Below are 51,228 nucleotides of genomic sequence, written 5' to 3'. Positions count from 1 at the left end.
GCGCTTCGCACCCCAGCGCAAGCAAGCTTGCTCGCCACAGCAAGCCCGCTCCCACCTTTGATCTTCGCCATCCTCAACCTTGCATCGGCTCAATGATTTTTAAAGAACAACACAAACAGGTGAAGTCATGACCACATCTCAACCCCTGGAACTGCTGGCACCCTTGTCCGGGGGTTTGCTGGCGCTGGATCAGGTCCCCGACCCGGTATTTTCCGGCCGCGTGATTGGCGATGGCCTGTGCATCGACCCCACCTCGCAGACCCTCTGCGCGCCGTTGGCCGGGGTGATCAGCAATATTCAGGACAGCGGACACGCCGTCAGTGTCACCGCCGATAACGGAGTGCAGGTGCTGCTGCATATTGGCCTGGACACCGTGAACCTGGCAGGCCAGGGCTTCACCCGGCTGGTCGAGGAGGGCCAGCGGGTGGAGGCCGGGCAGCCGCTGATCGAGTTCGATGCCGATTATGTGGCGCTCAATGCACGTAGCCTGCTGACCTTGATGCTCATTGTGAGCGGCGAGCCGTTTGTGCCATTGGTGGCCGGTCAGGCGCTGGTGGAGTCCGGCCAGCCTCTGGTGCAGGTCTCACCGCGGCCGATGCCCGCTGAGGTGGACGAGGAAGAGGGCAATGCGCTGTTTTCCAAGCCAGTGACATTGCCCAATGCCAGCGGCCTGCACGCCCGCCCTGCGGCGGTGTTTGCCCAGGCGGCGAAGGGGTTCAGTTCCAGCATTTTCCTGCACAAGCAAACCCTGAGCGCCAATGCCAAGTCGCTTGTGGCGATCATGGCGCTGCAGACCTCCCAGGGCGACAGCGTGCAAGTGAGCGCGGCGGGGGAAGATGCCGAGGCGGCAATCCAGGCGCTGGTGGCGTTGCTGCTCGACGGCTGTGGCGAGACGCTGCCGGTAGCGGTCGAGGCGATCAACGAGCCCGCCACGCCTGCGTCTTCTGCGTCCGTGTTGCGAGGCGTCTGCGCGTCGCCGGGCTCGGCGTTTGGCCAGGTTGTCCAAGTGGCTGAACCGGCGCTTGAGATTCCCGAAGCCGGTGCCGGAGAAACCTTCGAACGTACCGCATTGGCCCGTGGTCTGCGGGCGGCAAACGAGGCGCTGCAAGCGTTGCAGGCCAAGGCGGCCGGCAGTGCCCAGGCCGAGATCTTCCGCGCCCACCAGGAACTGCTCGAAGACCCGACCCTGCTTGAACAAGCCCATAGCCTGCTGGCCGAAGGCAAGAGCGCGGCCTTTGCCTGGAATACGGCCACGGTGGCGACCGCCAGGCTCTTCGAAGGCTTGGGTAAAACGCTGCTGGCTGAGCGTGCGGCGGATTTGGCCGACGTCGGCCAGCGCGTGCTCAAGTTGATCCTGGGGGGGCCGGAGCGTTCCATGGAGCTGCCGGAGTGCGCCATTCTGGTCGCCGAACAATTGACCCCCTCACAAACCGCCGGCCTGGATACCAGCAAAGTGCTGGGCTTCGTCACGGTCGCCGGTGGCGCTACCAGCCACGTGGCCATCCTCGCCCGGGCCCTCGGCCTGCCATCCCTTTGCGGCGTACCCAGTCAAGTATTGGCCTTGGCCAACGGCAAGCGGGTACTGCTCAACGCCGACAAAGGCGAGCTGCAACTGGAGCCGAACCTGGCTGAAATCGAGCAACTGCAGGCGGTTCGTCAACAGCAAAAGCTACGGCTGCAGCGTGAAGTGGCACAGGCCTCACAGGCGGCGGTCACCCGCGACGGTCACCACGTCGAGGTCACAGCCAACGTCGCCTCATTGCAGGAAGTGGAACAGTCACTGACCCTGGGCGCTGAAGGCGTGGGTCTGCTGCGTTCGGAGTTCCTCTACCTGGAACGCAACCGTGCCCCGAGCGCAGAGGAGCAGGCCGACACCTACAGCGCCATCGCCCGCGCCCTCGGCCCCGAGCGTAATCTGGTGGTACGTACCCTGGATGTGGGCGGCGATAAACCCTTGGCCTATGTGCCGATGGAAAGCGAGACCAACCCATTCCTTGGCCTGCGCGGTATCCGCCTGTGCCTGGAACGCCCCGAACTGCTGCGTGAACAGTTGCGTGCGATTCTTGCCAGTGCAGGCTTGGCGCGGCTGCATATCATGTTGCCGATGGTCAGCCTGCTGTCGGAGCTGCATCTGGCGCGCAAGATGCTCGAAGAAGAGGCGCTGGCCCTCGGGCTGGCCGAGTTACCAAAGCTGGGCATCATGATCGAAGTCCCCAGCGCAGCGCTGATGGCGGATGTGTTTGCGCCCCATGTGGATTTCTTCTCCATCGGCACCAACGACCTGACCCAGTACACCCTGGCCATGGACCGCGACCATCCGCGCCTGGCCAGCCAGGCCGACAGTTTTCACCCGGCCGTCCTGCGCCTGATCGACATCACCGTCAAGGCGGCCCATGCCCATGGCAAGTGGGTGGGCGTATGTGGTGCGCTGGCGTCCGAAACCCTTGCTGTGCCGGCGTTGATCGGCCTGGGTGTGGATGAGCTGTCGGTCAGCGTGCCGCTGATCCCCACCATCAAGGCCACCGTGCGCGAACTGGACCTGCACGACTGCCAGATCATTGCCCGCCAAGTGCTGGGCCTGGAAGAAGCCGATCAAGTGCGCGAGGCCCTGCGCCTGTACCACGCGGCCACCGTTGAAACCTCACCTGTCGTGGAGCACTGAGCATGTTCGAGAAATTGCAGCGGGCGTTCTGGAAAGCCCTGACGCCTGATTTGGTGGCCGAGACGGTCGCACCGACGACGCCGAGCCTGTTGTCGGCCGATGTGGTGAGTGCATTGGGCGGGGAGGGCAATGTCACGTCACAGCAGCGCGTGGCACTCACGCGGGTGCGCGTGCAATTGAAGGAGGTGGGTGGGTTGGATGAGTCGGCGTTGAAGGCTGCCGGTATACCCGCAGTGATGGTACTGCCGGGCGGCGTGGTTCATCTGCTCACCGGCCTATAAGGCGACGATGATCAGATGTGGGAGCCGGGCTTGCCCGCGATAGCGGTGTGTCAGGCGCCGAATACCTCGACTGTCAGGCCGCCATCGCGGGCAAGCCCGGCTCCCACAGGGATTTGCAGTGTGCGGGCTGTCGTGATCAGAGTTGTGGGCTGTCTTGCGGTGGCTTGGTCTTGTCCACGCCCGGCACATGCAGGTTGCCTTCCACCACCTGGTTACCCTCCAACTGCGGTTGGGTCACCCAGGTGAGGATGTCGTAGTAACGTCGGATGTTCGCCACAAAATGCACCGGCTCGCCGCCGCGGGCGTAGCCGTAGCGGGTCTTGCTGTACCACTGCTTCTGCGACAGGCGTGGCAACATCTTCTTCACGTCCAGCCACTTGTTCGGGTTCAGGCCTTCTTTCTTCGCCAGGAGGCGCGCGTCGTCCAGGTGGCCGGTGCCCACGTTATAGGCAGCGAGGGCGAACCAGGTGCGGTCGGGCTCGGCGATCTTGTCGTCCAGCTCATCCTTGATTCTGGCCAGGTACTTGGCGCCGCCCATGATGCTCTGCTTGGGGTCCAGGCGGTTGGACACGCCCATGGCTTGCGCGGTGTTCTGGGTCAGCATCATCAGGCCGCGCACGCCGGTCTTGGAGGTGACCGTCGGTTGCCACAGCGATTCCTGGTAGCCGATGGCTGCCAGTAACCGCCAATCGACTTTCTCGGCCTTGGCATAGGCGCGAAAGTGCTTCTCGTACTTGGGCAGGCGTTGTTGCAAGTGCTGGGCAAAGGTGTAGGCGCCGACATAGCCGAGGACATCGACGTGCCCGTAGTAGCGGTCCTTCAGGCGTTGCAGGGTGCCATTCTTCTCGACCTTGTCCAGGTAACTGTTGATCTCGTTGAGCAGGCTGTTGTCGTCGCCTGCTGCTACGGCCCAGCTTTGATTGCTGGCATTGCCGAGGTCGAAGGCCACGCGCACGTTGGGGAAGTACACCTGGTTCATGGCCACTTCGTTGGAGTCCACCAGGGTCAGGTCGATTTGCCCTTCGTCGACCATGCGCAGCAAATCCACCACTTCCACCGCGTCGGATTCTTCGTACTCAATCGCCGGGTTCTGTTTTTTCAGCGCCGCCAGTTGCTCGGCGTGGGTGCTGCCCTTGAGCACCATGATCTTCTTGCCCACCAGGTCGGCGGCGTTGGTGGGGCGCGATTGGCCGTTGCGGTAGATAATCTGTGGGGTGACTTCAAGGTACGGGTGAGAGAAGCGCACCTGCTGCTGGCGCTGGTCGCTGCTCACCAGGCCGGCGGCGGCGAGTACCGGGCCGTTGGGTTTGCCCAGCCGGCTGAACAGGTCGTCGAGGTTGTCGGCCGTCTCGATTTCCAGCTTCACCCCCAGGTCGTCGGCAAAGCGCTTGACCAGTTCGTATTCGAAGCCGGTTTCACCGTTGCGATCCTGGAAATACGTAGCGGGACTGTTGCGAGTGACCACCCGCAATACGCCATCCTCCTTGATTCGCTCCAGTGTGCTGGGTTTATCAACACAGGCACTGAGCATCAGGAAGAGCAAGGTGGCGATGAGCCATTTGGCGCATCGCAGGCGCGAAACAGTTGGGAAGAACATCTGCGCAGTATACGCAAACGGCTCACGGCGCCATATCTCGACAGCGGCGCACTTGTCTGCTAGCCAGCGTAAAACTGTGCTGCAGCCCGCAGAAACGGGGCTTGGCGAGCGATTGTGACGGTTAAAATAACTGCGCCGAATGCCCTGGATAACGCCGTGATCGCAGGCAAAGCGTGCCAACTGACGTTCGGCGGCGGCCACCGGTAGCGTTTCGGGTGCCGTTGGCGAAGGTTTACGCTAGAATGCACGGCCTCAAAGCACACCCCTTCCCGAGGCTGTCCCGAAGATGTTGATCCTGCGCGGCGCTCCTGCCCTTTCTGCCTTTCGCCACAGCAAACTCCTTGAGCAACTGAGCCAGAAGGTTCCAGCTGTTACAGGCCTGTACGCTGAATTTGCTCACTTCGCCGACGTAACCGGCGTCTTGACCGCCGACGAACAGCAAGTGCTGGCACGCCTTCTGAAGTACGGCCCAAGCGTTCCCGTTCAAGAGCCGACTGGCCGCTTGTTCCTGGTTCTGCCACGGTTCGGCACCATCTCGCCCTGGTCGAGCAAGGCCAGCGACATCGCCCGCAACTGCGGCCTGGATAAAATCCAGCGCCTGGAGCGTGGGATCGCCTTCTACGTCGCCGGCCAGTTCAGCGACGCCGAGGCCGAGCTGATCGCCAGCAGCCTGCACGACCGCATGACCCAGATCATCGTCAGCCAGCTGGAACAGGCTGCCGGCCTGTTCAGCCACGCCGAACCCAAGCCGCTCACCGCGATTGACGTGCTGGGCGGTGGCCGCGCCGCCCTCGAGAAGGCCAACACCGAGCTGGGCCTGGCCCTGGCCGAAGACGAGATCGACTATCTGGTCAACGCCTTCACCGGCTTGAAGCGCAACCCCCACGACATCGAACTGATGATGTTCGCCCAGGCCAACTCCGAGCACTGCCGTCACAAGATCTTCAACGCCAGTTGGGACATCGACGGCCAAAGCCAGGAAAAAAGCCTGTTCGGCATGATCAAGAACACCTACGTGATGCACAGCGAAGGCGTTTTGTCGGCTTATAAGGACAACGCCTCGGTGATCGTCGGCTCCGTCGCCGGCCGCTTCTTCCCGGACCCGGAAACCCGCCAGTACGGCGCGGTGCAGGAGCCGGTGCACATCCTTATGAAGGTTGAAACCCACAACCACCCGACCGCGATTGCCCCGTTCCCGGGCGCAGCCACCGGTTCGGGCGGCGAAATCCGTGACGAAGGCGCCACCGGCCGTGGTGCCAAGCCCAAGGCGGGCCTCACCGGTTTCACCGTGTCCAACCTGCAGATCCCGGGCTTCGAACAGCCGTGGGAAGTGCCGTACGGCAAGCCTGAGCGCATCGTCACGGCGCTGGACATCATGATCGAAGGCCCGCTGGGCGGCGCCGCGTTCAACAACGAATTCGGGCGCCCAGCGCTCACCGGCTACTTCCGGACCTTCGAGCAGTCCATCACCACCCCGCGTGGCGATGAAGTGCGCGGCTACCACAAGCCGATCATGTTGGCCGGCGGCATGGGCAACATCCGTGAAGAACACGTCAAGAAAGGCGAGATTCTGGTCGGCTCCAAGCTGATCGTGCTCGGCGGCCCGGCGATGCTGATCGGCCTGGGCGGCGGCGCGGCCTCTTCCATGGCCACCGGCACCAGCTCGGCAGATCTGGACTTTGCTTCCGTACAGCGCGAAAACCCTGAGATGGAACGCCGTTGCCAGGAAGTCATCGACCGTTGCTGGCAGTTGGGTGACAAGAACCCGATCAGCTTCATCCACGACGTCGGCGCTGGCGGTTTGTCCAACGCCTTCCCGGAACTGGTCAACGACGGCGACCGTGGTGGCCGTTTCGAGCTGCGCAACATTCCAAACGACGAGCCGGGCATGGCCCCGCACGAAATCTGGAGTAACGAATCCCAGGAACGCTACGTACTGGCCGTCGGTCCTGAAGACTTCGCACGCTTCCAGGCCATCTGCGAACGCGAGCGTTGCCCGTTTGCCGTGGTCGGCGAAGCCACTGCCGAGCCGCAACTGACCGTCACCGACAGCCACTTCGGCAACAGCCCCGTGGACATGCCGTTGGAAGTGCTGCTGGGCAAGGCCCCGCGCATGCACCGTTCGGCCAACCGTGAAGCTGAACTGGGCGATGATTTCGACCCAAGCACGCTGGACCTGGCCAACAGCATCGAACGCGTGCTGCACCATCCGGCCGTGGCGAGCAAAAGCTTCCTGATCACCATCGGCGACCGCACCATCACCGGCCTCGTTGCCCGTGACCAAATGGTTGGCCCATGGCAAGTGCCGGTCGCTGACGTTGCCGTCACCGCCACCAGCTTCGACGTGTACACCGGTGAAGCCATGGCCATGGGCGAGCGCACGCCGCTGGCCCTGCTGGACGCACCGGCGTCGGGCCGCATGGCCATTGGTGAAACCCTCACCAACATCGCCGCCTCGCGTATCGGCAAGCTGTCCGACATCAAGCTGTCGGCCAACTGGATGTCCGCTGCCGGTCACCCGGGTGAAGATGCACGCCTGTACGACACGGTTAAAGCCGTCGGCATGGAGCTGTGCCCGGAACTGGGTATCACCATTCCGGTGGGCAAGGACTCCATGTCCATGGCCACCCGTTGGAACGAAGACGGCACCGACAAGAGCGTCACGTCGCCGCTGTCGCTGATCGTCACCGGTTTTGCGCCGGTCACTGACATCCGCCAGACCCTCACCCCGCAACTGCGCATGGACAAGGGCACCACCGACCTGATCCTGATCGACCTGGGCCGTGGTCAGAACCGCATGGGCGCCTCGATCCTGGCGCAAACCCACGGCAAGCTCGGCAAACAGGCTCCGGACGTCGACGACGCCGAAGACCTCAAGGCCTTCTTCGCCGTGATCCAGGGCCTGAACGCCGACGGCCACCTGTTGGCTTACCACGACCGTTCCGACGGTGGTTTGCTGACCAGCGTTGTCGAAATGGCCTTCGCCGGTCACTGCGGCCTGAACATCGTGCTCGACAGCGTTGCCGAGGATGCTGCCGAAATCAACGGCATCCTGTTCAACGAAGAGTTGGGTGCAGTGATTCAGGTGCGTCAGGACGCTACCCCAGACGTGCTCGCGCAGTTCAGCGCCGCTGGCCTGGCCGAGTGCGTGGCGGTGATTGGCCAGCCGATCAACAACGGCGAAGTCAATATCTCCTTCAACGGCGACACGGTCTTTACCGGTCAGCGCCGCTTGCTGCAACGCCAGTGGGCCGAGACCAGCTACCAGATCCAGCGTCTGCGCGACAACGCCGACTGCGCCGAGCAGGAGTTCGACGTGATCCTGGAAGAAGACAACCCGGGCCTGAGCACCATGCTCAGCTTCGACGTCAACCAGGACATCGCCGCGCCTTACATCAAGAAGGGCATTCGCCCACAGGTTGCCGTACTGCGTGAGCAGGGCGTCAACGGCCAGGTGGAAATGGCAGCAGCGTTCGACCGCGCCGGCTTCAATGCGATCGACGTGCACATGAGCGACATCCTCGCCGGTCGCGTTGACCTCAACGAGTTCAAAGGCCTGGTTGCCTGCGGTGGTTTCTCCTACGGCGACGTGCTGGGTGCCGGTGAAGGCTGGGCCAAGTCGGCCCTGTTCAACAGCCGTGCCCGCGACGCGTTCCAGGGCTTCTTCGAACGCAACGACAGCTTCACCCTGGGTGTGTGCAACGGTTGCCAGATGATGTCCAACCTCAGCGAACTGATCCCGGGCAGCGAGTTCTGGCCGCACTTTGTGCGTAACCGTTCCGAGCAGTTCGAAGCCCGTGTCGCCATGGTGCAGGTGCAGGAGTCCAACTCGATCTTCCTGCAGGGCATGGCCGGTTCGCGCATGCCAATCGCCATCGCCCACGGTGAGGGCCACGCCGAATTCAGCAGCGAAGAAGCGCTGCTCGAAGCCGACCTGTCCGGCACCGTAGCCCTGCGTTTCGTCGACAACCACGGCAAGGTCACCGAAAGCTACCCGGCCAACCCGAACGGCTCGCCACGCGGGATCACCGGCCTTACCAGCCGCGACGGTCGCGTTACCATCATGATGCCGCACCCGGAACGCGTATTCCGCGCCGTGCAAAACTCGTGGCGCCCGGAAGAGTGGAGCGAAGACGGCGCCTGGATGCGCATGTTCCGCAACGCTCGCGTGTGGGTGAACTAAGGCCGTGTACAAGCTCGCCTTCTTCGTGCCCGACAGCCATGTGGAGACGGTAAAAACCGCCGTCTTCACCGCTGGCGGCGGGCGCATCGGCGACTACGACAGCTGCGCCTGGCAAGTGCTGGGCCAGGGCCAATTCCGCGCGTTGGACGGTAGTCAGCCGTTTATCGGGCAGGTGGGCCAGGTTGAAGTGGTTGAAGAGTGGAAGGTTGAGTTGGTGGTGGCAGATGAATTGATCGTGGCCGCTGTGGCTGCTTTGAAACTCAGTCACCCGTATGAGACTCCGGCGTATGAGGTGTGGCAGTTGGCGGATTTTTGATTCGTGGGCTGTATAAACAAGAAACCCGCTGGGCCCGTTTGGTCAGCGGGTTTTTTGTTGGTTTTAAGTGCCAATCGCAGGCAAGCCAGCTCCCACATTTGACCCCGTTGTCAGACCGTACATCAATCCCATGTGGGAGCTGGCTTGCCTGCGATGGCGTCGGCGCAAGCGCCTCAGAACTTTCCGACAAGCCTTTCAGGTTGTCCGTCGGAACTCGCACAACTAACCTTCTCGAGTCGCTGCCAATTCAGTGACCGGGACTGCAAGCCTGAAAAGTCACTAGGAGCCTATTCCATATGGAGTTTAATGATGATCAGCGACAACTTGCTAACTGGTTCAATCTCATCTCAAGCCGAGTCCCGCCAAGCTGGTGATTCACCGTCCGACCAGATCTTCACCGTACTACCCAGTCTGAACACCGAAACCCTGCTCGCCAATGCCTCCCAAGACCTGGCATCCGTACAGGCACTGGCGGGTAATCTGGCTTTTGAAATCGACGGCCCGCACCGTGATGCGGTGCTGGGGATTCATCGGATGGTAGAGGGTATTCAGTTGATGGTGGATCGAGTACTGGATCTACACGAAGTACCCACCAGTAACTGAATACACCACACTCTGTGGCGAGGGAGCTTGCTCCCGCTGGAGTGCGAAGCGCTCCCAGGATTTTTGGGGCCGCTGCGCAGCCCAGCGGGAGCAAGCTCCCTCGCCACAGGGGAAATCAGGCGTTGATCCGGCGAGTCACCAACCGCTCCAACGCTTCACCCAACCCCGACGCCTTGTCACCCATCAACAGGTGCCAAACACCGCTCTCAAGCTGACTCACACCCTGGCAACCGAGCGCAGTGAGCTGAGCCTCAGACAACCGCGAATCATCCCCCAATTCCACCCGCAGCCGGGTCATCGCCACCGCTTCCAGATGCCGTACATTCCCCCGGCCACCCAGCGCATTCAGCCATTTCGCGGCCTCCTGCACATTCACCGTCACCGGCTTATCCACAGGTGCAACCGCTACAGGCGCTGCTGCAACAAACCCTGGCATCGCCAAGCGAATTTCATCAGCGATGCTATCGGCCATCGGCCCAACCACCACCTGCAAACTCCCGCCGTTACCCGGCCGCACCACAGCCATGGCACCCAGCGCTTTCAACTCTGCATCCACCGCCTTGTTGCGATCCACCATGTCCAGGCGCAGCCGCGTGGTACAAGCACCGACACTCAGCAGATTCTCAGCACCACCCAACGCCTGGATATAAGCCGTCGCACGCTGGTTATCGCTCATCGCTTCAGCCTGCACCACCTGGATGTCTTCACGGCCCGGCGTCTTCAGGTTGAAGCGGCGGATGCAGTAGCTGAACACCGTGTAGTAGATCACCGAGTAGGCCAGGCCTACCGGTACCACCAACCAGCCATTGGTGGACTTGCCCCAGCCCAGCACCATGTCGATAAACCCACCGGAGAAGGTAAAGCCCAGGTGGATATTCAGCAGGTCGGTGACCGCCATCGACAGGCCGGTGAGCAGCGCGTGAATCAGGTACAGGAAGGGCGCCAGGAACATGAAGGCAAATTCAATCGGCTCGGTCACCCCGGTGAGGAACGAGGTCAGCGCCATCGACAGGAAGATCCCGCCCATCACTTTGCGCCGCTCAGGCAAAGCATTGCGGTACATCGCCAGACACGCCGCGGGCAAGCCGAACAGCATCACCGGGAACATGCCGGTCATGAACTGGCCGCCTTTGGGGTCGCCGGCAAAGTAGCGGGTCAGGTCGCCCGTGACCACCGCGCCGGTTACCGGGTCGGTGAAGCTGCCGAACACGAACCACGCCATATTGTTGAGGATGTGATGCAAGCCAGTGACGATCAGCAGGCGGTTGAACACGCCAAACACGAACGCACCGAGGCTGCCGCTTTCCATCAACAGCACGCCGAAGCTGTTGATGCCGTGCTGGATCGGGGGCCAGATCAGGCCGAAAATCACGCCCAGGCCCACCGCGCTGAACCCGGTGACAATCGGCACAAACCGCCGCCCACCGAAGAACGCCAGGTATTCCGGCAACTTGATGTCCTTGAAGCGGTTGTACAGCCCACCGGCCATCAAGCCGCTGGCGATACCGGCGAGCATGCCCATGTTGATGGTGGTGTCCATCACCTTGAGCGTGGAGATCATCACCAGGTAACCAATCGCCCCGGCCAGGCCCGCAGTGCCGTTGTTGTCACGGGCAAAACCCACGGCGATGCCGATGGCGAAGATCAGCGCCAGGTTGGCGAAGATCGCCTGGCCGGCGTCGTGCATCACCGCGATGTTGAGCAAGTCGGTGTCGCCCAGGCGCAGCAGCAGGCCGGCGATCGGCAGGATCGCGATCGGCAGCATCAAGGCGCGGCCCAGGCGTTGCAGGCCTTCGATAAAGTGTTGGTACATGGCGTGTCTCCCTATTCTTGTTGTTTTCAGCTCAGCGGCCAGTGGTGTTGACAGGCTTGGCGAACGGCCTTGGCGCTGCTCAGGTTGAGCAGTTCCTGGCTCAGCTGCCGGCATTGCGCCGCGTCCAGATGGCGAACGCGGTCTTTGATCTCTCCGATCTGCGGCGGGCTTACCGACAGCTCGGTGACGCCCAGGCCGACCAGTACCGGCGTGGCCAGCGGGTCCGACGCCAGGGCACCGCACACGCCGACCCAACGCCCGTGCTTCGCCGCACCGGCGCAGGTGTGCGCGATCAGTCGCAGCAAGGCCGGGTGCAGCGCATCGACGCGCGCGGCCAAGCCTGCGTGGTCGCGGTCCATGGCCAGGGTGTACTGGGACAGGTCATTGGTGCCGATGGACAAAAAGTCCGCATGTTCGGCCAGCTGTTCAGCCATCAGCGCAGCGGCGGGCACTTCGATCATCACCCCCAGTTCGGGGCGCTGGCTCAAACCCAACTCGGCGCACAGTTCATCCAGGCGCTGGCGAATCTGCAGCAGTTCATCCACCTCGCTGACCATCGGCAACAGGATGCGACAACGCGCCAGCGGCGAGACTTGCAGCAGGGCACGCAGTTGCTGGTCGAGCAATTCCGGACGCACTTGGGCCATGCGAATGCCGCGCAGGCCCAACACCGGGTTGGCCTCGATCGGTAGCGGCAAATAGTCGAGCTGCTTGTCGCCGCCCACGTCGATGGTGCGGATGATCACCGACTTGTCGCCCATGGCATCCAATACGGCCTGATAAGCCTGACGCTGTTCCTGCTCATCCGGCGCGGTACGGCGGTCGACGAAGAGGAATTCGGTGCGTAGAAGGCCGACGCCATCGGCACCGTTTTCAAACGCCACTTGGGCCTCGCTGCTGGAGGCAACATTGGCGGCGATTTCAATGTTCACACCGTCGCGGGTGCGTGCCGGTTGTTGCGCCTGGGCCTGTTGCTGCTGGCGACGCAGTTTTTGCGCGTCGCGTATCTGGTGCACTTCAGCATGGCGCGCATCGGTAGGGGCCAGTTCCAGGCGGCCATTGATGGCGTCCAGCACCACGCGCTGGCCCTGAGGCACATCCAATACCTCGGCACCGAGGGCGACCACGCAGGGTAAGCCTTTCCCCCGAGCAAGTATCGCGACGTGGGAGGTGGCGCCGCCTTCGGCCATGCAGATACCGGCGGCCTGCTGTTCACTCAGTTGCAGCAAGTCTGACGGGGTCAGTTCATGGGCGCTGACAATCGATCCGGCGGGTAACTCAAAGTGCCAGGCCTCACCCAGCAAGGCCCGCAATACGCGTTGTTGCAGGTCGCGAAGATCGTTGGCGCGCTCGGCAAACAACGGCTTGCCCAACGCCAACAGCACGGCGCACTGGGCCTGGATCGCATCACGCCAGGCGTGGGTGGCAGCGCTGCCGTGGGCGATGGCGTCGGTGGCCGCTTCCAGCAGCGCCGGGTCTTCGAGCAGTGCAAGGTGAGCGGCGAAGATGTCTTCTTCCTCGACATTCTTGCGTTGGCGGGCATGCTCGAGGGTGCTGCGGATTTCGTCACGCACCTGCTCCAGTGCCGTGTCGAGGCGCTGCTGTTGTTCGTCGGCGCTATGGTTACCGGTGTCTTCGGGCAGCTCGATGCCGGACAGGCGGAACAGTGGCCCGCACACCAGGCCGGGTGCTGCACACACGCCTTGCAGCACATCGGCTTCCACACTGGCGCGACGTGGCGCAGCAGTGGCTACCGGGGCGTGATGGGCTTCGCTGACCGCCACGGATAGCGCCGCGACCAGCCCTTGCAACGCCGCCTCTGCGTCTTGGCCACGGCAACTCACCCGCACTTCGTCGCCTTCGCCGATGCCCAGTCCCATCAAGCCAATCAGGCTGTCGCACGACGCCGATTTATCAGCGAAGTGCAGGTGCGACTGGCTGCTGAAACCCTGGGCGGTCTTGCGGATCAGGGCGGCAGGGCGTGCATGCAAACCGCCTCGATGGGTAATGCGTACGCTGGCGCTGGCCTCGAAGCTGGAGTTATCCACAGCTGCTTGGGCGGTGGCGGTGGTGCGCGCAGCAATCTGCAACAACGGCTCACCGATCTTGACCGTCTTCAGCGCCACGGGCGTCAGCTCAAAGCGCTCACTGTTGGTCAGGATGATCAAGCTCACCAGGCTCTTGCACTGGCGCGCAATGCGGTCCAGATCAAACTGCACCAACGGCTGACCCTCGCTCACCCGTGCGCCTTCCTTCACCAGCAAGGCAAAGCCTTCGCCATTGAGCTCCACGGTGTCGATGCCCACATGCATCAGCATCTCAGCACCGTTATCGGCGCGGATGGTCAGGGCGTGCCCGGTGCGGGCGACGTGGATGATCACGCCGTCACAGGGCGCGTGCAGGCAGTCGTTCAACGGGTCGATAGCGAGACCGTCGCCCATGGCGCCGCTGGCGAACACTTCGTCGGGGACGCGGTTCAGGGCCAGCACCGGCCCACTCAAGGGGGCGCTAAGGGTCAATGGATTATTGTTGTTGGGCATGGGCACGGTACTCATCAGGAAAACGCCGCTTTAGTGCGTGCGGGTGACTTTGCTCAGGTGGCGCGGCTGGTCCGGGTCCATGCCCCGTGCCTCAGCAAGGCCTGCGGCCATCACGTAGAAGCTCTGGATAGCCAGGATCGGGTCCAGGCTCGGGTGTTCGGCGCGGCTCAGCGTCAGGTCGCGTTCGGCGATATCGTCCGGCGCAGCCAGCAACACGCGAGCACCGCGTTGGCGCATATCGGCGGCCAGGCTCAGCAGGCCGGCCTGCTCGGCGCCGCGGGGGGCGAACACCAGTAGGGGGTAGTTCTCGTCGATCAAGGCCATCGGCCCGTGGCGCACTTCGGCGCTGCTGAAGGCTTCGGCCTGGATCGCCGAGGTTTCCTTGAGCTTGAGCGCGGCTTCCTGGGCGATGGCAAACCCGGCGCCACGGCCGATCACCATCAAGCGCTGGCTGCCTTTGAGGGCGTCGACGGCCAGGCGCCAATCCTGTCTGGCGGCGTCACGCAGGCCCTCGGGCAAGGCCTGACAGGCTTGCAGCAAGTCGGCTTCTTGATTCCAGTGGCCGATCAACTGTGCACTGGCGCTGAGGGTGGCGATAAAGCTCTTGGTGGCGGCCACGCTGAGTTCCGGCCCGGCGCACAGCGGCACGTGGAACTCGCAGGCGGCTTCCAGCGGTGAGTCTTCGGCATTGACCAGGGAGATGCTCAAGGCACCACGCTTGCGCAACAAGCGCAGACTGTTGACCAGGTCCGGGCTCTGCCCCGATTGGGAGAAACCAAACGCTACCTGGCCGCTGACTTTCATCGGCGCCTGCAACAGGGTCACCACCGACATCGGCAGCGACGCCACCGGAATGCCCACGTGTTGCATGGCCAGGTAGGCGAAGTAACTGGCGGCGTGGTCGGAGCTGCCGCGGGCGATGGTCATCGCCACTTGCGGCGGCTGGCGGCGCAGGCGGCCGGCGACTTCTTCCAGCATCGGGTCCAGGCGCTGCAGTTGGGCCGCGACGGCGTCGCAGGAGGCCAGGGCCTCTTCAAGCATTTTTGAAGTCAATGGTTTCTCCTTCGACCATTACGTCGGTGAGTGTCAGGGAGCGGTCCAGACGCACGCAGTCGGCAAAGCTGCCCGGTTGCAGGCGGCCGCGTTCTTCCAGGCCCAGGTAGTCCGCAGGAAATTGCGACAGGCGTTGTGAGGCTTCACTGATTGGCAGGCCGATTTTCACCAGGTTGCGCAGCGCCTGATCCATGGTCAGCGTGCTGCCGGCCAGGGTGCCGTCGGCCAGGCGCACTCCGCCCAGGCATTTGGTCACGGTGTGGCTGCCCAGCTTGTACTCTCCGTCGGGCATGCCGGCGGCGGCGGTGGAGTCGGTGACGCAATACAGGCACGGGATCGAGCGCAGGGCCACGCGCATGGCGCCGGGGTGCACGTGCAGCAAGTCCGGGATCAGCTCGGCGTACTGGGCGTGGGCCAGCGCGGCGCCGACGATGCCGGGTTCGCGGTGATGCAGCGGGCTCATGGCGTTGTACAAATGGGTGAAACTGGTGGCGCCAGCGGCCAGGGCGGCAACGCCTTCTTCATAGCTGCCCAGGGTGTGGCCGATCTGCATGCGCACGCCGCGTTGGCTGAGGGCGCGAATCAGGCCGTCGTGGCCGGCGATTTCCGGGGCGATGGTGATCACCCGGATTGGCGCCAGGCGCAGGTAGGCTTCCACTTCTTGCATCAACGCGGTGTGGGCGAAGTTGGGTTGGGCGCCGAGTTTTCCCGGATTGATGTAGGGGCCTTCCAGGTGCACGCCGAGTACGCGGGCGCTGCCGGCTGGCCGCTGTTCGCAGAACGTGCCGAGCTCACCGAGCACGCGGGAAATTTCTTCCACCGGCGCCGTCATGGTGGTGGCCAGCAGCGAGGTGGTGCCAAAACGCACGTGGGTACGGGTAATGGTCTCGAAGGCGCTCGCACCTTCCATGATGTCGGCGCCGCCACCGCCATGCACATGCAGGTCGATAAAGCCCGGCAACAGGTAGGGCAGGTCGTTGTCGGCCGGGTCGCACGGCGTGCCGTCAATGGCGACAACCTTGCCGTGCTCATGCACCAAGCGACCACGCATCCAGCCGCTGGGCGTGAGGATATTGTCTTCAGTCATGGGCAGTTCTCTAAGTTCGCATTCAGGCGGAGTAGTCATGGCGGCGCAGCTCTGCGACAAAGTCGTAGTAGTCGTTGCGGCAGTAGGTGTCGGTGATCTCAATCGGCGTGTTGTCGGCGGTGTAGCCCACGCGGGTCATCAGCAGCATGGCGGTGCCGGGGGCGATGCCGACCAGCGCGGCGAACTCATCCGAGGCATTGATCGCCTGGATATGCTGCAAGGCGCGCACGATGGGCTTGCCGATGCTTTCCAAGTATTCGTACAACGAATTGCCGATGGCCTGGGGATGGGGCAGCACCGAGGCCGGCATGGCGGTCATTTCAATCGCCATCACCGTGTCGTCGGCTTTGCGCAGGCGCTTGAGGCGCGCCACTTTGTCGGTGGGCGACAGGCCCAGGCGGATCAGTTCTTCATGGGTCGGCGGGGTGATGTCGCGCTCCAGCCACTGAGACGTCGGCACAAACCCCTTGAGCCGCAGCATCTCGCTGAACCCCGACAGGCGCGACAAGGGTTGTTCCAGGCGCGGCGTGATGAAAGTGCCGGAGCCTTGGCTGCGACGGATCAGCCCTTGAGCCAGCAACACTTCCAGCGCTTTACGGGCGGTGACCCGCGAGATGCTCAATTGCTCGCTGAGGGCGCGTTCCGAAGGCAGGGCCTGTTCGGATTTCCACTGGCCGGCATGGATCGCTGCTTCAAGGCTGCGGGCCAGTTGCAGGTACAGCGGCGTGGATTGCTTGTCGTCGGGGCGCAGGGCCAGGATGGGATTCATCTGTCAGGTTTCCGATGCGTTATTGGAATGTTGTCGCCCGGTAATGGCCGAAAACTAATACCACTTAAATACCATGTCAATGCTGCCAAAACGGTGAAAATCCCGGTTTCAGGGCACTTTAATGGGGCTTGGTATCAAGTGGTATTAGAGAGGTCTTTGTGGCGCGCACAAGTGCAGGGTCCCGCGCGGTGAACTGGTATTCACCGGCAGGCGCTGCCTGGGGCAGGAATTATTTTCGAATTATTTTACGAACGGCACGCGATTACGGCCGAATCTCGATGAGGGTGCCGTCTTTGACCAGGTTCCACACTTCGCGCATATCCACATTGCGCATGCCGATGCAGCCGTCGGTCCAGTCCAGGGTGTGGAACCACTGTTCCGGGTAGTCTTCGGTGTCGGGGGTGCCGTGGATCATGATCATGCTGCCCGGCTTTACGCCTTCGCGGCGGGCGCGGGCGGCGTCGCTGATGTTCGGGTAGGAAATGTGCATGGCCAGGTTGAAGCGGTCGCTGGTCTTGCGCCAGTCGATCCAGTAGAGGCCTTCGGGCGTGCGGCGGTCACCTTCGATCAGCTTGTGGCCCTTGGGGTTCTTGCCCAGGGAGATGCGATAGGTCTTGAACGGCTTGCCGTCGTTGATCAGCTGCAGCTGGTGGGCGGACTTGAGCACCAGGACTTTCTCGACCGTTTTACCGCCAAGGGTTTGCACCGTGGAGGCCGGGGACAGCGTGGCGAACGACAGGCAGATCAGAGCAAGCAACCAACGCATTGAAACGGTATCCCTTTGGCGACATTGGCCGGCTTGTTATTGGGCGGGCTTGGACAGCGGTGGCACAGATTCGCTACGTACCGGGTATGCCTGTTGGCGACGGTCAGCGAAGAAGCATTCTAAGGTACGCCCGACCGTGCGGAAAGCCAGCTCGGACCAAGGGATATCGGCTTCGTCGAACAGCCTCACTTCCAGGCTTTCCTGGCCAGCGGCAAAGTCCAGGTCGATCAGTTCGGCGCGGTAGAAGATATGCACCTGGCTGATGTGCGGCACATTGATCAGGGTATAGAGGCTCAGGTTGCGCACCCGGGCGCAGGCTTCTTCCAGGGTTTCACGCATGGCCGCCTGCTCGACGGTTTCGCCGTTTTCCATAAAGCCTGCGGGCAGGGTCCAGTAACCCAGGCGTGGCTCGATGGCGCGGCGGCACAACAGCACTTGGTCGCCCCATACCGGCAGGGTACCGGCGACAATATTGGGGTTCTGGTAATGAATGGTCGAGCAGTGGTCGCATACATAGCGCAGGCGTGCGTCGCCTTCGGGAATGCGTTGGGTCACCGGTTTGCCGCACTGGCTGCAGAAATTCATGCTGGGGTTCCTGGACAATGGGCACATCTTGGCTTGGTGCCGGGCGTTCCTGCAAGTTGTCGTTTAGCGACAGCCCTGCGGTTTTGGGGTTGGGCGCGTGCACGCTTTGGTGCATGATGCAAGGTAGCCAACAGACCGAGATGACTCATGCTGGACGAGCTACTTCGCCGGGTAAGCAACCACACCCCCCATACCCTGGAAACCGACGGGCGTTTCCCCGAGGCTGCGGTGCTGGTGCCGATTACCCGCAGTGACGAACCCGAGCTGATCCTGACCCTGCGCGCCAGCGGCCTGTCGACCCACGGTGGCGAAGTGGCCTTTCCCGGCGGGCGCCGCGACCCTGAAGACCCGGACCTGATCTTTACCGCCTTGCGCGAAGCCGAAGAAGAAATCGGCCTGCCGCCGGGGCTGGTTGAGGTCATAGGCCCGTTGAGCCCGCTGATTTCCCTGCACGGCATCCGCGTAACGCCCTATGTAGGTGTGATCCCCGATTACGTCGAATACCTGGCCAACGACGCCGAGATTGCCGCCGTTTTCAGCGTGCCTTTGGATTTTTTCCGACAGGACCCACGCGAACATACCCACCGCATTGATTACCAGGGCCGTAGTTGGTACGTGCCAAGCTACAGGTTCGGCGAATACAAAATCTGGGGGCTGACAGCGATCATGATCGTCGAGCTGATCAACCTGCTCTATGACGATGCCAAGATCAGCCTGCACCAGCCGCCCAAGAGCTTCATCAATCTATAAGCCATCGTTCAAATGGCATGCCGTGAGGAAAAACCATGAAATACCGCCTGGGCGACGCCCGCGTCGAGACCCATCCCGACAGTTGGGTTGCACCGAATGCCACGCTGGTAGGCAAGGTCAAGCTGGAGGAGGGCGCCAACGTCTGGTTCAACGCGGTGTTGCGCGGCGATAACGAGCTGATCCTGATCGGCAAGAACAGCAACGTGCAGGACGGCAGCGTGATGCACACCGACATGGGTTACCCGCTGACCCTCGGCACCGGCGTGACCATCGGCCATAACGCCATGCTGCACGGCTGCACCGTTGACGACTACAGCCTGATCGGTATTAACGCAGTGGTGCTCAACGGCGCCAAGATTGGCAAGCATTGCATCATCGGCGCCAACTCGCTGATCGGTGAAGGCAAGGAAATCCCCGATGGCTCGCTGGTCATGGGCTCGCCAGGCAAAGTGGTGCGTGAGCTGACCGAGGCGCAGAAGCGGATGCTCGAAGCCAGCGCTGCGCACTATGTGCATAACTCGCAGCGTTACGCGCGGGATCTGGTTGAGCAGGAAGAATGAGTACGGTTGAACGGCCTGTTGCCTCGCCGTGCGTGAGTATTTGCGCACTGGACGACGACGATATCTGCACCGGCTGTCAGCGCAATGTGGATGAGATTACGCGCTGGAGCCGCATGGACAACGCCGAGCGCCGGCTGGTGCTGGGGTTGTGCCATGAGCGGGCGGTGGCGAGTGGGATAGTGTGGATGACCCCTGGGAAATCTGGCGCCTGACAGGCCGCCATCGCAGGCAAGCCAGCTCCCACCCTTGATGTGTGAGTACCTTCAAATGTGGGAGCTGGCTTGCCTGCGATGAGGCCCTGCCAGACGACATCCTTGTAATTGTGTACCCTGTGCGGCATTGCCCACAGGTCCATCCTCCATGTTTTTCCTGATCGCCTATATCAGCAGCGTCGTACTGATCAACTTCGCCTTCTCCACCGCCCCACACCTGGACGTCATCTGGTCCGCCTGGGGTGGCCTGGTATTTATCCTGCGCGACATGGTGCAAACCCGCTTCGGCCATGGCGCAATCATCGCCATGCTCGCGGCGCTGGTGCTCTCCTATATCACCTCCGACCCGTCCATTGCCCTGGCCAGTGCCACGGCGTTTGCGGTGTCCGAGTGCATCGACTGGCTGGTTTTCAGCATCACCAAGCGCCCGCTGCATGACCGCCTGTGGATAAGTTCGGCGCTGAGCATTCCCCTCGATACCTTTATCTTTTTCGGCCTGATCGGCGCACTGACCCCAGCGGTGGCGGGCACGGCGTTGGTGTCCAAGTTCGCCGGTGTCACCGTGGTCTGGCTGATCATGGCCTGGCGCATCCGCCGGCGGGCAGTCGCCAACTGAGGCCAATTTTTACAGTTCATGTAAAATGCCCGCCTTTCTCCCCCATGATCCGCTCCCCTGAGGACCTGAGATGACCCGAATCGGAACTCCATTGTCGCCAACCGCGACCCGCGTTTTGCTGTGTGGCTGCGGTGAGCTGGGCAAGGAAGTGGTAATCGAACTGCAGCGCCTGGGCGTTGAAGTGATTGCCGTGGATCGCTACGCCAATGCGCCGGCCATGCAGGTGGCGCACCGTAGCCATGTGATCAACATGCTCGACGGGGCCGCATTGCGTGCGGTGATCGAGGCGGAGAAGCCGCATTTCATCGTGCCGGAAATCGAAGCCATCGCCACCGCCACTCTGGTGGAACTGGAGGCCGAAGGCTTTACCGTCATCCCGACCGCCCGTGCCACGTCGCTGACCATGAACCGTGAAGGCATCCGTCGCCTGGCCGCCGAAGAACTGGACCTGCCGACCTCGCCGTACCACTTCGCCGATACCTTCGAAGATTACAGCAAGGCCGTCCAGGACCTGGGCTTTCCGTGCGTGGTCAAGCCGGTGATGAGTTCGTCGGGCAAGGGCCAGAGCCTTTTGCGCAGCGCCGACGACGTGCAGAAAGCCTGGGACTACGCCCAAGAAGGCGGGCGTGCCGGCAAGGGTCGGGTGATCATCGAAGGCTTTATCGACTTCGACTACGAAATCACCCTGCTGACCGTGCGCCACATCGGCGGTACCACTTTCTGCGCGCCGGTGGGCCATCGTCAGGAGAAGGGCGACTATCAGGAGTCCTGGCAGCCGCAGGCCATGAGCCCGATTGCCCTGGCAGAGTCCGAGCGCGTTGCCAAAGCCGTGACCGAAGCCTTGGGCGGCCGTGGCTTGTTTGGCGTGGAATTGTTCATCAAGGGCGATCAGGTGTGGTTCAGCGAAGTGTCGCCGCGCCCCCATGACACCGGCCTGGTGACCCTGATTTCCCAAGACCTGTCGCAGTTTGCCTTGCACGCACGCGCCATCCTCGGCCTGCCGATCCCGTTGATCCGTCAGTTCGGGCCTTCGGCGTCGGCGGTGATCCTGGTGGAAGGGCAATCCACCCAGACTGCATTCGCCAACCTCGGCGCCGCGCTGAGCGAGCCGGATACAGCGTTGCGTCTGTTTGGCAAACCTGAAGTGAACGGCCAGCGCCGCATGGGCGTGGCACTGGCGCGGGATGAGTCGATTGAAGCAGCTCGGGCCAAGGCGACCCGTGCTTCCCAAGCAGTTGTTGTAGAGCTCTAAGCCGCCACGCTCGTCCCCACGCTTTGCGTGGGAATGCCTCTTGTGACGCTCTGCGTCGCGCTTGGGGACGCAGAGCGTCCCTAACTGCATTCCCACGCAGAGCGTGGGAACGAGCATGGGGTCAGGCGACCTTGTTCAAGTCGTTATCCCGCGTCTCTTTCAGGCACAGCACCGCAATCAAACTCAGCAACGCTGCTGCCGATACATATCCCCCGACATAACTCAAACCACCCATCGCCACCAGCTTGGTCGCGAAGAACGGCGCCGCCGAGGCCCCCACGATCCCACCCAGGTTATACGCTGCCGATGCACCGGTATAACGCACGCGGGTCGGGAACAATTCCGGCAGCAGGGCGCCCATCGGTGCGAAGGTCACGCCCATCAAAAACAGCTCCAACGCCAGAAACAGCGCCACGGCCCAGGTCGAGCCATGGGTCAGCAGCGGTTCCATGGTAAAGCCCGACAGAATCGCCAGGACCGCGCCTACAATCAGCACCGGCTTGCGCCCGTAGCGATCACTGGCCAGGGCGGCCAGCGGTGTCGCCAGCCCCATGAACAGCACCGCGAAACACAGCAGGCCGAGGAAGGTTTCACGGCTGTAGCCCAAGGTGGAAACGCCATAGCTCAACGAAAACGCCGTGGTGATATAGAACAGCGCATAGCACACCACCATCGACGCGGCGCCCAGCAGTACCGGCAGCCAATGCTGGCTGAAGAGTTCCACCAGCGGCACTTTCACTGGTTTTTCCTTGGCCACTGCATTGGCGAACACCGGCGTCTCATGCAGTTTCAGGCGCGCATACAGGCCCACCATCACCAGCGCAGCGCTGAGGATGAACGGAATGCGCCAGCCCCAGCTGCGAAATTGCTCGTCATTCAGGCTCATGGCCAAAATCAGGAACAAACCGTTGGCCGCCAGGAAGCCTATCGACGGGCCCAGTTGCGGGAACATGCCGAACCAGGCGCGCTTGCCCTTGGGAGCATTCTCGGTCGCCAGCAAGGCCGCGCCGCCCCATTCTCCGCCAAGGCCCAGGCCCTGGCCGAAGCGCAATACGCACAAGAGGATCGGTGCCCAGGCACCGATGCTGTCGTAGCCCGGCAGCAAGCCGATCAAGGTAGTACATACACCCATCAGTAGCAGTGAAGCCACCAGGGTTGATTTACGGCCGATACGGTCACCGAAGTGACCGAACAACGCCGACCCCAGAGGGCGGGCGATAAAAGCGATACCGAAGGTCAGGAACGATGCCAGCATCTGCGCGGTGCCGGAGGTCTGTGGGAAGAACACCGGGCCGATCACCAGGGCGGCAGCCGTGGCGTAGATGTAGAAATCGTAGAACTCAATGGCGGTGCCGACGATGCTCGCGGTGGCGACGCGGGCGGTCGAGTTGGCAGGTGCGGCGCTCGCAGCCTCTTGGTAGGTGGTGCTCATGACGTTATCCCTGACGGTTATTGCGCGTTTGGACGCGGATTATTATTGGTCGAACACCCATGGATCAGGGTTGTGCGCGGGGCGGCTCGGGATGGGAGCAAACACCGGTCGGACATGGTAAGGCGGTGCCAGGACACGCTGGGTGCGGATAGCACGCGGTCTGGCGGGGCTTGGGTAAGCCGCAGGGATTATAGGAAGGGGGCTAAGGATCCAACAAGGGGCTGGTGAGGATCTATGGCCTGGAACTGGATCAATGTGGGAGCTGGCTTGCCTGCGATAGCATCACCTCGGTTCAACTGAAGGACCGAGTCGCCTGCATCGCAGGCAAGCCAGCTCCCACATTGACCGGGTTGAGCCTGCTGAGGTCAGGCGGCCACTGGCACGTGGCTGGTATGCCAGATCAATACTTTGCTCACCCGGTTGTCCTCGGTCTCGAGGATTTCCAGGCGATAGCGGCCGACTTTCAGGCATACCGCGCAATCGGGAATGGTTTCCAGCGCCTCGGTCACCAGGCCGTTGAGGGTCTTGGGGCCGTCGCTGGGCAGGTGCCAGCCCAGGCTCTTGTTCAGTTCACGGATCGAGGCAGCACCGTCGATGATGTAGCGGCCATCGGGCTGGGCTTCGATATGCGGGTTATCCACCGCCTGATCGCTTTCGAATTCGCCGACGATCTCTTCCAGAATATCTTCCAAAGTGACAATGCCCAGCACTTCACCGTACTCGTCCACCACCATGCCCAGGCGCCGCTGCTGTTTGTGGAAATTCAGCAGTTGCAGCTGCAACGGCGTGCTTTCCGGCACGAAGTAAGGCTCGTGGCAGGCGGCGAGCAGGGCCTCTTTGGTCAGGCTGGCGTCGGGCAGCAGGTGTTGGACCTGCCGGGTATTGAGCACGGCCTGCACCTGGTTGATGTCGCTGTGGAACACGGGCAGGCGGGTGCGCGGTGAGGTGCGCAACTGTTCGATGATGTCTTCTATCGACTCATCAAGGTTGATGCCGTCCACTTCGCTGCGCGGCACCAGGATGTCGTTGACCGTGATGTTGTCCAGGGCATGGATACCTGGCAGGCCGGGAGTGCGGTCGGCGTCGGTGTCGGGCTCTGGGTCGTCATCATGGTCGGGCAGGGGCTCGTCGCTGTTTTTCACCACGCCGGATTTGCGCGCAAACGGGCGCAATAACAGCTGGCTGATGCCATTGAGCAGCCAGGCCAGCGGGTAAAGGATTTTCAGCGGCACGCCCAGCAATGTATTGCCAAAGCCCAGCACTGCTTGGGGGTGACGGGTAGCCAGGGTGCGGGGCAGGTAGTCGGCCAGCACCAGCAGCCCTGCGCAGGAAATCAGCCAGCCTAGCCAGGGCCCGTTCTCTGCCCAGGCATAGATCGCCAGCAGGGTGCAGAGAATCACCACGGCGGCGCGGCACAGGCTGTTACACAGGATCAGGCTATGGCGCGGGAAGCTCAGGCGTGCGGCCGCCTTGTCGCCCTGGCGGGTGCCAGGGCGCAGGGCCAGCAGGTGTTGTTGCGCAGCTTCTATGGCAGTAAACAGCGCCGCCCACAAAATCAGCAGGGCAATTACGGCGAGCATCGGCCCTAAGGGCAAGTTGTCCATGATCACTGCCCGTCAGATATGCAGGATGTATTCGCGAACCAGCTTGCTGCCGAAATAGGCCAGCATCAACAGGCAGAAACCGGCCAGGGTCCAGCGGATGGCCTTGTGCCCGCGCCAGCCGAGGCGGTTGCGCCCCCACAGCAGCACGCTGAACACGACCCACGCCAGGCACGCCAGCAAGGTTTTATGGACCAGGTGCTGGGCAAACAGGTTTTCGACGAACAGCCAGCCGGAGATCAGCGACAGTGACAGCAGGGTCCAGCCGGCCCACAGGAACCCGAACAGCAGGCTTTCCATGGTTTGCAGCGGCGGGAAGTTCTTGATCAGCCCGGACGGGTGCTTGTGCTTGAGCTGGTGATCCTGCAGCAGCAGGAGCAGGGCCTGGAACACCGCGATGGTGAACATGCCGTAGGCGAGGATCGACAGCAGGATGTGGGCGAGGATGCCCGGCTCCTCGTCGATCACCTGTACGGTGCCGGTGGGGGTGAACTGCGCCAGCAGCACCGTGAGCATTCCCAGGGGGAATAGCAGCACCAGCAGGTTCTCCACCGGAATCCGGTAGCAGGCCAGCAGCGTCAGCGCGATGACGGCCGCGGCGATCAGGCTGGCGGCGCTGAAAAAGTCCAGGCCCAGGCCGACCGGGGTCATCAGGTGGGTGAACAGGCTGGCGGCATGGGCTAGCAGGGCCAGCACGCCAAGGCCGACGAGCAGACGTTTGTCCGCTTTGGTGCCTTGGGCCAGACGAGTGCCCTGATAGAGAGTCGCAGCGGCATACAAAATGGCGGCGGCGAGGCTGGGTAGCAAACTGGGTGACAAGGGGAGCATAAATCCTGGTAGGCAAGCCCGAAAGGCGTTGAGTTTGGCACACACCTGCGTTGCACGAAAGACTCCCGGGCCAGACAGCGGGTGTGCATGGGCGCAGTCTTCGCTATAATCCGCGACCTGCCCACGCCGCAGGCTCGGCGAACGCTGTTTTTAATAGCGATTTCCCCCAGCCTGGGCCGCCATTACCTCGGTCTACCTGCATTTCGATGAATAGGGCCTGAAAGGATCGCGCATGTTTGAAAACTTGACTGACCGTCTCTCGCAGACGCTGCGCCACGTTACCGGCAAGGCCAAGCTGACCGAGGACAATATTAAAGACACCCTGCGTGAAGTGCGCATGGCGTTGCTGGAAGCCGACGTGGCTTTGCCGGTGGTGAAGGACTTCGTCAACTCGGTCAAGGAGCGTGCGGTCGGCACCGAAGTGTCCCGCAGCCTGACCCCGGGCCAGGCCTTTGTGAAGATCGTCCAGGCCGAACTCGAAAGCCTGATGGGCGCGGCCAACGAAGACCTGAACCTCAGTGCCGTGCCGCCAGCCGTCGTGCTGATGGCGGGCCTGCAAGGTGCGGGTAAAACCACCACCGCCGGCAAACTGGCGCGCTTCCTCAAAGAGCGCAAGAAGAAATCCGTGATGGTGGTATCGGCCGACGTGTACCGTCCGGCGGCCATCAAGCAGTTGGAAATGCTCGCGGGCGAAGTGGGCGTGACCTTCTTCCCGTCCGACCTGAGCCAGAAGCCGGTCGACATCGCCAACGCGGCTATTAAAGAAGCCAAGCTCAAGTTCATCGACGTGGTTATCGTCGATACCGCCGGTCGCCTGCACATCGACGAAGAGATGATGGGCGAGATCAAGGCGCTGCATGCCGCGATCAACCCGGTCGAGACCCTGTTCGTGGTCGACGCCATGACCGGCCAGGATGCGGCCAACACCGCCAAGGCTTTTGGTGACGCACTGCCGCTGACCGGCGTGATCCTCACCAAGGTCGACGGCGACGCCCGTGGCGGTGCCGCGCTGTCGGTACGTGCCATTACTGGCAAGCCGATCAAGTTCATCGGCATGGGCGAGAAGAGCGAAGCGCTCGAGCCGTTCCACCCTGAGCGTATCGCCTCGCGCATCCTCGGCATGGGTGACGTGCTCAGCCTGATCGAGCAGGCCGAAGCCACGCTCGACAAGGACAAGGCCGACAAACTGGCCAAGAAGCTGAAGAAGGGCAAGGGCTTCGATCTCGAAGACTTCCGCGACCAGCTGCAACAGATGAAGAACATGGGCGGCCTCGGCGGCCTGATGGACAAGCTGCCCAACATCGGCGGTGTGAACCTGGCGCAAATGGGCAACGCCCAGGGCGCGGCAGAGAAACAGTTCAAGCAGATGGAAGCCATCATCAATTCCATGACCCCGGCCGAGCGCCGCGACCCTGAGCTGATCAGCGGTTCGCGCAAGCGCCGGATCGCCATGGGTTCCGGCACCCAGGTGCAGGACATCGGTCGCTTGATCAAGCAGCACAAGCAGATGCAGAAGATGATGAAGAAATTCTCCGCCAAGGGCGGTATGGCCAAGATGATGCGCGGCATGGGCGGTATGTTGCCCGGCGGCGGCATGCCTAAAATGTAAAGTATTCGAGCGCAAGCCTTGCTTGCGCTCCGCCCCACAAGGATGTGGGATCTCCAGCAAACCCGCCGTTGGCGGGCGCTGACTCGCCGTTTTAACCGACGGCTCTATAGCAGATCTGAATGGCACGCTGATAGGCGCCAGAAAAAGACATTTGCAAAAGTCCGGATATTCCTTAGAATATGCGGCCTTTCGGGCACCTATGCCCGCTGTGCATTTAGATTTGCAGCACCGACTACAGGAACGATGTTCACATGCTAACAATCCGTCTTGCCCTTGGCGGCTCCAAAAAGCGCCCGTTTTACCACTTGACCGTAACCGACAGCCGCAACCCGCGTGACGGTTCGCACAAGGAACAGGTTGGTTTCTTCAACCCTGTTGCTCGTGGTCAAGAAGTTCGTCTGTCCGTGAACCAAGAGCGCGTAGCCTACTGGCTGAGCGTTGGCGCACAGCCATCCGAGCGCGTTGCAAAACTGTTGAAGGACTCGGCTAAGGCCGCAGCCTGAGCAATATGAACGCGACGCCAGCTGTTGCTGATGATTTGATCGTTATCGGCAAGATTTACTCTGTTCATGGCGTTCGCGGCGAAGTGAAGGTGTATTCCTTTACTGATCCGACTGAAAACCTGTTGCAGTACAAGACCTGGACGCTCAAGCGCGAAGGGAGTGTGAAACAGGTCGAGCTGGTCAGTGGACGCGGGAGCGATAAGTTCCTGGTCGCAAAGCTCAAGGGTCTTGATGACCGTGAAGAAGCTCGCCTTCTGGCCGGTTATGAGATCTGCGTGCCGCGCAACCTGTTCCCTGAATTGACCGACGGCGAGTACTACTGGTACCAGCTGGAAGGTCTGAAGGTTATTGATCAACTCGGGCAATTGCTGGGGAAAATCGATCATCTTCTGGAAACCGGCGCCAATGATGTAATGGTGGTCAAGCCTTGCGCTGGCAGCCTGGATGACCGTGAACGCCTGTTGCCCTATACCGAGCAATGCGTGTTGGCCGTCGACCTGGCCGCGGGCGAGATGAAGGTGGAATGGGACGCGGACTTCTAAGCGTGGCTAATTTGCGCATTGAAGTGATCAGTTTGTTTCCCGAGATGTTTTCCGCCATCAGCGAGTACGGCATCACCAGTCGGGCGGTGAAACAGGGGCTGTTGCAGCTCACCTGTTGGAACCCGCGAGACTACACGACGGATCGACATCACACTGTGGACGATCGCCCATTTGGCGGTGGCCCGGGCATGGTGATGAAGATCAAACCCCTGGAAGATGCGTTGGTTCAGGCCAAGGCAGCCGCCGGGGAGAAGGCGAAGGTAATTTACCTGTCCCCTCAAGGCCGTCAGCTGAAACAGGCGGCGGTACGCGAACTGGCGAATGAGGAAAGTTTGATCCTGATTGCCGGTCGCTATGAAGGCATTGACGAGCGTTTTATTGAAGCTCATGTCGATGAAGAGTGGTCGATTGGGGACTATGTCCTGTCTGGCGGCGAGCTGCCGGCGATGGTCCTGATAGATGCGGTTACACGACTGCTGCCCGGAGCTTTAGGGCATGCGGACTCCGCGGAGGAAGATTCCTTCACGGATGGTTTGCTGGATTGCCCGCACTACACCCGTCCGGAGGTGTATGTGGATCAGCGTGTTCCCGACGTATTGCTAAGTGGCAATCACGCACACATCCGGCGTTGGCGTTTACAGCAGTCCCTTGGTCGGACCTATGAACGACGCGCCGATCTTCTGGAAAGCCGCTCGCTTTCTGGAGAAGAGAAGAAGCTGCTCGAGGAATACATCCTCGCGCGGGACGATAGTTAACAACGTATCGATGGTAGGTCCATTGACTTACCTTAGGAGCACAGCATGACTAACAAAATCATCCTTGCACTCGAAGCAGAGCAGATGACCAAAGAGATCCCTACCTTTGCCCCGGGCGACACCATTGTCGTTCAGGTGAAAGTGAAGGAAGGCGACCGTTCGCGTCTGCAAGCGTTCGAAGGCGTGGTAATCGCCAAGCGTAACCGTGGTGTGAACAGTGCTTTCACTGTTCGTAAAATCTCCAACGGTGTTGGCGTAGAGCGTACTTTCCAGACCTACAGCCCGCAAATCGACAGCATGGCCGTCAAGCGTCGCGGTGACGTACGTAAAGCCAAGCTGTACTACCTGCGTGACCTGTCCGGTAAAGCAGCTCGCATCAAGGAAAAACTGGCTTAAGTCCAGCTTCCCGATGCAGAAAAAAGCAGCCTACGGGCTGCTTTTTTGTGCCTGAAATTTGCCTATCTGTTGGTATTGACCCATGACCACCCGCCTCGAAGAAATCCAGCGTCGCACCGACCTGTCCGTTACCCACGTGACCAAGGCCGTGTTCCCGCCCACCACCAACCACCACAACACCCTGTTCGGCGGCACCGCCCTGGCATGGATGGACGAAGTGTCGTTCATCACCGCCACGCGTTTCTGTCGCTTGCCTTTGGTGACGGTCTCCACCGACCGTATCGACTTCAATCACGCGATCCCGGCCGGCTCTATCGTTGAGCTGATCGGTCGGGTGATCAAAGTCGGCAACACCAGCCTCAAGGTCGAGGTGGAGGTGTTCGTTGAGAGCATGAGCGCTGATGGCCGTGAAAAGGCGATCCAGGGCGTGTTCAGTTTCGTCGCGATTGACGCAGATAAACGCCCTGTCCCGGTACTGCCTGGCTTTGTTGACTGATTACTCGGCGGTGCTGGCCTGCGGTTGAATCACTGCCAGCAAGGTCCAGCCCGCTACAGGCTTCAAGTTACTCTCGGGCGAGACCACATGCACCCAGCCGCTGGTGTCCCGGGCAAACAGCAAGGTGGCGCGCTCCCCGTGCAACGCCTGGTACTGCTCCCAGCCAAAGCCGTCGGTGAGGCTAGTGCTGTACAACTCGGCGCCTTGGCCCAGTAGGCTGGCCAATTTGGTGTAGCTCAAGGGTTGGCTGCCCAGCAAGTGGCCACGGTGTTCATGGCTGGCCTTGTGCTTGTCGGTGCGACGGTTTTCCTGGCTGCTGGCCAGGGCGAACAGGCGATGGCCGAAGTCATGGCGAAAACGCATGGTGGCCAAGGCATTCAGTTCGCCAGAAGGCGAGAGCGCAAGCAGATGCCCCAGGCCGACCAGGTCCAGATGGGACTCGGCATGCTGGGAGGCCGGGTTACCGAAGTAGGTGGGCAAGCCTTCCATACGACTGGCGCGGATGTTTTCCCAGCTTGAGTCGGTCAGCAGTACGCGGCTGCCCAACTGCTGCAACGCCTTGCCGAGCGCCCGCGCCGGGCCGTTCGCACCCACGATCAGGAAGCCGCTGGGCGCCGGCTCGGCGACTTTCAGCAGGCGGGCCAAGGGGCGTGCCGTGGCGCTTTGCAGCACCACGGTGCCGATGATCACCGCGAAGGTCAGCGGCACCAGCAACAACGCACCTTCGTGGCCGGCCTCATCCAGGCGGATCGCAAAGATCGCTGACACCGCCGCCGCCACGATTCCCCTTGGGGCGATCCAGGCCAGCAGCGCGCGCTCGCGCCAGTTCAGCCCGGAGCCAAAGGTCGAAAGCGCCACGTTCAGCGGGCGTGCAATGAATTGGATGATCAACAGCAGGATCAACACGAACGGGCCCAGGGCGATCATGGCGTTCAGGTCCAGGCGTGCCGCCAGCAGGATGAACAGCCCGGAAATCAGCAACACACTGAGGTTTTCCTTGAAGTGCAGGATGTGCCGTACATCCACGCCTTTCATGTTCGCCATCCACATACCCATCAGCGTGACCGCCAGCAGGCCGGACTCATGCATCACCTGGTTGGAGGCGATGAAGATGCCCAGCACGCCCGCCAGTGTCGCCAGGTTATGCAGGTATTCCGGTAGCCACTGGCGGCGCATGATCTGCCCCAGTACCCAGCCACCGGCGATGCCGAACAGGCTGCCGCAGAGGATGACGCCGCCGAAGGTCAGCAGGCTGTGGCTCAAACCATCGCCCGACGCACTGGCGATGATGAAGCTATACACCACTACCGCCAGCAGTGCGCCAATCGGGTCGATGACGATGCCTTCCCAGCGCAGGATATTGGCGATGGAGGCTTTGGGGCGCACCACACGCAACATGGGCACGATCACCGTCGGGCCGGTGACCAGTGTCAGGGTGCCGAACAGCAGCGCCAGCATCCAGTCGAAGCCCAGCAGCCAGTGGGTGGCCAGGGTGATCACCGCCCAGGTCGAGAGTGCGCCGACGGTGACCAGCCGGTGGACAACGCTGCCGATTTCCTTCCATTCCGACAGGTGCAGGGTCAGGCTGCCTTCAAACAGGATCAGCGCCACTGCCAATGACACCAATGGCATCAACAGAGGGCCGAACATTTCCTGCGGGTCGAGCCATCCGAGTATCGGCCCTGCCAGAATCCCGCTCAGCAGAAGAAACAGAATCGCTGGCAGTTTCAGGCGCCAGGCCAGCCACTGGCAGCCGAGTGCGGCCACGCCAATGCCGCCAAAAGCCAACAAAATCTGTTGTTCGTTCATTAAAGCTTCCTGTTCCTTGAAATAGCGGGCTATGAAAGACTAATGGCTCTTGTCACAGTTCCTTAAATAATACGCGTATTGCCTTGTGCTAAGTCGCTTGAGTGCCCATGCCTGCCATTGACCATCCCCTGATCGACCGCTTCCTCGACGCCCTCTGGTTGGAAAAAGGCCTGTCGGACAACACACGCCAGGCGTACCGCAGCGACCTGGCGCTGTTCAACGGCTGGCTGCAGGAGAAAAACCTCGAACTGATCAATGCCGGGCGCGAGTTGATCCTCGATCACCTGGCCTGGCGCCTGGAGCAGAACTACAAACCGCGCTCCACTGCGCGATTCCTCTCCGGCGTGCGTGGCTTTTATCGCTACCTGCTGCGGGAAAAACTCATTGCCGTCGACCCGACCCTGCAAATCGACATGCCGCAACTCGGCAGGCCGTTGCCCAAATCCTTGTCGGAAGCCGACGTCGATGCCCTGCTCGCGGCCCCGGACCTGAGCGAGGCCATCGGCCAGCGCGACCGTGCCATGCTGGAGGTGCTGTATGCCTGCGGCCTGCGCGTCACCGAACTGATCAGCCTGACCCTGGAGCAGGTCAACCTGCGCCAGGGCGTGTTGCGCGTGATGGGCAAGGGCAGCAAGGAGCGGCTGGTGCCGATGGGCGAGGAGGCGATTGTGTGGGTCGAGCGCTACATGCGCGATGCGCGCCACGAACTGCTGGGTGGGCGCCCCAGCGACGTGCTGTTTCCCAGCCAGCGCGGCGAGCAGATGACCCGCCAGACCTTCTGGCACCGCATCAAGCACCAGGCCAAAGTGGCCGGGATCGGCAAGGCGTTGTCGCCCCACACCTTGCGCCATGCGTTCGCCACCCACTTGCTCAACCACGGCGCGGATTTGCGCGTGGTGCAAATGCTGCTTGGGCACAGCGACTTATCCACAACCCAGATCTACACCCATGTGGCACGCGCACGTTTGCAGGACATGCACGCCAAGCACCACCCGCGCGGATAAAACCGTCAGAAATGGCCCATTTTAGCTGTGGCGGTCTGCCCTCCCGCCCAACTGTGGTAGGCTTTGCCGGTTCGCAAAGGGGACGGCACCCGTTGTGTTCCAGATCAGTATTCTGCTCCCGTCCCTGCCTCTGCCTTCAGGAGTTCCCATGCGCTTGACCCAGATTATTGCCGCCGCAGCCATTGCGTTGGTTTCCACCTTTGCGGTCGCCGATGATGCGGCCGAGCAAACCATTCGCAAGAGCCTGGCCAACCTGGCGCTCGACACGCCTATCGAAAGCATCAGCGCCAGCCCCATGGCCGGCCTGTATGAAGTCAAGCTCAAGGGCAGCCGTGTGCTGTACGCCAGCGCCGATGGCCAGTACATCGTGCAGGGCTACCTGTTCCAGCTCAAGGACGGCAAGCCGGTCAACCTGACCGAGAAGGCCGAGCGCCTGGGCGTGTCGAAGCTGATCAACGGTATCCCGGTGGCGGAAACCGTGGTGTACCCCGCCATTGGCGAGACCAAGACCCACATCACCGTGTTCACCGACACCACGTGCCCGTACTGCCACAAGCTGCACGCTGAAATCCCGGCACTGAACAAGTTGGGCGTGGAAGTGCGCTACGTCGCCTTCCCGCGCCAGGGCCTGGGTTCGCCGGGTGACGAGCAGTTGCAGGCGGTGTGGTGCTCGGCCGACAAGAAAGCGGCCATGGACAAGATGGTCGACGGCAAGGAAATCAAATCGGCCAAATGCGCCAACCCGGTTTCCAAGCAGTTCGCCCTGGGCCAGTCCATTGGTGTGAACGGTACACCGGCCATCGTTTTGGCCGACGGCCAGGTGATTCCGGGCTACCAGCCGGCGCCGCAAGTTGCCAAACTGGCACTGGGTGCCAAGTAAGCATTTATCGTTGAGCCTTTGACGATCATGGCCCGCCGAACCGTCGGCGAGTCATTAATTGAGAGCCGCAGTTGTGCGGCTGTTTTCACGGCCGACCTAGCGTCGGCCGTTTCATGGGGAGTTCTTCAGTGAAACCGGTCAAAGTAGGCATCTGTGGGTTAGGGACCGTCGGTGGCGGTACCTTCAACGTACTTCAGCGTAACGCTGAAGAAATTTCCCGCCGCGCAGGTCGCGGGATTGAAGTGGCGCAGATTGCCACGCGTTCGCCAAAGCCTCAGTTCGAAACGACCGGTATTGCGATTACCAACGATGTGTTCGCCGTAGCCACCAACCCTGAGATCGATATCGTTATCGAGCTGGTAGGCGGCTACACCGTGGCCCGCGAGCTGGTGCTCAAGGCCATCGAGAACGGCAAGCACGTGGTCACCGCCAACAAGGCGCTGATCGCCGTGCACGGCAACGAGATCTTCGCCAAGGCCCGCGAGAAGGGCGTGATCGTAGCGTTCGAAGCCGCGGTGGCCGGTGGTATCCCGGTGATCAAGGCGATCCGTGAAGGCCTGTCCGCCAACCGCATCAACTGGGTAGCCGGCATCATCAACGGCACCGGTAACTTCATCCTCACCGAAATGCGCGAGAAGGGCCGTACCTTCGAAGACGTGCTGGCCGAAGCCCAAGCCCTGGGTTACGCCGAAGCCGACCCGACGTTCGACGTGGAAGGCATCGACGCCGCCCACAAGCTGACCATCCTGGCCTCCATCGCCTTTGGTATCCCGCTGCAGTTCGACAAGGCCTACACCGAAGGCATCACCAAGCTGACCACCGCCGACGTCAACTACGCCGAAGCCCTGGGCTACCGTATCAAGCACCTGGGCGTGGCGCGCAGCACCCCGGCGGGCATCGAGTTGCGGGTTCACCCGACGCTGATCCCGGCCGACCGCCTGATCGCCAACGTCAATGGTGTGATGAACGCGGTGATGGTCAACGGCGACGCCGCCGGTTCTACCTTGTTCTACGGCGCCGGTGCCGGCATGGAGCCGACCGCGTCGTCGGTGATCGCCGACTTGGTGGACGTGGTTCGCGCCATGACCAGCGACCCGGAAAATCGCGTGCCGCACCTGGCCTTTCAGCCGGACTCGCTGTCGGCCCACCCGATCCTGCCGATCGAAGCCTGCGAAAGTGCCTACTACCTGCGCATCCAGGCCCAGGACCATCCAGGCGTGTTGGCCCAGGTAGCCAGCATCCTGTCGGAGCGCGGTATCAACATCGAGTCGATCATGCAGAAGGAAGTCGAGGAGCAAAACGGCCAGGTGCCGATGATCCTGCTGACCCACCGCGTGCTCGAACAGCACATCAACGATGCCATCCATGCCCTCGAAGCCCTGCAAGGCGTGGTCGGCCCGGTGGTGCGCATTCGCGTCGAGCACTTGAACTAACCGATTTGTTCCAGGGGCCCCGTCCATTCGGCGGCCCCTGTTCGAGAATGTTTTAGAGGAGCCAGTCATGCGTTACATCAGCACCCGCGGCCAGGCACCGGCCCTGAATTTCGAAGACGTTCTGCTGGCAGGCCTTGCCACCGACGGCGGCCTGTATGTGCCGGAAAACCTGCCACGCTTCACCCAGGAAGAAATCGCCTCCTGGGCCGGCCTGCCGTATCACGAGCTGGCTTTCCGAGTGATGCGCCCGTTCGTGACCGGCAGCATTCCGGATGCGGACTTCAAGAAGATTCTGGAAGAAACCTATGGCGTGTTTTCCCACAACGCCATCGCGCCCCTGCGCCAACTGAACGGCAATGAGTGGGTACTGGAGCTGTTCCACGGCCCGACCCTGGCGTTCAAGGACTTCGCCCTGCAACTGCTCGGTCGCCTGCTCGACTACGTGCTGGAAAAACGTGGCGAGCGCGTGGTGATCATCGGTGCTACCTCCGGCGATACCGGCTCGGCGGCCATCGAAGGGTGCAAGCACTGCGAAAACGTCGACATCTTCATCCTGCACCCGCACAAGCGCGTGTCGGAAGTGCAACGTCGGCAGATGACCACCATCTTCGGTGAGAACATCCACAACATCGCCATCGAAGGCAACTTCGATGACTGCCAGGAAATGGTCAAGAACAGCTTCGCTGACCAGAGCTTCCTCAAGGGCACACGCCTGGTGGCGGTGAACTCGATCAACTGGGCGCGGATCATGGCCCAGATCGTCTACTACTTCCACGCTTCGCTGCAGTTGGGCGGCCCGGCGCGTTCGGTGTCGTTCTCGGTGCCGACCGGCAACTTCGGCGACATTTTTGCCGGTTACCTGGCGCGCAACATGGGCCTGCCGATCAACCAGTTGATCGTCGCCACCAACCGCAACGACATCCTGCATCGCTTCATGAGCGGCAACCAGTATGTGAAGGAAACCCTGCACGCCACGCTGTCGCCGTCCATGGACATCATGGTGTCGTCGAACTTCGAGCGCCTGCTGTTCGACATGCACGGTCGTAACGGCGCAGCCCTGGCCGAGTTGATGAACAGCTTCAAGCAAGGTGGCGGTTTCAGCGTCGAGCAAGAGCGCTGGACCGAAACCCGCAAGCTGTTCGATTCCCTGGCCGTGGACGATGCGCAGACCTGCGAAACCATCGCGCAGGTCTATGCCGAGACCGGCGAAGTGCTCGACCCGCACACGGCTATCGGCGTGAAAGCCGCCCGCGAATGCCGCCGCAGCCTGGATATTCCAATGGTGATCCTCGGTACCGCACACCCGGTCAAGTTCCCGGAAGCGGTCGAGAAAGCCGGCATTGGCAAGGCGCTGGATCTGCCGGAACATTTGACCGACCTGTTCGAGCGCGAAGAGCGCTGCACCGTGTTGGCCAATGACCTGAAGGCGGTGCAGGCGTTCGTCAGCCAGCATGGCAATCGGGGCAAGCCGCTCTAATCAAGAATGGGGTAGCGGGTTTGTGTGGGAGCTGGCTTGCCTGCGATGCAGGCGCCTCGGTACGACTGAATACCGAGGCGTCTGCATCGCGGGCAAGCCCGGCTCCCACATTCAGCTAACTCACCCGCTGACCATGAGGCGGATATCAGGCTGCTACAGGTATGCATTCAGCTTTTTTGCAGTCGGCCAAGCCCGTCCTCGTGACGGGCTTTTTCATTCTGGCGAGCCATACTTGCCCAGTCGCCCAATCAAGGAAACCCAACCGGTGCAGGTTTTGATCCAATGGACGTTGAAGCTGGTGTGCCTGTTGTGGCTCATCCAGGTGCCCATGAGCCTGGCCGCCGTCAGCCTGCCGTTCAAACTGGTGCCGGCGTTTATCCCGCTTGAACCTATGCCGCTGGCGCCGACGGAGCAGCAGTGGTTGGCGGCGCATCGGACACTCAAAGTGGGCATCTCGATAGATGACTACCAGCCGATCGATATCACCCGTGACCGCAATCGCTACCAGGGCATCAGCGCCGATTATTTGAGCCTGGTTGGCGCACGGCTGGGTGTGCCCATGCAAGTGCTGGGCTTTTCCGAGCGCGCCCAGGCGGTCGAAGCGCTGCGCAACGGCACCATCGACATACTCACCAGTGCCAATGGTTACGAGCGTGACGTACCCGGCCTGCAATTCACCCCGGACTACATGCCCGACCGCTCGGTGGTGGTGCTGCGTCGCGACGATACCCAAGGCGACGATCTGGCCGGCAAGAAGCTGGTGTTGCTCGACGGCTACGCCAACGTGCAGAAGGTGCACGCGGCGTATCCCGACAGCCACATCATGCTCGCCCCTAACCTCTACAGCGGCCTCGAAGCCTTGAAGCAAGGTGACGTCGATGCGTTTATCGGCAACGAAGTGATTGTGCGCGCCTATAAATCGCTGCGGCCTTACCTGGGGTTGCAGATCAAGGAGCAGAGCCGGCTGGCGCCCATCGGTTTTGCCTTCGCCACCCGCCAGGCAGATCCGTTGTTGGGGGCCATGATGAATCGCGCGCTGGCAAGCCTCGACGAGTCGGTGCAGCGTGAAATCCTCGCGCGCTGGACCACCGGGCTCGGCGTCGGTATCAGTGGTGAGCGCATTGCGTTGTCGGCGTCGCAACAGGCCTGGGTGCGCGAGCATCCCCATGTCGTGGTGGTGGCCCAGCAGATGTCTCCGTACATATTCAAGGATAAGGATGGCCACTGGGTTGGCTTGAATGTGGATTTGTTGCATCGCATCACGCGCATGACCGGTTTGCAATTTATCTTTGAAGAGGTGCACTCCACCGCGCAAACCCTGGAATGGCTGGAAACAGGCAGGGCGCAGATGAACACGACCCTGGCCGTTAACCGCGAGCGCAGCACAGTGCTCAACTTCAGCCATGGGTATGGTGGGTCCGGCTGGGTGTTTGTCGAGCGTGCCGATGCCGCGCCGCTCACCGGCTTGAAGCAGTTGGACGGCAAGGTGCTGGCGCTGCCGGCACGTCATGTATTGGAAAATGATATTCGCCATGCGCATCCGAACATCACGTTGCGCCTGGTGGACAATTACAACCAGGCCCGTGAGCTGGTACGACGGGGCGAGGCGGCCGCTACCATTCAAACTGAAGTGGAAGTGCAGAGTTACCCGGAAGATGGCCTGCGTATCGGCCGCAGTGTCGATGGCAAGTGGTCGTCCAACTGCCTGTCGGTGCGCAAGGACCAGCCTGAGCTGCTGAGCATTCTGAACAAGGCCCTGGAGGCGCTGCCGGTGGCTGAGTTGAGTGCCTTGCGCTTGCGTTGGATCGGTGCCGTGGCGATTCCGCTGCCGGCCTGGCAACGGGTACCGCCATGGGCCTATTGGACGGTGGCCACGGCGCTGCTGTTTGTGTTGGTGTCGCTGGTGTGGAACAGCCGGCTCAAGCGCCAGATTCACCAACGGCTGGAGGCCGAGCAACGGCTCAATGACCAGTTGGCGTTCAAGCGCGCACTGCTCGACGGCATGCCCAACCCGCTGTTCGTCCGCGACCTGGACGGGCGCCTGGTGACCTGCAATAAAAGTTATGAACAGCAATTGGCGACCCGGCTGGAGCTGATCCAGGGCCTGACGCTGATGGAGAGCAAGGTCGTGCCCGACGCCACAGCGGCGCGGCTGCACGAAGGCCACATGGAGCAATTGGCCACGCAGCAGCCGTTGTTTGTCGACCGGCAATTGGAGCTCAACGGCGGCAGTTATCACGTCTACCAGTGGACCGTGCCTTTTTTTGATGCCCAGGGCCGTCTGCAGGGATTGTTGGGCGGTTGGATCGATATCAACGAACGCAAAGACCTGGAGCGCCAGTTGATGGACGCTCGCCAGGCCGCCGACGAAGCGAACTACGCCAAAAGTGCATTTCTCTCGGCCTTGAGCCACGAGATTCGCACCCCCATGACTGCCATCATTGGCTTGCTCGAACTGGAGCAAGAGCGTTGTCTGGCAAGCGGCCAGCCGGTTTCCGAGGCGCTGCAGGTGGCCCATCGTTCGGCGCGCGAGCTGATTGCGCTGATGGGCGACAGCCTGGACTTGGCCAAGATCGAAGCCGGCCACCTGCAACTGGCGCCACAGACCACTGAGTTGAAGCGCTTTTTCGAGGGTATCCAGAGCCTGTTCGAAGCCACGGCGCAAAAGAAAGGCCTGCATCTGACCCTGGCGTTTGATCCGGCTGCTCAGGGTTATTACTGGTTCGACCCGCTGCGGTTACGCCAGGTGATGCACAACCTGTTGGGCAATGCGCTCAAGTTTACCGAGCGGGGCGGGGTTCACCTCAGCGTGACCTGCCAACGGGATGAGACCGATAGCGAATACCTGCACCTGTGCGTCAAGGACAGCGGCCCAGGCATCAGCGCCGAGCAACAGCCGCGGGTGTTCAAGCCGTTTACCCAAGTGAGCGCCCTGACCGCTGCGCAACACGGCGGCACCGGTCTGGGCCTGAGTATCTGCAAGCAACTGGTGGAATTGATGGGCGGCAGCATTCACCTCGACAGCGTGGTGGGCGAGGGGACGGTGGTGTGCATTGACCTGCGCCTGGACCGGGTCAGCACCGATGATGTGCCGGCAACGCCCACCGCGACGTTGTCACCGACGGGGCGTAGCCTGTCGGTACTGGTGGTGGATGATTTGGCGGCCAACCGCCTGGTGCTGGCGCAGCAGTTGCAGTTCCTCGGTCATCAAGTGGTCGCTCTGGAGTCGGCCGAGGCCGCGTTGCAATGCTGGCGTGAGCAGCGTTTTGACGTGTTGGTCACCGATTGCCAGATGCCCGGCATGTCCGGTTATGCCTTGAGTGCGGCGATACGGCGCCTCGAAGCCGAGGAGCAACGGCCTCGTAGCGCGCTGGTGGGTTGCACCGCGAACGCCATGAAAGATGAACAACGCCGCTGCGAGGACGCCGGTATGGATGAGCTGCTGGTCAAGCCGGTGACCCTGGAACACTGGACCCAAGTGCTGGCCCGCGTGGCGCCCCAGCGTTCGTTCGATATCCAGGCCCTGCGCACCATGACCCAGGCCGATGGCCCGGTGCTGCAAAGCATGTTGCAGGAACTGGCCAAGAGCCTGGACCACGAACACGAGGTATTGGCGGGAGCCCTGGCCGAGCGCGACGTGGCACGCTTGAATGCATCGCTGCACCGGCTCAAGGGCATTTGCTCGCTGGTGGACGCACTGCCACTGGCCAAGGCCTGTGTCGCCCTTGAGCAATGCGCCCGAGAGCAGCGCGGCGCCGAGCTTGAAGAACCCTGGTTGCGCTTGTCCGAGGTGCTCAAGGCGTTTCGTCGCGACCTGCAACCCTATCTGGATGCCTGACACCTTAATGCCGATCAGCTAAGCGAACGCAATGCTCAAGGCAACGACGATCAAATGTGGGAGCTGGCTTGCCTGCGATAGCGGTAGTGCAGTAACAGATGTAGCGACTGACACACCGCCTTCGCAGGCAAGCCAGCTCCCACAGGAGATCTGCGCTTGACCGACAAGACTTGCCCCTCCCACATTTAAGCAAGCTTTTAGGACACGTCCTATGGGGTACACCACAGCATGTGGCTACTGTGCAGGACTTTCCCTGTACCGACATCCTTACCCATGCGATCCCTGAACGTCCTGATCCTCGAAGACAACCCGTTTCAACTGATGGCTCTGCACCAGATGCTCAATGCCAACGGCGTGTTCAATGTACGGGCCGCGGAAACGGTCGAAACCGCCCGCCAGTCTCTGGACAGCAAAGGCCCGGTGGATATCGCCATCTGCGATTTGTACCTGGAGCAGGGCGATGGCCTGGAATTGATCCGCGAGTTGGCGGAACGCCGCCTGGCCCAAGTATTGATCCTGCTCAGCAACGCCGAGCCCGACGTGCTGGAAGGTGTGGCGAACATGGCCTGCCAATTGGGGCTCAAGGTCTTGGCGTGTTTGCCCAAGCCGGCTTCGGCCAAGTTGATCGGGCAACTCCTGAGCGATTGCCAGGTTCATTTTCGCCCGGGGCCACCGGTGCTGTCCTGGGAGCGCGTGCGCCAACTGTTGGGCTTGAGCGAGCGGGAACAACTGCCGCCCTCGGCGGATGTCAGCCAGGCGACTATCGCTGCCTGTGGCCGGGTCTGGTACCAGCCCATCGTCAGTCAGGCCGGTGTGTTGCAAGGGGTGGAGGCGCTGGCGCGTTGGCAGTTGCCGGACGGTGAGCTGTTGCTGCCTGACGAGTTCCTGCCGGTACTGGAGTTTGCCGGCATGGAAGAGGCGTTTACCTGGCACGTGCTGGAGCAGGCGCTTGGCCTGGCGAACCAGGTGATGGGCGAAAGCGGCCAGGTGCTGCCAGTGGCCGTGAACATCCCCGGGCGCATGCTGGAGCGCGAGCACTTTCCCCAGGTGCTGCAAGGTCTGCTGCAGTTGCACGGTGTACCCGCCCATAGCCTGACGCTGGAGCTGGTGGAAACCTCGACCTTGAAAACCGACAGCGCCCATGCCACCGGCTTGCTGCGCTTGCGCATGTTGGGTTGCCAGTTGTCCATCGGCGACTTCGGCATGGGCGGCACCAGCCTGCAGCATTTGCTGGAACTGCCTTTTACCGAGCTGAAAATTCCCCCGGCGTTTGCCTGTGGGATGGCCAATGATGACCGCAAGGCCGCTGTGGTAGCGGGCGCCATGAGCATGGCGGCGCGCCTGGACGTTGCCGTGGTGGTCACCGGCGTGGAAACCGCCGCCGACTATCACGCTGTGGGCGAACTGGGCGCGGCGTGGCTGCAAGGCTGCTTTATCGCCCGGCCGATGGACGCCGCGGCGCTCAAGCAATGGATCGCGTTCCAGGCTAGGCCAGCCCGTGTTCCTGCACGTAAATAAACAGGGCGGCATCGTTGGCCAGCCCCAGCTTGCGCATGGCGCTGACTTTTTGCGCGCTGACGGTCTGCTTGCTGCGATGCAGGTGCGCGGCGATCTCGCCCACCGTCATGCCACTGGCCAACAGGCGAATCACCTCCAGTTCCCGGGGTGACAGGTGCTCCTGGGAGTGCAGGCGATCAGCGCCGACTTCCCCGGCCAGGCTCAGCGCCTGGCGGATGGTCTGGGCCACATAGGTGCGTTGCTGGCGCACCTGGCGGATCGCCTGGGGCAGCTCATCGGCCAGGCTGGCCTTGCTCAGCAGGCCCATCACACCCAATGCCAGGATGGAATGAAACAACCCGGCATTGTTGAGCATGGTCACCACCACAATGGGCAGGTGCGGATAGTGCCGGCGCAGTTGCTCGATCAAGCGCAGCCCGTCGGCTTGGGGCTCGACGGGCATCATGAAGTCGGTCACCACCACATCGCAGGCACAGTGTTGCAACAACGCACTGAGGGCCTGGGGGGAATTGGCCTCGCCGACGATGCTGATATGCGGGTCACGTTCGAGCACGGCGCGCAGGCCAATCAGGAAAATCGGGTGATCGTCGGCAATCACGATACGCAAGGGCGGTTCAGACGCAGCTCTCAAGGCAGGCTCCCGGGACAATCCAGGGATTCTAGCCTGTGCGCCGTTGTTTTTTCTCTGTCATCTTTTCCGTGCATGCTCGTTTTCCTCAAGCAGTGGATTACACAAAAGGTAGAACTTTCTGCTTTGAGCACGGGTCACTTGAATGTCAGCCTCTTCGTGACATTTTTGTTTTTCGAACCTTTTTCGAATGATTGAGTGGTGATCGAGATGGAAAGTATCAACCTATTGCTCAGCCAAGCACTGAGCCCTTATCAGGTTACGCTGACCTCTGCCGGTATGCGCGACGACTGCCTGGTAACCGTGAAGAACCCCGGTGGCGCCATCGTGGTTGAACGTGAAGTCGATCGTGCGCAATTGAGCGACAAGCGCGCGCTGGTGGATGTGGTGGATTGCCTGCTCCGCGACCTTAAAATCGCCGAAGGGCGCCTGGAACCTTCAGTCATCGCTGCCTTGCGCAACGCCTCCCAAACCCGTGGCGGCGCACTGGCATGAAACATTATTTTTCTTCGGAACCTTCCTACAAGGTGGTTAGTCAGAGTTTGTAACAGCAAGAGCAGGCATTGTGCTCCGGTGCTTGTCGCTTGCTGTGCGGGTCTTTTTGTAGACCACGTTTAACCCCGAGTTGTCTCCCCACTGCTCGGGGTTTCTTTTTGCCTGGGATTTGTCAGATCGCGCCATCCTCGCGCAGGCGAGTGATAGCCGCTGCGTCGTAGCCCAGGGCATTGAGCACCTGGCTGTTGTGTTCACCCAGTTGCGGGCCGACCCATTCGCAACTGCCCGGTGTGTCCGAGAGCTTGGGCACGATGCCGGGCATCTTGAAATCCTTGCCGCCCGGCAACTGCGCCTTGAGGAACATTTCCCGGGCCAGGAATTGCGGGTCGCCCAGCATGTCTTCGGCGCTGTAGATGCGACTGGCGGGTACCTCGGCTTTATTCAGATGTTCAATCACCTGGTCGAGCGACAGCGAATTGACCCAGCGATCAATCACGCCGTACAGCTCGTCGCGGCGAGCGTCACGCCCGTCATTGCTGGCCAGTGCAGGGTCGTTCGCCAGGTCGTCACGGCCGATCACCCGCATGAAGCGCTTGAAGATCGCATCGCCATTGGCGCCGATCTGCACATGCTTGCCGTCTGCGGTGGTGTGGATCGAGGACGGGGTGATGCCAGGCATGATGTTGCCGGTGCGCTCACGGATAAACCCGAACACATCGAACTCGGGGATCATGCTTTCCATCATGGCGAAGATGGCTTCATACAGCGCCACATCCACCACTTGGCCCAGGCCGCCGTTGACTTCGCGGTGACGCAGCGCCATCAGCGCGCCGATCACTGCCCACAACGCGGCAATCGAGTCGCCGATGGAGATACCGGTGCGCACGGGCGGGCGGTCCTCGAAGCCGGTGATATAGCGCAAGCCGCCCATGGACTCGCCCACCGCGCCAAACCCCGGCTGGTCCTTCATCGGCCCCGTCTGGCCGAAGCCCGAGAGGCGCACCATCACCAACTTGGGGTTGAGGGCGTGCAGGGTTTCCCAGCTCAGGCCGAGTTTCTCCAGCACGCCTGGGCGGAAGTTTTCGATCAGGATGTCGGCGTCGGCCAACAGTTGCTTGAGGATCGCCAGCCCCTCAGGGTGCTTGAGGTTGAGGGTCAGCGACTGCTTGTTGCGCGCCTGCACAAACCACCACAGCGAAGTGCCTTCATACAGCTTGCGCCATTTGCGCAGCGGGTCGCCGCCGTCCGGGGATTCGACCTTGATCACCTCGGCGCCGAATTCGGCGCAGATGCGTGAGGCAAACGGGCCGGCGATCAAAGTGCCCAGCTCGATGACTTTCAGGCCGGCAAGTGGTTTGGCAGTGAGCGACATGGGGATCCTTACAAGCGCGGGATGTTGATGTACTGCTTTTTAACATAGGCGAGCCGCGCGGATGCAGCGCAGTATTCGTTCAATGCCCTCGCCATCGGTTAGACTGGCCGCCTTTCCTTGTCTTTAGAAGCCCGTTCATGGCCCAGCCGTCCACGACCTACAAATTCGAACTCAACCTCACCGACCTCGACCGCTCGGTGTACGAGAGCGTCAAACAGACCATCGCCCGCCACCCTTCGGAAACCGAAGAGCGCATGACCGTGCGCCTGCTGGCCTACGCCCTTTGGTACAACGAGCAATTGGCGTTCGGGCGTGGCCTGTCGGATGTGGACGAACCGGCCCTTTGGGAAAAGAGCCTGGATGATCGGGTTTTGCACTGGATCGAAGTCGGCCAGCCGGATGCCGACCGCCTGACCTGGTGCTCGCGCCGCACCGAACGCACCAGCCTGCTGGCCTATGGCAGCCTGCGCGTGTGGGAAGGCAAGGTGGTGCCGGTGGCCAACAACCTGAAAAACGTGCACATCGCTGCCGTGCCCCAGGAAGTCTTGGAGACCCTGGCCAAGGACATGCCGCGGGTGATCAAGTGGGACGTGATGATCAGCGAAGGCACGATCTTTGTGACCGATGACCGTGGCCAGCATGAAGTGCAACTGCAATGGCTGGTCGGCGAGCGCGGTTGAAAAGGTGGGAGCTGGCTTGCCTGCGAGGGCATCCACTCGGTGTGTCTGATGTACCGAGTCGTATGCATCGCAGGCAAGCCAGCTCCCACATTTGATCTTGTTGCGTTCACTATCTGTGTTTAACCGATGTATTAGAAGAGAAGCTCCCGTCACCCCATGCGTATCGATCCCCGCCCATTGCCCGCCGTCCTGCCTTTTCTCGGTGAACTGCCGCCGCTGTTGACCCGCCTTTACGCCGCACGCGGGGTGCAGTCGGAGGCCGAGCTGGACAAGAGCCTGGCGCGGTTGATTCCCTATCAGCAGCTCAAGGGCATCGACGCCGCGGTGGACTTGCTGGTGACGGCCCTGGAGCAGCGTCAGCGCATCCTGATCGTCGGTGACTTCGACGCCGATGGCGCCACGGCGAGTACCGTGGGCACCCTGGGCCTGCGTTTGCTTGGCGCGGCCCATGTCGATTACCTAGTGCCCAACCGCTTCGAATACGGCTACGGCCTGACCCCGGAAATCGTCGCGGTGGCGCTGGAGCGCGAGCCGCAGTTGCTGATCACCGTGGACAACGGTATCTCCAGCGTCGAAGGCGTGGCGGCGGCGAAAGCGGCGGGGTTGCAGGTGCTGGTGACCGACCACCACTTGCCCGGCGATGAACTGCCGGCCGCTGACGCCATCGTCAATCCTAACCAGCCGGGCTGCACATTTCCCAGCAAGGCCCTGGCCGGCGTCGGCGTGATCTTCTATGTATTGATGGCCCTGCGTGCACGGTTGCGCAGCCTGGGTTGGTATGACAACAAGCCCCAGCCGAACATCGGTGAACTGCTTGATCTGGTGGCCCTGGGCAGCGTCGCTGACGTGGTGCCGCTGGACGCCAACAACCGCATCCTCGTGCACCAGGGGCTGGAGCGTATTCGGGCCGGTCGGGCGCGGCCGGGGATCAAGGCGATCCTGGAAGTGGCCAAGCGTGATCATGCGCGTATCACCTCCACCGACCTGGGTTTTATCCTCGGCCCGCGCCTGAATGCCGCCGGGCGCCTGGACGATATGAGCCTGGGCATTGAATGCCTGCTTACCACGGACTTCGCCGCCGCACGGGAAATGGCCGCGCAACTGGACGGCATGAACCAGGACCGTAAATCCATCGAGCAAGGCATGCAACGCGAGGCCCTGGCCCAGCTCAAGGACCTGCCGGTGGAGTCGATGCCGTACGGTCTGTGCCTGTTTGACCCGGAGTGGCACCAAGGGGTGATCGGGATCCTCGCGTCACGTATGAAGGAGCGTTATTTCCGCCCGACCATCGCCTTCGCCGATGCCGGTGATGGCCTGCTCAAGGGCTCTGGACGCTCGGTGCAAGGCTTTCATATCCGCGATGCGCTGGCGGTCGTCGCCAGCCAGCACCCCAACCTGATCACCAAGTACGGCGGCCACGCCATGGCGGCGGGGCTGACTTTGCCCGAGGCCAACTTCCCATTGTTTGCGCAAGCCTTCGATGCCGAAGTGCGCCGGCAACTGCGCGAAGAAGACCTCACCGGTCGCCTGCTTTCAGACGGCACCCTGGCGGTGGAAGAGTTTCACCTGGAACTGGCCCGCGCCCTGCGCCATGCCGGCCCGTGGGGGCAGCACTTTCCCGAGCCATTGTTTCACGGGGTATTCCAGTTGGTGGAGCAGCGGGTGGTGGGTGAGCGGCATTTGAAAGTGGTGCTCAAGAGCGAATGCGGGTCGGTGAAGCTCGATGGCATCGCCTTTGGTGTGGACCGCGAAGTGTGGCCAAACCCGACGGTGCGTTGGGTGGAATTGGCCTACAAGCTGGATGTGAATGAATTTCGTGGCAATGAGACGGTGCAACTGATGATTGCGCACATCGAACCGCGCTAGTTTTCATCAACACCACGTACCACTGTGGGAGCGGGCTTGCCCGCGATGACGGAGTGTCAGTCAACGCTACTGTGACTGAGCCACCGCTATCGCGGGCAAGCCCGCTCCCACATTGGGTCTTGGATTAAGCTGGAATTATTCGGCTTTGGCCTGATGCTTGACGATAATATCCACCAACCGCTTGGCCAGCGCCGGGTAGTTCTCATCGAAGTGATGCCCGCCCGGCAGCTTCATGGCTTCGCCCACGGCGGTCTTGTCGGTGCAGCCACTCTCGTCGACTTCTTCGGCGCCGTAGATGCACACGACTTTCTCAGGCGGCAGCTTGGCCATTTCCGGGCCGGTGGCGGCTTCTTTGCCGGCGTTGCCCAGCCAGCCTTCCACTTCGATTTCAAAGCTGCCGGTGCGGGCGAAGGCCAGCAGGATGATCGCGTCCACCCGTTGCTGTTCGTTCTCTGGCATACGGTTGTAGATCGCCGGCAATACGTCGGCGCCGAACGAGTAACCGGTCAGCACGAAGCGCTTGGTGCCCCACTTTTGCCGGTAGTGTTGCATCAGCTCGGTGAGGTCCTTGGCACTTTGCTCTGGCGTCTTGTGCTGCCAGTAGTAGCGCAGGGTGTCGATGCCCACCACCGGGTAGCCGATCTTGGCCATCTCGCCCGCCACGTCGCGGTCCAGGTCGCGCCAGCCGCCGTCACCGGAGAGGAACAGGGTCACGGTGTCCTTGGCTTGGCCGGCGGGTACTTCCACTACCGGAATCGCCAGGCCGCCGTTGTCCGAACCGACCAGTTGCTTGCGCAGTTCGTTATTCAGCACCTGTGGGTAATGAATGTCGTAGTCGCTGATGCTGGTGGTGGCGCGCGGTGTGTCGCGTACGAAACTGGCGCTTTCATCGTCGGGGTTATCGTTCCACGCCACCAGCCAGCTGCCATGGGCGGCGGTTTTCGGCAGCGGGTCGTTGCAGCCTTCCTGTTTCAGGGCGAAGCCCACGGAGATGGCGTTGGCCTTGTCGTCGTTCTGGGTGGCCAGCCAGCGCCAGGCGAGTGCGGCGCCAGGGCCGATGCCGCTGACCAGGGTTGCCGGGCCTTTCAGCTGGGCCAGGGCGCCTTGCAGGGCTTTTTCCTGCAGTGCGCAGTCATCTTTTGGCAGCACCACCTGAACCAGTTGCGCTGAACCGCCCTGGCTCAGGGCAATCAGTTGGCTGTCGGTCAGGGTTTCGTCGGCCATCACCGCCACGGCCACGCGGGCTTTCGCGTTGCTGGCCGGGGTTACGCGGGTCATTACCGAACCGTCGGCCTGGGGCAAGTGCTCCAGGGTCGGTTGCGGAGCAGGGCGGTTCCAGTACCAGAAGCCACCCGCCGCGATCAGCGCAAGCAGCACCACTAAAGCCAATACATACCGCCAGGAGCGTCGAATCATCAGCGTTTCACCAATCCAGTCAAGCCGCCCGCGATCAGGGCGGCGGTATCGGCCAATGCCACCAGCGGATCCAGTCCTGCGGGCACGGCCATGTAACGGGGTTCCCAGTCGGGCTGGAACTTGTCTTTGAAGCGGCGCAAACCTTGGAAGTTATACAGTTGCTCGCCACGGCGGAACACCATCGAGCCCAGGCGCTGGGTCAGCGGTGCGCCACGGCGCGGTTGCAAGCCCGACAACGGCACCATGCCGAGGCTGAAGCGCGCGTAGTCGTGGCTCTTATAATGTTGAATCAGGCCCACCATCATGAACTCCATGGTCAACTTGGGCGCGTCCGGGTGGGCACGCATCAGGTCGAGGCTGGCCAGATCATGATTGTAGGTTTCGAGCAAATTGGCGAAGGCCACCGGGCGCCCTTCGAAGCGAATGATCGCGATACGAAAGTGCTTGAGGTAGTCATCGCTGAAACGGCCCAGGGAGAAGCCCTTTTCCCGCACATTCTTACCTGTAAGCCAGGCATCGGAGATGACTTTTAATTCATCCATCGGCGCCTTGCCCGGTTCGCAGATTTCCAGGGACAGGCCGTCCCGGGTGCCACGGTTCCAGGTGTAGCGCAAATCCTTCATTTCTTTGCCCTTGGCTTCCAGGTCAAAGCGTTTCAGGTCGACGCGGGCTTCTTCACCCAGTTTGATCGCGGTGAGGCCGATGTCCATGTAATACGGCAGGTTCTCGGCGCGTACCTGGTAAAACACCGGACGGGCGTGGTGGATGTCGCACAGGTCGCGGAACTGCCAGATCATCTCGGCGCGGGGTTGGGTCGGGCCGATCGGGTCGTACAAAGCCACCAGGCTACGCCCGCGACGGGCATACATCAGGAAGGCTTCATCGTTGGGGTGAAACAGCAGCGCCTTGTCGCCGGTGAGCGCGAGGCCGCCGTCAGGTTGGGACGAGGCCATCAGGATCTTGCTGGCGCGCTCCAGTTCTTCCGGGGTCGGCAGGTGGATGACCGGGCGTGCCGTGCGCAGCAGCCAGGTCAGCGACACGATCACCAGCAACACGGCGGCGCCGAGCAGCGAACGCAAACCACGCGGGGCGTTGGCGTCGAGGGTGAACTGCCACCAGAGTTGGTGACTGTAGGGCACGTCCTGATAGGCAAACAGCAGCAGCCAGATCGAGGCGCCGAGCACACAGACACTGGCCACCAGGTACAGCGGCGAAAACGGTAACTCGGTCAGGCGACTGGCGCGGTAGAACGAGCGCCGGAAGATGGCCAGCAGCACTGCAGTCATGGTCATCAGGCTGGCTTCTTCCCAGTCGAAGCCTTTAAGCAGCGAGAGCAGGGCGCCAACCAGCAGCAACACCATAGTCAGCATCCAGGCGGCCGACAACCGCCGGCGCAGGCCCTGGGCGAGCAACAGGCACAACACACCGATCAGGCTGGCACCGAAGTGCGACGCGTCAATCAGACGATGGGGAATCAGGAAGCCGATGTTTTCCAGGCGTGAGTCGATCTCTGGCGTGGCGCCGGAAAACAGCAGGACCACGCCGGACAAAAAAACCAGGACGGCCAATACTGGCGCTGCCAGCCCCGACGCTACCCGCAGGCTTTGCTGGGTCTGGAACAGGCGCTGGGCCTCGTTGACCAGCAGGAATACACAAGCGATCAACAGTGGCAGCACCACGTAGATCATGCGGTACAGCAGCAAGGCAGCAGCCAGGGGCGCGGCACCGAGTTTGTCGGCAAAGGCCGCCAGCAGGATCGCTTCGAATACGCCCACGCCGCCCGGCACATGGCTGAGCACACCGGCGGCCAGGGCCAGCAGGTACACCAACAGGAACGGGCCGAAGGGCGGCGCTTCGGGCAACAGCAGATACAGCACGGTAGCGGCTGCGGCGACGTCCAGTGCGGTGATGATCAGTTGCAGGAAAGTCAGGCGTCGGCCAGGCAGGCGCAGGGTGCGGCGCCCGGCCTTGACCAGCAGGTTGTCGGGGTAGGGCTGTTCCGGCAGGCGGCGGCGATAGATGCCGATGCACAGCAGGGCCGACAACAGCAGCACGGCGCCGGCAATGCCGCCGAGCAGGCTTTGCGATAAATGCAGGTAAGTGGAGGCGGCTGGCAAGTTGCTCAACGTGGCCAGCGCGGCCAGCGGCGGCAGCGCACAGCCCAGGGCCAGGCTGGCGAACACGGTCATGTGCGCCACTTCCGAGGCGCCGATGCCATGGCGTGCATATAAACGGTAACGCACCGAACCGCCCGAGAGCATCGACAAACCAATGGCGTTGCCGATAGCAAAGGCGGTGAAGCCACCCAGGGCCAGGGTCTTGGCGGGCAATTGCACGCCGGCATAACGCGCGCCGGAGAATTCATAGCCGAGCAGGATCACAAAACCGGCGACTGCCGCCGCAAAGGCCCCCAATAGCGCAGGCTTGGGCACTTCCAGGATCGAATCGTGCAGGGCGTAGAGGTCCAGCTCCAGCAGCAGGTGCCGGCAGGCGATCAGGGCGATTGCAAACAGCAGGAGCGTCACGGCCAGGCCGATGGGCTGGCGGTACTTGCTCAACAGGTCCAGCCACCGCAAACGGGTGGGAGTGATCGGTTGTTCTGCTGTGACGGTGTCTTGTGGTTCAGACGAGTTGGCGCGCATCAATCACCTCGTGGATTGTGCGCGACAGGATGGAGGTATCCAGCCAAGTTACCAATCCCTATGGACAAAATAATTACAAATATTAACGCGGATCACCGGGCGCGGCGACTGCGGCCATTGGTCGTAGAGGGGTAGCGCTTGAGCATTGAGCATAGCGTGCAATGAGATGGACTCTGCAAACCGTCTACGGTTTCATGAAAGATGCCATGCCATTGTTTCAGAAGAACTTTTTCGCCAGATACAAAAAAGGCCACTCTTTCGAGTAGCCTTTTTTGATGTTTGGTTGCGGGAGCCGGATTTGAACCGACGACCTTCGGGTTATGAGCCCGACGAGCTACCAGACTGCTCCATCCCGCGTCTGTG

General features: G+C 61.8%; 41 protein-coding genes and 1 tRNA gene. 25 read left to right on the top strand and 17 right to left on the bottom strand.

What is annotated here, in order from left to right; translation table 11 throughout:
• The first annotated feature begins 127 nt into the window (after positions 1 to 127).
• Both ptsP (OC445_RS23955) and OC445_RS23950 read left to right on the top strand, forming a co-directional pair.
• Positions 128 to 2,662: a phosphoenolpyruvate--protein phosphotransferase gene (gene ptsP / locus OC445_RS23955; protein ID WP_262020388.1), complete on the top strand. Its 2,535-nt coding sequence runs from the start codon at positions 128 to 130 to the stop codon at positions 2,660 to 2,662.
• A 2-nt stretch (positions 2,663 to 2,664) separates the two neighbouring features.
• Positions 2,665 to 2,943 carry a PTS transporter subunit EIIB gene (locus tag OC445_RS23950; RefSeq protein WP_034128006.1) on the top strand — a complete coding sequence of 93 codons (279 nt, stop codon included), beginning with the start codon at positions 2,665 to 2,667 and terminating at the stop codon, positions 2,941 to 2,943.
• A 136-nt stretch (positions 2,944 to 3,079) separates the two neighbouring features.
• Here the strand turns inward: OC445_RS23950 and mltF are convergent, their stop codons facing one another.
• Positions 3,080 to 4,540 (bottom strand): membrane-bound lytic murein transglycosylase MltF, encoded by a 1,461-nt coding sequence (mltF, locus tag OC445_RS23945; protein WP_060763567.1) that lies wholly within the window; start codon positions 4,538 to 4,540, stop codon positions 3,080 to 3,082.
• A gap of 286 nt (positions 4,541 to 4,826) precedes the next feature.
• Here mltF and purL point away from each other — a divergent pair, with 286 nt between their 5' ends.
• The 3 genes from purL to OC445_RS23930 all read left to right on the top strand — a co-directional run bounded on the left by purL (position 4,827) and on the right by OC445_RS23930 (position 9,642).
• The gene (gene purL, locus OC445_RS23940) at positions 4,827 to 8,723 is read left to right on the top strand and encodes a phosphoribosylformylglycinamidine synthase (protein WP_034128004.1); all 3,897 of its coding nucleotides are present in this window, start codon (positions 4,827 to 4,829) and stop codon (positions 8,721 to 8,723) included.
• Positions 8,724 to 8,727: 4 nt separating this feature from the next.
• Complete coding sequence (locus tag OC445_RS23935) at positions 8,728 to 9,039, top strand: NGG1p interacting factor 3 protein, NIF3 (RefSeq protein ID WP_047711711.1); 312 nt, start codon at positions 8,728 to 8,730, stop codon at positions 9,037 to 9,039.
• Between the two features lie 309 nt (positions 9,040 to 9,348).
• The gene (locus tag OC445_RS23930) at positions 9,349 to 9,642 is read left to right on the top strand and encodes a DUF6124 family protein (protein ID WP_229999976.1); all 294 of its coding nucleotides are present in this window, start codon (positions 9,349 to 9,351) and stop codon (positions 9,640 to 9,642) included.
• Between the two features lie 115 nt (positions 9,643 to 9,757).
• On the opposite strand, the gene nagE is transcribed toward OC445_RS23930, so the two are convergent.
• From nagE to OC445_RS23895, 7 genes are all read right to left on the bottom strand, one after another.
• Positions 9,758 to 11,455: an N-acetylglucosamine-specific PTS transporter subunit IIBC gene (gene nagE / locus OC445_RS23925; RefSeq protein WP_181123964.1), complete on the bottom strand. Its 1,698-nt coding sequence runs from the start codon at positions 11,453 to 11,455 to the stop codon at positions 9,758 to 9,760.
• A 26-nt stretch (positions 11,456 to 11,481) separates the two neighbouring features.
• Positions 11,482 to 13,995, bottom strand: coding sequence for a phosphoenolpyruvate--protein phosphotransferase (gene ptsP / locus OC445_RS23920; RefSeq protein ID WP_181123975.1), 2,514 nt, complete (start codon positions 13,993 to 13,995; stop codon positions 11,482 to 11,484).
• A 30-nt stretch (positions 13,996 to 14,025) separates the two neighbouring features.
• Positions 14,026 to 15,048, bottom strand: a complete 1,023-nt coding sequence (locus tag OC445_RS23915) for an SIS domain-containing protein (protein WP_087149524.1) — start codon at positions 15,046 to 15,048, stop codon at positions 14,026 to 14,028.
• Complete coding sequence (nagA, locus tag OC445_RS23910; protein WP_181123962.1) at positions 15,029 to 16,135, bottom strand: N-acetylglucosamine-6-phosphate deacetylase; 1,107 nt, start codon at positions 16,133 to 16,135, stop codon at positions 15,029 to 15,031. The genes OC445_RS23915 and nagA overlap by 20 nt, the downstream gene beginning before the upstream one ends.
• A gap of 22 nt (positions 16,136 to 16,157) precedes the next feature.
• The gene (locus OC445_RS23905) at positions 16,158 to 16,904 is read right to left on the bottom strand and encodes a GntR family transcriptional regulator (protein WP_032895423.1); all 747 of its coding nucleotides are present in this window, start codon (positions 16,902 to 16,904) and stop codon (positions 16,158 to 16,160) included.
• A gap of 262 nt (positions 16,905 to 17,166) precedes the next feature.
• On the bottom strand, positions 17,167 to 17,670 hold the full coding sequence (locus tag OC445_RS23900; protein ID WP_014719790.1) for a murein L,D-transpeptidase family protein: 504 nt from the start codon (positions 17,668 to 17,670) through the stop codon (positions 17,167 to 17,169).
• A 36-nt stretch (positions 17,671 to 17,706) separates the two neighbouring features.
• Entirely contained in the window at positions 17,707 to 18,255 is a 549-nt protein-coding gene (locus OC445_RS23895) for an NUDIX hydrolase (protein WP_034128643.1), read from the bottom strand.
• A gap of 147 nt (positions 18,256 to 18,402) precedes the next feature.
• On the opposite strand from OC445_RS23895, the gene OC445_RS23890 reads away from it, so the two are divergent.
• From OC445_RS23890 to purT, 5 genes are all read left to right on the top strand, one after another.
• The gene (locus OC445_RS23890) at positions 18,403 to 19,005 is read left to right on the top strand and encodes a CoA pyrophosphatase (protein WP_032895425.1); all 603 of its coding nucleotides are present in this window, start codon (positions 18,403 to 18,405) and stop codon (positions 19,003 to 19,005) included.
• Between the two features lie 35 nt (positions 19,006 to 19,040).
• Positions 19,041 to 19,565, top strand: coding sequence for a gamma carbonic anhydrase family protein (locus OC445_RS23885; protein ID WP_181123960.1), 525 nt, complete (start codon positions 19,041 to 19,043; stop codon positions 19,563 to 19,565).
• Positions 19,562 to 19,777, top strand: a complete 216-nt coding sequence (locus tag OC445_RS23880; RefSeq protein WP_054898907.1) for a DUF1289 domain-containing protein — start codon at positions 19,562 to 19,564, stop codon at positions 19,775 to 19,777. Before OC445_RS23885 ends, OC445_RS23880 begins: the two co-directional genes overlap by 4 nt.
• 148 nt (positions 19,778 to 19,925) lie before the next feature.
• Positions 19,926 to 20,393, top strand: coding sequence for a preQ0 transporter (locus OC445_RS23875; protein WP_003193971.1), 468 nt, complete (start codon positions 19,926 to 19,928; stop codon positions 20,391 to 20,393).
• Positions 20,394 to 20,463: 70 nt separating this feature from the next.
• Positions 20,464 to 21,645: a formate-dependent phosphoribosylglycinamide formyltransferase gene (gene purT, locus OC445_RS23870; protein WP_054918313.1), complete on the top strand. Its 1,182-nt coding sequence runs from the start codon at positions 20,464 to 20,466 to the stop codon at positions 21,643 to 21,645.
• Positions 21,646 to 21,766: 121 nt separating this feature from the next.
• Here the strand turns inward: purT and OC445_RS23865 are convergent, their stop codons facing one another.
• The 3 genes from OC445_RS23865 to OC445_RS23855 all read right to left on the bottom strand — a co-directional run bounded on the left by OC445_RS23865 (position 21,767) and on the right by OC445_RS23855 (position 25,506).
• Positions 21,767 to 23,077, bottom strand: coding sequence for an MFS transporter (locus OC445_RS23865; protein WP_003193968.1), 1,311 nt, complete (start codon positions 23,075 to 23,077; stop codon positions 21,767 to 21,769).
• Positions 23,078 to 23,442: 365 nt separating this feature from the next.
• Positions 23,443 to 24,681 carry a transporter associated domain-containing protein gene (locus OC445_RS23860; RefSeq protein WP_054898904.1) on the bottom strand — a complete coding sequence of 413 codons (1,239 nt, stop codon included), beginning with the start codon at positions 24,679 to 24,681 and terminating at the stop codon, positions 23,443 to 23,445.
• 12 nt (positions 24,682 to 24,693) lie between these two features.
• Positions 24,694 to 25,506: an inner membrane protein YpjD gene (locus tag OC445_RS23855; protein WP_034115853.1), complete on the bottom strand. Its 813-nt coding sequence runs from the start codon at positions 25,504 to 25,506 to the stop codon at positions 24,694 to 24,696.
• Positions 25,507 to 25,738: 232 nt separating this feature from the next.
• Here OC445_RS23855 and ffh point away from each other — a divergent pair, with 232 nt between their 5' ends.
• The 6 genes from ffh (at position 25,739) to OC445_RS23825 (ending at position 29,807) form a co-directional block, all read left to right on the top strand.
• Positions 25,739 to 27,115 carry a signal recognition particle protein gene (ffh, locus tag OC445_RS23850; protein ID WP_003193965.1) on the top strand — a complete coding sequence of 459 codons (1,377 nt, stop codon included), beginning with the start codon at positions 25,739 to 25,741 and terminating at the stop codon, positions 27,113 to 27,115.
• Positions 27,116 to 27,366: 251 nt separating this feature from the next.
• Positions 27,367 to 27,618, top strand: a complete 252-nt coding sequence (rpsP, locus tag OC445_RS23845; RefSeq protein ID WP_003175899.1) for a 30S ribosomal protein S16 — start codon at positions 27,367 to 27,369, stop codon at positions 27,616 to 27,618.
• Between the two features lie 5 nt (positions 27,619 to 27,623).
• Positions 27,624 to 28,160 (top strand): ribosome maturation factor RimM, encoded by a 537-nt coding sequence (gene rimM, locus OC445_RS23840; protein ID WP_003175898.1) that lies wholly within the window; start codon positions 27,624 to 27,626, stop codon positions 28,158 to 28,160.
• The gene (trmD, locus tag OC445_RS23835) at positions 28,142 to 28,915 is read left to right on the top strand and encodes a tRNA (guanosine(37)-N1)-methyltransferase TrmD (protein ID WP_153475158.1); all 774 of its coding nucleotides are present in this window, start codon (positions 28,142 to 28,144) and stop codon (positions 28,913 to 28,915) included. The genes rimM and trmD overlap by 19 nt, the downstream gene beginning before the upstream one ends.
• Before the next feature lie 45 nt (positions 28,916 to 28,960).
• The gene (gene rplS, locus OC445_RS23830; protein WP_003175895.1) at positions 28,961 to 29,311 is read left to right on the top strand and encodes a 50S ribosomal protein L19; all 351 of its coding nucleotides are present in this window, start codon (positions 28,961 to 28,963) and stop codon (positions 29,309 to 29,311) included.
• A gap of 82 nt (positions 29,312 to 29,393) precedes the next feature.
• On the top strand, positions 29,394 to 29,807 hold the full coding sequence (locus OC445_RS23825) for an acyl-CoA thioesterase (protein WP_003193963.1): 414 nt from the start codon (positions 29,394 to 29,396) through the stop codon (positions 29,805 to 29,807).
• Here the strand turns inward: OC445_RS23825 and OC445_RS23820 are convergent, their stop codons facing one another.
• Positions 29,808 to 31,616, bottom strand: a complete 1,809-nt coding sequence (locus OC445_RS23820) for a cation:proton antiporter (protein ID WP_014719784.1) — start codon at positions 31,614 to 31,616, stop codon at positions 29,808 to 29,810. It lies immediately after the preceding gene.
• A 107-nt stretch (positions 31,617 to 31,723) separates the two neighbouring features.
• Here OC445_RS23820 and xerD point away from each other — a divergent pair, with 107 nt between their 5' ends.
• The 6 genes from xerD (at position 31,724) to OC445_RS23790 (ending at position 41,766) form a co-directional block, all read left to right on the top strand.
• A complete protein-coding gene (gene xerD / locus OC445_RS23815) occupies positions 31,724 to 32,620 on the top strand; it encodes a site-specific tyrosine recombinase XerD (RefSeq protein WP_020301360.1) in 897 nt (298 codons plus the stop codon).
• Between the two features lie 148 nt (positions 32,621 to 32,768).
• Positions 32,769 to 33,500: a thioredoxin fold domain-containing protein gene (locus OC445_RS23810; protein ID WP_005791088.1), complete on the top strand. Its 732-nt coding sequence runs from the start codon at positions 32,769 to 32,771 to the stop codon at positions 33,498 to 33,500.
• Between the two features lie 128 nt (positions 33,501 to 33,628).
• Complete coding sequence (locus OC445_RS23805; RefSeq protein WP_003193959.1) at positions 33,629 to 34,933, top strand: homoserine dehydrogenase; 1,305 nt, start codon at positions 33,629 to 33,631, stop codon at positions 34,931 to 34,933.
• A gap of 67 nt (positions 34,934 to 35,000) precedes the next feature.
• Entirely contained in the window at positions 35,001 to 36,410 is a 1,410-nt protein-coding gene (gene thrC / locus OC445_RS23800) for a threonine synthase (protein WP_072447188.1), read from the top strand.
• A 265-nt stretch (positions 36,411 to 36,675) separates the two neighbouring features.
• Complete coding sequence (locus OC445_RS23795) at positions 36,676 to 40,248, top strand: transporter substrate-binding domain-containing protein (RefSeq protein ID WP_262020389.1); 3,573 nt, start codon at positions 36,676 to 36,678, stop codon at positions 40,246 to 40,248.
• Between the two features lie 273 nt (positions 40,249 to 40,521).
• Positions 40,522 to 41,766, top strand: coding sequence for an EAL domain-containing protein (locus tag OC445_RS23790; RefSeq protein ID WP_262020387.1), 1,245 nt, complete (start codon positions 40,522 to 40,524; stop codon positions 41,764 to 41,766).
• Here OC445_RS23790 and OC445_RS23785 read toward each other — a convergent pair.
• Entirely contained in the window at positions 41,735 to 42,397 is a 663-nt protein-coding gene (locus OC445_RS23785) for a response regulator transcription factor (RefSeq protein ID WP_034128635.1), read from the bottom strand. The two genes, OC445_RS23790 and OC445_RS23785, sit on opposite strands and share 32 nt — an antisense overlap.
• A 207-nt stretch (positions 42,398 to 42,604) precedes the next feature.
• Between OC445_RS23785 and OC445_RS23780 the strand changes: the two genes are divergently transcribed.
• Positions 42,605 to 42,889: a DUF3509 domain-containing protein gene (locus OC445_RS23780; protein WP_020301357.1), complete on the top strand. Its 285-nt coding sequence runs from the start codon at positions 42,605 to 42,607 to the stop codon at positions 42,887 to 42,889.
• A 172-nt stretch (positions 42,890 to 43,061) separates the two neighbouring features.
• Here OC445_RS23780 and OC445_RS23775 read toward each other — a convergent pair whose 3' ends face one another.
• Positions 43,062 to 44,261 (bottom strand): CaiB/BaiF CoA transferase family protein, encoded by a 1,200-nt coding sequence (locus OC445_RS23775; protein ID WP_072447184.1) that lies wholly within the window; start codon positions 44,259 to 44,261, stop codon positions 43,062 to 43,064.
• A 137-nt stretch (positions 44,262 to 44,398) separates the two neighbouring features.
• Between OC445_RS23775 and OC445_RS23770 the strand changes: the two genes are divergently transcribed.
• Positions 44,399 to 44,941 (top strand): YaeQ family protein, encoded by a 543-nt coding sequence (locus OC445_RS23770; RefSeq protein ID WP_003193952.1) that lies wholly within the window; start codon positions 44,399 to 44,401, stop codon positions 44,939 to 44,941.
• A gap of 156 nt (positions 44,942 to 45,097) precedes the next feature.
• On the top strand, positions 45,098 to 46,807 hold the full coding sequence (recJ, locus tag OC445_RS23765; protein ID WP_014719777.1) for a single-stranded-DNA-specific exonuclease RecJ: 1,710 nt from the start codon (positions 45,098 to 45,100) through the stop codon (positions 46,805 to 46,807).
• Between the two features lie 135 nt (positions 46,808 to 46,942).
• Here recJ and OC445_RS23760 read toward each other — a convergent pair whose 3' ends face one another.
• The 3 genes from OC445_RS23760 to OC445_RS23750 form a co-directional block, all read right to left on the bottom strand.
• Positions 46,943 to 48,223, bottom strand: a complete 1,281-nt coding sequence (locus tag OC445_RS23760) for a virulence factor family protein (protein WP_034128631.1) — start codon at positions 48,221 to 48,223, stop codon at positions 46,943 to 46,945.
• On the bottom strand, positions 48,223 to 50,865 hold the full coding sequence (gene mprF / locus OC445_RS23755) for a bifunctional lysylphosphatidylglycerol flippase/synthetase MprF (RefSeq protein ID WP_014719775.1): 2,643 nt from the start codon (positions 50,863 to 50,865) through the stop codon (positions 48,223 to 48,225). Before mprF ends, OC445_RS23760 begins: the two co-directional genes overlap by 1 nt.
• A gap of 280 nt (positions 50,866 to 51,145) precedes the next feature.
• A tRNA-Met gene (locus OC445_RS23750) sits at positions 51,146 to 51,222 on the bottom strand.
• Positions 51,223 to 51,228 lie beyond the last annotated feature (6 nt).

Origin of the sequence: Pseudomonas sp. Pse35, from assembly GCF_024519715.1 — a bacterium.
GTDB classification, from domain to species: Bacteria; Pseudomonadota; Gammaproteobacteria; order Pseudomonadales; family Pseudomonadaceae; genus Aquipseudomonas; species Aquipseudomonas paracarnis.
This window is presented reverse-complemented; position numbering and strand designations above follow the sequence as displayed.

What these genes read in the sequence shown, in the direction of transcription:
- OC445_RS23860 (WP_054898904.1), bottom strand. Translation starts at nt 24,681, where the DNA reads ATGGACAACTTGCCCTTAGGGCCGATGCTCGCCGTAATTGCCCTGCTG.
- xerD (WP_020301360.1), top strand. Translation starts at nt 31,724, where the DNA reads ATGCCTGCCATTGACCATCCCCTGATCGACCGCTTCCTCGACGCCCTC.
- nagA (WP_181123962.1), bottom strand. Translation starts at nt 16,135, where the DNA reads ATGACTGAAGACAATATCCTCACGCCCAGCGGCTGGATGCGTGGTCGC.
- OC445_RS23770 (WP_003193952.1), top strand. Translation starts at nt 44,399, where the DNA reads ATGGCCCAGCCGTCCACGACCTACAAATTCGAACTCAACCTCACCGAC.
- OC445_RS23790 (WP_262020387.1), top strand. Translation starts at nt 40,522, where the DNA reads ATGCGATCCCTGAACGTCCTGATCCTCGAAGACAACCCGTTTCAACTG.
- OC445_RS23890 (WP_032895425.1), top strand. Translation starts at nt 18,403, where the DNA reads ATGCTGGACGAGCTACTTCGCCGGGTAAGCAACCACACCCCCCATACC.
- OC445_RS23930 (WP_229999976.1), top strand. Translation starts at nt 9,349, where the DNA reads ATGATCAGCGACAACTTGCTAACTGGTTCAATCTCATCTCAAGCCGAG.
- recJ (WP_014719777.1), top strand. Translation starts at nt 45,098, where the DNA reads ATGCGTATCGATCCCCGCCCATTGCCCGCCGTCCTGCCTTTTCTCGGT.
- OC445_RS23880 (WP_054898907.1), top strand. Translation starts at nt 19,562, where the DNA reads ATGAGTACGGTTGAACGGCCTGTTGCCTCGCCGTGCGTGAGTATTTGC.
- nagE (WP_181123964.1), bottom strand. Translation starts at nt 11,455, where the DNA reads ATGTACCAACACTTTATCGAAGGCCTGCAACGCCTGGGCCGCGCCTTG.
- rimM (WP_003175898.1), top strand. Translation starts at nt 27,624, where the DNA reads ATGAACGCGACGCCAGCTGTTGCTGATGATTTGATCGTTATCGGCAAG.
- OC445_RS23900 (WP_014719790.1), bottom strand. Translation starts at nt 17,670, where the DNA reads ATGCGTTGGTTGCTTGCTCTGATCTGCCTGTCGTTCGCCACGCTGTCC.
- OC445_RS23875 (WP_003193971.1), top strand. Translation starts at nt 19,926, where the DNA reads ATGTTTTTCCTGATCGCCTATATCAGCAGCGTCGTACTGATCAACTTC.
- OC445_RS23885 (WP_181123960.1), top strand. Translation starts at nt 19,041, where the DNA reads ATGAAATACCGCCTGGGCGACGCCCGCGTCGAGACCCATCCCGACAGT.
- purL (WP_034128004.1), top strand. Translation starts at nt 4,827, where the DNA reads ATGTTGATCCTGCGCGGCGCTCCTGCCCTTTCTGCCTTTCGCCACAGC.
- OC445_RS23820 (WP_014719784.1), bottom strand. Translation starts at nt 31,616, where the DNA reads ATGAACGAACAACAGATTTTGTTGGCTTTTGGCGGCATTGGCGTGGCC.
- rplS (WP_003175895.1), top strand. Translation starts at nt 28,961, where the DNA reads ATGACTAACAAAATCATCCTTGCACTCGAAGCAGAGCAGATGACCAAA.
- OC445_RS23825 (WP_003193963.1), top strand. Translation starts at nt 29,394, where the DNA reads ATGACCACCCGCCTCGAAGAAATCCAGCGTCGCACCGACCTGTCCGTT.
- purT (WP_054918313.1), top strand. Translation starts at nt 20,464, where the DNA reads ATGACCCGAATCGGAACTCCATTGTCGCCAACCGCGACCCGCGTTTTG.
- OC445_RS23895 (WP_034128643.1), bottom strand. Translation starts at nt 18,255, where the DNA reads ATGAATTTCTGCAGCCAGTGCGGCAAACCGGTGACCCAACGCATTCCC.
- mprF (WP_014719775.1), bottom strand. Translation starts at nt 50,865, where the DNA reads ATGCGCGCCAACTCGTCTGAACCACAAGACACCGTCACAGCAGAACAA.
- ptsP (WP_262020388.1), top strand. Translation starts at nt 128, where the DNA reads ATGACCACATCTCAACCCCTGGAACTGCTGGCACCCTTGTCCGGGGGT.
- ffh (WP_003193965.1), top strand. Translation starts at nt 25,739, where the DNA reads ATGTTTGAAAACTTGACTGACCGTCTCTCGCAGACGCTGCGCCACGTT.
- rpsP (WP_003175899.1), top strand. Translation starts at nt 27,367, where the DNA reads ATGCTAACAATCCGTCTTGCCCTTGGCGGCTCCAAAAAGCGCCCGTTT.
- OC445_RS23780 (WP_020301357.1), top strand. Translation starts at nt 42,605, where the DNA reads ATGGAAAGTATCAACCTATTGCTCAGCCAAGCACTGAGCCCTTATCAG.
- OC445_RS23905 (WP_032895423.1), bottom strand. Translation starts at nt 16,904, where the DNA reads ATGAATCCCATCCTGGCCCTGCGCCCCGACGACAAGCAATCCACGCCG.
- OC445_RS23855 (WP_034115853.1), bottom strand. Translation starts at nt 25,506, where the DNA reads ATGCTCCCCTTGTCACCCAGTTTGCTACCCAGCCTCGCCGCCGCCATT.
- ptsP (WP_181123975.1), bottom strand. Translation starts at nt 13,995, where the DNA reads ATGCCCAACAACAATAATCCATTGACCCTTAGCGCCCCCTTGAGTGGG.
- thrC (WP_072447188.1), top strand. Translation starts at nt 35,001, where the DNA reads ATGCGTTACATCAGCACCCGCGGCCAGGCACCGGCCCTGAATTTCGAA.
- OC445_RS23760 (WP_034128631.1), bottom strand. Translation starts at nt 48,223, where the DNA reads ATGATTCGACGCTCCTGGCGGTATGTATTGGCTTTAGTGGTGCTGCTT.
- OC445_RS23810 (WP_005791088.1), top strand. Translation starts at nt 32,769, where the DNA reads ATGCGCTTGACCCAGATTATTGCCGCCGCAGCCATTGCGTTGGTTTCC.
- mltF (WP_060763567.1), bottom strand. Translation starts at nt 4,540, where the DNA reads ATGTTCTTCCCAACTGTTTCGCGCCTGCGATGCGCCAAATGGCTCATC.
- trmD (WP_153475158.1), top strand. Translation starts at nt 28,142, where the DNA reads ATGGGACGCGGACTTCTAAGCGTGGCTAATTTGCGCATTGAAGTGATC.
- OC445_RS23775 (WP_072447184.1), bottom strand. Translation starts at nt 44,261, where the DNA reads ATGTCGCTCACTGCCAAACCACTTGCCGGCCTGAAAGTCATCGAGCTG.
- OC445_RS23950 (WP_034128006.1), top strand. Translation starts at nt 2,665, where the DNA reads ATGTTCGAGAAATTGCAGCGGGCGTTCTGGAAAGCCCTGACGCCTGAT.
- OC445_RS23865 (WP_003193968.1), bottom strand. Translation starts at nt 23,077, where the DNA reads ATGAGCACCACCTACCAAGAGGCTGCGAGCGCCGCACCTGCCAACTCG.